The sequence below is a fragment of the Levilactobacillus hammesii DSM 16381 genome (assembly GCF_001434395.1).
Classification (GTDB): Bacteria; Bacillota; Bacilli; order Lactobacillales; family Lactobacillaceae; genus Levilactobacillus; species Levilactobacillus hammesii.
Genome location: NZ_AZFS01000046.1, coordinates 260,886 through 315,424 on the forward strand (window position 1 = coordinate 260,886; position 54,539 = coordinate 315,424).

Here is a 54,539-nt window from a genome sequence, read left to right on the forward strand (position 1 = left end):
TTGGGTCATGCCCGCGTTGCTTTGCCAGGTGGTTGTGCCATTGGCACGCGTCCAATCGACCTGCATTTAAAGGGCTTAGAGGCCTTAGGGGCCCGGATTGAACAGCATGATGGCTTTATCGAAGCCTTTGCCGATCAATTAAAGGGAACCCACATTTACTTAGATTTTCCTAGTGTTGGTGCGACCCAAAATATCATGATGGCGGCTTGCTTGGCGCAAGGGACCACTGTGATTGATAATGTTGCCCGTGAACCAGAAATCGTGGACTTAGCTAACGTCTTGAACAAGATGGGGGCTCATGTTCGTGGTGCGGGGACGGAAACATTGCGGATCGACGGTGTTGAGAAGATGCACGGGACTGAACATAACGTGGTTCAGGACCGGATTGAAGCGGGGACCTTCATGGTTGCTGCGGCATTAACGCAAGGCAACGTGCTGATCAAGGATGGGATCGTTGAACATAACAAGCCTTTGATTTCGAAGTTGCAGGAAATGGGCGTTCAGGTTACCGAAGAAGCAGCAGGTATCCGGGTCATTGGCCCGGACAAGCTGTTGCCAACTGATGTTAAGACGCTGCCATATCCTGGTTTCCCAACGGACATGCAACCACAAATGACCATTTTACAATTGGCCGCTGAAGGAACGAGCACGATGACAGAGACGGTCTTTGAGAACCGCTTCATGCATCTGGAGGAGTTACGCCGGATGAACGCGCAGTTCCAGATTAACGGCCGGACTGTGGTTATGCACGGCCCAACTGATTTCAACGGTGCTGAAGTGGCTGCAACCGACTTACGAGCCGCTGCGGCACTGGTACTGGCTGGCTTGGTGGCAGATGGCTATACGCAAGTCACCAACTTGAAGTACCTTGACCGGGGATACTACGACTTCCACAAGAAGTTAACGGCCTTGGGTGCAGAAGTTAAGCGGGTTGACTTCCCCGAAGATGACACCGTTGTCTTGAAGAACGCCCACGTTAAAAATTAAACTGGTTTAAGGCGGCACTCGTGGCCGCCTTTTTATTAGCAATTAAAGGTTGTAAGGCTCAAATTACCTCTAACAACAACGCCTTACCGGTCGGTAGATATGATCTGGAACGGGGCGAACACAGCTTGGAGCCTCGAAGAAATTGAGTCTACAAGCGTGGTTTTCTACTAAGCCAGTCAGAAAGTTACTTACTGACTAAGCAGAACGACGCGTCTGAGCCCATATTTGCCGACTTTTCGGCTTACGTAGTATCCTTAGGCGACTGGGTTAATGACGGATATAGTCGTTATTCGTTGGACCAAAAACACCAAGCCGCCACTTTTCCAACTGTTGGCGTGGTAAAACACCATCAGAGCCGGAGGAGGCCAGGGATGGAACCGGCCGTGAAAGTGGTGTTAACTGGCGTTTTTTCAGCCAGTTTACAGGACGGGCGCCTTTGAAGACACGTGTTCTTCGTGGCTTCAAAGCGAGCGAGAAGACCGGTGTCTTTCCGGCCTGAAGCGTCCCCACAGCAGGTGGAATCCCTGGCAGCCGGAGTGCGGCAAGTTTTAAGGGCGCGAATGCTCGAAGTCAAACGTTAACAATTTGTTTAGTTCCGCAATAGCCGCGAGAAACCGTTTAGAGTTGGGTTAGATTATGGTATAATGAAATGTTGAAAATTGGCATTAAAAATCAGGAGGACGCATAAGTATGGCGAAAGACATTGGAATTGATTTGGGGACTGCGAACGTTTTAATCTACGTGGTCGGCAAGGGTATCGTATTAAATGAACCGTCAGTTGTCGCAATCGATACGAAGACTGATAAGGTATTAGCGGTGGGCTCCGAAGCTTACCGGATGGTTGGCCGGACCCCCGGCAACATCCGTGCAATTCGTCCCTTGAAGGATGGGGTCATTTCTGATTTCGATATCACTGAAGCCATGCTCTCCTATTTCATTAATAAATTAAGCGTTAAGGGTTTCCTTTCGAAGCCCAACATCATGATCTGTGCACCTACTAACATCACCGAGATCGAACGGAAGGCCATCATTCAGGCTGCCGAAAAATCCGGTGGGGCCAAGGTCTACCTGGAATACGAACCAAAGGTGGCCGCTTTAGGTGCCGGTATGGATATCTTCAAGCCTAGCGGTAACATGGTTATCGACATGGGTGGTGGGACCAGTGACATTGCCATCTTGTCCTTAGGGGATATTGTGGCTAGTCGGTCTATTCGTGTCGCTGGTGACCGAATGAACACCGAAATTGTGAACTACTTGAAGCATCACCACAACCTGATTATCGGGGAACGTACGGCTGAAACCATCAAGATCAAGATTGGGACCGCCTATGCAGAACCTGGTAATGAAGACAAGACCATGGACGTTCGTGGCCGGGACTCCGTCAGTGGGATGCCAACTGAAACGACGATTACGGCGGCTGAAGTTGAACTGGCAATCCATGACTCCGTTGAACAGATTGTGTCCGCAGCTATGGCGGTCTTGGAAACGACGCCACCCGAATTGGCAGCTGACATCATTGACCGCGGCATTATGCTGACCGGTGGTGGTGCGCTGTTAGACGGTATCGACAAGCTCTTCTCAGAACGATTGACGGTTCCCGTCATCATTTCAGAAGATCCACTGGATAACGTTGCTAAGGGTGCCGGTGTCCTGTTGGAACACATGGATACCAAGACAGCTCAGGAAAATAACTAAAGCGTCATTAAAGGGGGCTTAGCGATGAAGTGGTTACTGACAAAATTGGTACGGGGTTATCAGCGCTTCATTTCACCGCTATTTCCGCCGACTTGTCGGTACTATCCGACCTGTTCGAACTACATGTTACAAGCACTGGCGAAACACGGTGCAATTAAGGGTGGCCTAATGGGAATGGCGCGTATTTTGCGCTGTCATCCTTTCGTCCGCGGTGGTGTCGATCCCGTACCGGACCACTTCACACTACGACGCAATTTCGCGGCTGAACAGGCCTACCGCAAGGAAATGGGTCTTGATAAAAATTCCCCCACTAAATAAAGGAGAGTTGTCATGAGTAAACGAGAAAAATCTGTACAAGTGACGGTCGATGAACAAAAATTACCGGATGGCACGACCATGTCCATCTTAAAGATTGGGCAAGATACCATCGGCACGGTGAAACCAAACGAAGATCGGTTCGAAGCACAATTGAACGATGGTGATGTTTACCGGGTCAAGACGGTTGACGAGGGTGTCGAACTGCTCTTGCGGGATTACCACCTTCATCGCGGATAATAAATTTTAGTAAAATTGGCCGCAGTGAATCGTTAAAGTTCACTGCGGCCTTTATACTTAAGACAAATCTTAGTTTGAATTAAGGAGCAATCATTGTGGCAAAGAATGCGACAGAACAACGGACCGATGCCGATTCCCGGATTGATTGGGGAATTATCTTCTGTGTCCTGATGCTAGCCCTGATCGGTTTGGCATCTATCTACGTCGCCGCAACCCATGATAGTAGCGCCACGAGTATCACGTCCGCCGTGGTCTCGCAGTTAGCTTGGTATGTCATTGGGTCCGTAGCGATTATCATTATCATGCAGTTTGATTCCGAGCAATTGTGGAAGGTCGCACCGTTACTTTATGGGCTAGGGATTTTCCTGCTGGCCGCGGTGCTCATCTTCTATAGTCGGGCTTACTATGTGAATACAGGGGCGCGGAGTTGGTTTGCCATCGGCTCACTAACCTTCCAACCATCTGAAGTCATGAAGCCCGCCTTTATCTTGATGCTGGCGCGGGTCGTCACCGAGCACAACAATATGAATCCGATGCATACCATGCGGACGGACTGGGTGTTGATTGGCAAGTTGATTCTGTGGACTTTGCCAGTCGCCGTATTACTGAAGTTACAAAATGACTTTGGGACCATGCTGGTGTTCTTCGCCATCGTTGGTGGGGTGCTGTTGGTTTCTGGGATTACCTGGAAGATCATTGCCCCCGCGTTTGCGATCGTTGGTGGGGTCGGTGGGACCGCGTTAGCGCTGGTCACGACCGATGCCGGGCGAAAAATCTTGGAGAAGATTGGGTTTCAAGCCTACCAGTTCTCCCGGGTCGACACCTGGTTGCATCCCTCTCAGGATACGTCCAACAATGGGTATCAGCTGTGGCAGAGTATGAAGGCGATTGGTTCCGGGGGCATCTTCGGGACGGGCTTCAACGTGTCACACGTCTACGTTCCCGTGCGAGAATCCGATATGATTTTCTCCGTCATTGGTGAAAACTTTGGGTTCATCGGCGGTTGTGTTTTGATCTTCCTGTACTTCCTGTTAATTTACCAAATGATTCGGGTAACGTTCGACACCAAGAACGTCTTCTACGCGTACATCTCGACGGGGGTCATCATGATGATTCTCTTCCACGTGTTCGAAAACGTTGGGATGAGTATTGGGCTGTTACCATTGACCGGTATTCCATTGCCGTTTGTTAGTCAAGGTGGGTCAGCCCTAATCGGAAACTTGATTGGGATTGGTTTAATTATGTCAATGCGGTATCATTATAAGAGTTACATGTTTAGTCGTAACGACGTTTTTAAATAAAAAGGAGATTATCTAATATGGCTGAAATGGTAAAGTATTTTTGGACTAAAGCAGTAGATGACGGTACGCGTATCGGTTTGACGACTGAAGGCCAAGACGAATTAGGGACGATCAAGTTCGCTAAATTACCTGCAGTTGGTGACACGGTTAAGAAGGGTGATAACCTGTTAAGCGTTGAAGCCGACAAAGCTGTTTCCGATATTCCAAGTCCCGTTTCTGGGAAGGTGACCGCGGTTAATCCAGCATTAGCCGACGATTACGCCGCCTTAAATGGCAGCGACACCGATGCCGCTTGGTTCGTCGATGTCCAAGAAGCTTAATCTTATGTAAATGACCGGTGTGTGCCTCCGCTTGGGGGTCGCACCGGTTTTTGTATCTCGGCGAGCTGGAAGGGGAGGCACCAGCGGCTAACGCTGAAACCGGTTTCTTAGTGCTTTACTGGCGAGTCGGGTATAATGGAGGTAGTAATTGGAGAATGGAGTGAGTCACATGGAAGAGAAAAATGTGTTTCACATCAACGGCTACTTGGGTTTGTTGATTGTTTTGGCGTTATTCATTGGTGGCGGCTGGATGATTTTTGAAGGCATTATGGTGCCCTTAGCTATTATTATCATTGTGCTGGCCGGCTTGGCCGCCAGCAGTTTGACGATTATCAGTCCCAATCAATCAAAGGTTTTGACTTTCTTTGGCCGGTATATCGGGACGATCCGCGAGGCGGGACTTTACTTAACGGTGCCCCTCACGAATAAGTCGACGGTGTCCTTGCGGGTGCGCAACTTCAACAGTGCCATTCTGAAGGTTAACGATCTTCAGGGGAACCCCGTCGAGATCGCGGCCGTGATTGTTTTCAAGGTGGTAGACACCAGTAAGGCCCTGTTCTCGGTCGAAGACTACGAGCAATTCGTGGAAATCCAGAGTGAATCTGCCATTCGGCACGTGGCTTCGGAATACGCCTACGATAACTTTGGCGATGGTGAAGCCTTGACGTTGCGTAGTAACCCCACGGAAGTGTCCAATCACTTAACGGAGGAACTACAGGAGCGGCTGAACGTGGCCGGGGTTAAGATCATTGAAACGCGTTTGACGCATCTGGCTTATGCCACGGAAATTGCTTCAGCAATGTTGCAACGGCAACAGTCACAGGCCATCTTGTCCGCACGAAAGATTATTGTGGAAGGGGCCGTTTCAATCACGGAAGGCGCCATTACGCGGCTTGCCAATGAGACGGATCTAGAACTCAGCGATAACCAAAAATTACAGCTGATTAATAACATGATGGTTTCAATTATCAATGAGCGGGGCTCCCAACCGGTGATTAATACGGGGAAGGTAGACGCTTAGCCTGAAGCTTGTGGGTAAGTAAGTGACCAAGAATGATGTGTGGCGTGCCTTTAAATTGGGGCACGTCACTTGGCAAATAGAGAAAATTACTGGAGGACAACGGTATGGATGAACAGATAGGGGCGTTGCAACAGCAGCTTGCGGCCTTAAATACGGAATTAAAGGAGGGGGCTGTCTTTCAGTCCCTGGGGCCACGGCTGGGACAACTGATGGACGGTATCCATCGGCGGCGACGCACGCCTGTCACGTTACCGGATGATCAAGACGGCATTATCCCGTTGTTAACGCGCTTGCGCGGGGAACTAGACCGCAATCAGCCACTTGAGCTCCCACTGCGCGACCTGGACTTGTTAGTCCACCATCTGGCCTCACCGGACCCACAGATCCGCTACAATGGCGTGAATTTTACCATTTACGACGCCTTGCAGCAGAGTGCGCTGGGGGTCAATGACCTGGTCACGTTGGTAAACTTCCTCAGTCGTGATGAAAGCCTATTTAGTCACATTCTGGAGCCCACCAATGCCGCCGTCTTCGGTCGCGCCAGCTCGGCCTCGATGCTCGCGGTAGCCCTACACTTTGTTGCGGAGAATGAGGCCCAGGGGATGCTGGATTATCAACACCTCGTCAATCAGGTGGCAACCTATATTTGCCTGGAGACGGATACGCGGGGGTTCGTCAATCAGCAGGGATGGGCGCACGCCTACGCGGCGATTATTGACCTGCTGACGGTGTTGTCGGAGACGGATAGCCTGCCACGGGCCGATAAGCTCTTCTTGCTGCTGACGTTGGTGGAACGCCTCAAACGGCTGACGACGCCACTCATCTATGGCGAAAATGACCGGATGGCGACCTACTTTGTGGCGTTGACCAATCGACACGCCCTGTATGAAACGGCGCTGCTGAATGCGCTCAAACAGTGGCGGCAAGCGGTCGCACGACGGCGGCGACCGGATAACCTGGCGGGCTGGAATCAGTTCTTCAATCGTAAGCGTTTAGCGGATGCTTTGCGTTTGCGGAAGGATGCCAGTCCCCAGATCAAAAAATATTTGAACTCAACTATCGATTTTTTAGGCTAAAAAGATATTCAATTTTTTAGAGAAATGGTATACTGTAGGCTAACCGAAATTTATACGATAGGATGAGTGACAAAATGGATACAAAAGCAAAATTACACGTAGGTCTATTATTCGGTGGTAATTCTTCGGAACATGATGTTTCTAAGCGTTCAGCCCACAACATTTACGACGCCATGGACAAGTCACGTTACGACGTTAGTTTATTCTTATTGACTCGTGATGGCTTCGTTCTGAGTGATGCCGCTTCTCGGCGCGTGTTCGACGGCGAAGACGAGGCAGCAGTGGCTGCTGAAGAACAAGCCCAAGTAGACGCTACCAACCCATTGGCACCCATTTGGAATTTATCTCAAGCAAAGGATATTGATGTTTTCTTCCCAATTATTCATGGTAACTTGGGTGAAGACGGTACGATCCAAGGCCTTTTCCGTTTACTGAAAAAGCCTTTCGTGGGGAGTGGCGTCTTGGCATCAGCGACGGCCTTTGATAAGGATATGACGAAGCAGGTCCTGACGACCCACGGTATTCGTAACACGAAGTACGTGGTCATCACACCGGATAACCGCGACGAGTACGATTACGCGACGGTTCAGGAAAAGCTGGGGACCAACGTCTTCATCAAGCCTGCTAACCAAGGTTCTTCAGTCGGCATTCACAAAGCTGGTAACGCACAAGAGTTTAACGAGGGTATCACGGACGCCTTCCGTTATGACTTCAAGGTACTGGTTGAGGAAACGATTGCGGGTCCAGAGGAAGTCGAAATTTCCATTTTGGGTAACGAACATCCCCAAGCTTCTAAACTGGGGGCAATTCGGGTTCCAGAATCCGATGTTTTCTACGACTACAACAACAAATTTGTTGACGCGAGTGGTGTGACGTTCGAAGTGCCAGTTGAATTACCGGCTGAGCTGACGACTGAAATCACGACGATGGGTCTGCGGACGTACGCGGCACTTGGCCTGAAGGGTATGGCTCGAATCGACTACTTGGTTTCACAAGATGGTGTGCCATACGTTGGTGAAGTGAACACCTTGCCAGGATTCACGAATATCAGTTTGTACCCACAGCTGTGGCAAGCTTCTGGTATCAGCTATGAAGACCTGATCGACCGGTTGATTGCGTTAGCCCTTGATGAATTCAAATATCAAGACGAATTGGCTTACGATTTCATTCCATTAGATGACAACTCGGCGGCATCAACTTACAAGCCGAAGAAGTAAGTTTTAACCTAGGCCGGTATGGAGCGGAAACGTTGCGTGCCGGTTTTTTTGTTGGCTGTTTTTGAAGCGTGAGGTTCGGGAGGTGCAGAAATTGCGAGAATTTGGACAGCGGCTAGTTGGCAGTTGGCGACAGGGCCTCGGTGCACCAGGAATGCTTCTCGGTTGGGAAATACTAACCGTGATGTTTGCCAGTGTGCGGTGGCTCAGTCAACGGCCTGGCTGGTCGGTAGCCCTGGTGGTGGGAATCGTGGGGTTGCTGATCATGGCGGCCGGTCAACTTATGCAGGTGGCCCGATTGTATGGCGGCCAAACGGACTATCCAGACTGGCCCACCAGTTGGCGATTGGTCTGGCAGCATCTGGGATTATGGTTGGCCGTTGAGGTAATCGTGATCATCCTAGCGCTGCCATTAGGTCTATGGGGACTGAGTAGCCGGCTACTGGTGCGGTTGCCCATGGCCGCCAACTGGGTCAACTTTGTGTCGCTTCATCGGCGGCCAGTCGTGGTGTTAGCGGGAGTCATTTACGTCCTGCTAGCGGCATTTCTGCTGCTGTGGGGACCGCGTCACTTTCGGCGATTAACGCCCCAGCTGAAGCAACCGGGAAGTGTTCGCCAGATGCTGGGGGGCCTGGCAATCTGCGCTCTCTTAACCACGTGTTGGTGGGGCATTAGCGAGGGCCTCGTGTGGGTGAATGTCCAGTACGATCGGCAGGGGAGCCGGATGGGCATTCAGTGGCTGCTAACGGCCTCACTAACGCTGGTGCTGGTGTTATTCGCCGTCGTTAGCGTCTTGGGGGCGCTCACACTGGTGTGGAGTTGGTGTGGCCAACCGTCCGTCATGGGAGTGGCTCACCACCAAGGCCATTGGTCCGTGGTGGGGGGCGTACTCTGTTTGCTTCTGGTAGGCGGGATTGTGCAGCAAACGCAGACCCAACAACCGCAATTTGCCAAGACAGTACTGATCAGTCACCGTGGCGTGGATCACGCCCGGGGGGTGCAGAATACCATTGCCGCGCTGAGACAGGTCAATCGGGAACAGCCAGATTATGTGGAGATGGATCTTCATGAGACGAAGGACCACCAGTGGGTTGTGCTTCATGATGAAAATTTGCGGGTTCTCGCAGGGCGGAACGTCACGCCCCATAACTTGACACTGGCACAGTTAGAACGGCTGGTAGTGCATGAGAATGGCCAATCCACGCATCTTGCCGGGTGGTCCGCGTATTTGCGGACGGCAGAGCGTCTCAAGCAGCCGTTAATGGTTGAACTTAAGACGACGCCTCAGGATTCGGCTGGGATGGCACGGCGATTTGCGCGACAGTACGGTCAGCGATTGGTACGCGATCACGATGTCGTTCATTCTCTAGATTACCGGGTGGTCTCCCAACTTCGCCAGTCGGTACCTCGGCTAAAGACGGGATACATTCTCCCCTTTAATTGGGTCGCACCGCAGTCCGTTCCCGCCGATTTCTACTCCTTTCAGCAGATCTCGGCGAGTCAGCAATTTATTTTAGCCGCTCACCAGATGGGGGGGCGTGCTTATATTTGGACCCCGGATGCCCGTGATAAAATGACTCGAATGTGGGCGTTGGGCGCCGATGGGCAAATTACCAACGAGTTACGTCGATTGCGGTCGGTCACCCAACAAGATCGTCACCGTGGTGCGTGGGCGGTTCTACAGAATTTTATTTATAGCTATTAATCGATTGTTGGTAGAGTAGATAAATCATTAATATACGGATATTCGGAACCATTTAAGGATTAATATGCGGTCATTATTTGGCCAATTATTAATCCTTTTATATCTAAATGATAAAATGGTATAGACAGATTAAAGTTCCTTAATAAAAATGGCATAATGCTTGTAATTCCCGGTGAATCACTTATCATGGTAGATAAGATAAACAGGCCGGAGTATGGCCAGTCATTACCAGGGGATGAATATTAACGCCTAAGATCATGTCCGGTCGGGGACCAGGTGTTGATGACGTTTTGAGTAATGTTCGGTTTTATCAAGTTGACTGTTACCTAACGTTACGAATCGTAGGGAGAGATAAGATGCGTTTATTAGGGAATAAGGTTAAACAATACCGGAAACAGAAGAATTTATCACAGCAAGAATTGGCCGAAGGCATCTGCACGCAGGCAACGGTCAGCTTAATGGAAAAGAAGAATAAAGTACCCAGCATCAAGATTATTTTGCAGATTTGCCGACGCTTGAACATTTCGTTGAATGACGTGCTGTCTGGCTTAGGTAGTGGGCTGGATGAACAGTTTAAAAGTATTTCCGCGGCAGTTCGCCGGGAGGATTACTCGTTAGCCGCTGAGCTGCTGGCTAAGATGAATATGACCAACGTTCAAAATGGATTCGATCGTGAACGTTATCATTATTATCGCGGCTTTATCGAATTGGGTGCACGACAACGACCAGACGAAGCTATTTTTCATTTTAATTTATTATTACATCGGTCGTATCGGATGCCTTGGGATCTATACGCGATTGTCGGCAATGTCGGCATGGCCACCGCCTACTTATCTCGTCAAGAACTAGATAAGACGCGGTACTACTTGAATGCTGCCAGCAACTACCTCGATGATTTCGAGTGGCATGATGAAGAGAACTTTCAACGCATGATTTGGGCGCGCTACCGGATTGCGAAGCTTTACCTGGAGCTTGATCAACCACAATTAGTGATTGAAAACGTCGAGGCGGCCTTACGTGCAGTCAAGTATCAAGCATCCCTCTACTTAATTGATGTCTTGTACGAGGTGAAAGGGCAGGCGGAACAGGCCTTATTGGCGACCGCGGCGGCTAAGCGGAGTCTGGTCATTGCCAGAACTTTAGCCCTGGTGACGCACAACGTGGCGTTACAAGAACGCTTGATTCCACAGATTGGCCCGATGTTAACTGAATAATTAGAAGCCGACAGGTGAGGTGCCTGCCGGTTTTTTCGACCAAAAAAGTACCGCCACCGATTATCGGTAGCGGTACTTGGTTTCAAAACGTTAAAAGTTATCTTTCAGGATGTGTGTTCTTCGCAGGCTGGTTGTTCTGGTCGGTCCGAACCACAATAACGTCGCAGACAGCGGTCCGAGTCACATATTCGGTGACGGAACCAATCAGCAACCGTTCAACCGCATTTAACCCGGTGGCCCCGATCATGATTAAATCAGTATCATTATCCCGGGGAACGTCGCGAGCAATGATGGTCTTAGGGGCACCGTACTCGATAGCGTAGTCGATCTTCTGTAACCCATCAGCTTTAGCATCGGCCACGTACTTGTCCAGTGTCTTCTTCGCCGTTTCCGTGACTTGTTCAACCATGCTGGTATCGAAGCTGGAAATATTTTGGAAAGCCCGCGTATCAACAACGTGAACGAGATGTAAATCAGCATCGTTACGCTTAGCAACAGCGACCGCTTTCTTAAAGGCTAATTCGGCCTCGTATGAACCGTCAACTGGAACTAAAATGTGCTTATATTGTTGTAACATATTGTTCACCTCTCATTACTTTATACTCTTATCATACGTTATTTAACGCCAAATAAAAAGCAATATGGTGAAAAAAGGTGGAAAACTTGGAAACGGTTACCCCTTTGGAAACCAATGCAAAAGCATCAGTTGGAACGCCATGATAGCGACCACACCAGCCAGCAAAATGACCGAAATGAAGATGGTGTTGTTCATGATGGTGGCAATCGCTGCCAGAATACCAATGAGCATGAGAATAACCCCGAAGATGATGAGCACATGGCTCAGAACGCTGGATTCTTCCGGATGGAAGACCAAGAAGGGACGTTGGCGGTGGCTAAAAGCAAACCAGCCAATGCCGAATGAGAGTAGGGTGTAGCAGATCATAAGAATCGTGATGACCATGAGGGGCCTCCTTAAGTATTTAAAAATGGTTTATCTGATAGGGCCTGACCATCCCCCGAGAATGGGGTGGTGGTCAGTGCACGGTGGTTCAGCTGAATGGCTCAGGCGCCAATCTATTCAGAATAGCACACTGACGCCAAAAGAAAAGGGCCATTCAATGGAATGGCCCTCAAAGCATAAATGCTTTTGATGATCTAAGTGGTGCCGTTAATTGTCTAGTCATGTTGACCCGCGATGACAAATGCAGGGGGGAGAGCGTGGCAGAGTGTCTGACTTCCAAGTGAAAAGGCATGTCATCTTCTCTGCCCTTAGGCAATCCCGTTTAAAAATTACTTGTTCGGCAACTTGTAGTGAGACAACGCGTACACCTTAGAACCAATTGTATAGTAGCATATTTTTTATAAAAATTCAATTCGTTACTTCCGACTGGCCTGTCGCAGTCGCGCGTACTGTTCGGCCAGTTGACTTTCGAAACGGCCATTGGTTTTAGGATGGTAGTACTGGGCATCGCGCAAAGTATCCGGTAAATACTCTTGCTTGACCCAATCGTTGGGAAAGTTGTGGGGGTACTGATAGTCGTTACCGTGGCCCAGCTTTTTAGCCCCAGCATAGTGTGCATCCTTTAAGTGGTCGGGAACGGCCCCGTTGTGCCCATTCAGGACATCCGCTAGGGCGGCATCGACTGCCGTAATTCCGGAGTCTGATTTAGGCGACAGACACAGTTCAATGACCGCATCCGCCAGCGGAATCCGCCCCTCGGGTAGGCCCAATTGCTGAGCGGCCGTGACGGCTTGAACCGTACGGGCCGCCGCTGGCAGGTTGGCCATGCCAATATCTTCATAGGCGATCACCATGAGGCGCCGGCAGATGGACGGCAGATCACCGGCCGCCACCAATTGCGCCAAGTAGTGAAGTGCCGCATCGGTGTCGCTGCCGCGGATGGATTTTTGAAAGGCCGAGATCACGTCATAGTGGGCGTCACCGTTCTTATCCCCCACCAGGGCCCGGCGTTGGAAACAGGCCTCCGCGACCTCCAGGGTGATGTGAATCCGACCATCTTCGGCGGGTGGTGTTGATTGGGCGGCCAGTTCCAGGCCGTTGAGGGCACTACGGAGATCACCGTTGGTAGCGCCGGCCATGAAGTGAAAGGCATCCTCATCGACCTCCAGGGGAAGCTTACCCAGACCCCGCTCTTCGTCGGCCAGTGCGCGCCGTAGCGCCGTTTCAATGTCAGCCAGACTAAGGGGATGGACCTCAAAGATCTGAGTCCGACTCCGAATGGCGGGGTTGATGTTGATGTAAGGATTCTCGGTCGTGGCACCAATCAGGATGATTCGACCGCTCTCCAAATGGGGTAGCAGAAAGTCCTGCTTGGTTTTGTCCAGGCGGTGGATTTCATCGAGCAGAAGGATGACGGTACCACTCATCTTGGCCTCGGCCGCGACGACTTGGAGATCCTTTTTGGAATCGGTGGCCGCGTTGAGCTTGCGAAAGGCATATTTGGTAGACCCGGCGATTGCGCTGGCAATGCTGGTCTTCCCCGTTCCCGGCGGTCCGTAGAGAATCATGGATGAGAGTAATTTTGCGGCCACCATGCGGGCAATGATCTTGCCCGGACCGACCAAATCTTGTTGGCCGACCACGTCTTCTAGGCGTTGTGGTCGCATGCGATAAGCGAGTGGTTGTGCCAAAAATAAAGCTCCTTTCGTTATTTACCCAGGAGCTTGTCCAGTAAAGACTTCTTGTTGTCTGGCGTGGCCGTCTTGGCCGATTGCTTCGGGTATTTCTTGGTTAAATCAACGGGGTTTAAGTTGATTGCGTGGTCGCTAGCGACAATTAAGCCGTAGTCATCTTCAGCCATGCCGTAGAAAATATCATTGCGGATGGTAAATTTAAGGTTGTGTTGACTGGCTAATTTCAGGTAAGGCGCCAGATCCGCCTGATCAATGTGACCATTCAGGATAACCTGAAGGTCGGGGTGCGCCGTGATTTCAGTAATGAAAGCGTCCACGTTGTTGCGGTCCTTGACCTCAGCGATGGTCATGGCTAGCGATACCCGTTCCCGGAATGTCCCCAGGTAGCGGCGTTGCTCATCCGGATTAACCTTGGGGACACCAAAGGTAGAATTTTGTAAATGTTTGTCCATTTGACTCTTTTCAGCCATGTCGAATCCCTCTTTTCAATGTGGTGCTGTTAGTATAACATGGAATGGAAGCAACTTTCAGGAGGGGGGATTCACGATGTATCAGGATCAGGACTTTCATGTTTTTGACGATCAGACCTTGCCCGGTCGGCTGGGAAAGATCCAGCAGTATATCGACCCGAAATTCACGGCAACGGTGACGGATTTGGCCCCAGTCTTTGCCAAGCTGAGCATGCCCATCTACGCGCATATTTCCCAACACAGGCGGCGCACAAAGAATCCGCCGACCGACACTTGGGTGGCCTTCAGCACGTCCAAACGGGGCTACAAAATGCTGCCCCACATTGAGATTGGATTTTGGGACGACCGCTTCTTCATCTGGCTAGCCGTATTGCAGGAGGCCAAGGAGCGGCAGATGTTGCTGAGTCAGTTGAAAGAAGATTTAGTGTTGCAGCTGCCAGCTGGTTTTGAATGCGGTGGGGATCACACGGATAAGAATTGTGGGGTGCCGTTGACCCGGGAAAACTACCAAGCCTTGATGGCGACGCAAACGCAGCGTCATGCGGAGTGGCAGGTTGGCCGTAACTTCTTGCGGGGAGATGAATTCTTTACCCTCACGGCCGCGGAACAGACGCAGGTGATTCGTGATGTTGTGATGGCATTGCTACCGGTGTACGATCAATTGATTCGTCTGTAGGAAGTTAGTTGTCAGGGACCACAGAGACGCGTAAGCTAAAACCAGGTTTAGTAGAGGGGGAGTTTTGTTGATAGAAATACTCAAACGGTGGTGGCAAAATCCGCTAACCACCTATTACATAGCACTGGTGTTGCTGATTATCATTGTGTGGCAGGCCCATGCCTTCCTGTCGTTGGCGTTGTTCACCATCATTTTCATTTATCTGGGAAATGCAGCTATCATGGGAATCGAGCACCGGTTACATCTGCACCATCTCTGGGCCACCTTGTTGGTCTATCTGCTGTTTCTAGGCATTTTGGTGGCGGCGTTTGGTCAGATTATTCCACCGCTCGTCTCGGAAGCGTCTAACTTACCGCATACACTGGATACGTTGGTGCAGACCTATCCCCAGCTAGAGACGTCGTTGACCAAGCTGGTGAAGAATCTGACGCAAAATGCCACGGTGATCAGTAATGGTAAGGCCATGCTATCGAGTGGTATGGTGAAGCTTTCTCGATTCAGTTCCGGCGTTGAAACGATTCTGCTGGCGTTCTTCTTTAGCTTTATTTTCAACCTGACCAAGCATCAGTTGCAGCGGTTTGTTCACGCCTTTACCAAGAGTCGGTTCGCGGGATTGTTTGTACCGATGGGGCAGCTGATTCTGAAATTTGTCCATATTTTTGGGACGGTGATCGAAACGCAACTGGTGATCTGCACGATCAACACGATTCTTATGGTGTTGGGATTGTGGATTCTGAAGATGCCGAGCTTACTCATCTTGGGGATCATGGTCTTCTTCCTGGGGTTGATTCCAGTGGCCGGTGTCCTGATCTCGATGATTCCGTTGATCATCATTGCCTTTGTCACGGGTGGGGTGATCCGCGTGATCGAGATTATCGTGCTGGTGGTCTTGATTCACATGTTCGAGTCCTATTTCCTACATCCCCGGTTGATGGCCAATGCGACCAACTTGCCGATCTTCGTGACCTTTATTACGTTGATTGTGAGTGAGCGGTTGTTTGGCGCTTGGGGCTTGATTGTGGGTGTGCCGCTGGTCGCCTTCTTCTTGGACGTGTTCGATGTGCAGTTAAAAAACAAACCGGCTGTGGTAAAAGAAAAGCCGGCGTCTAAATAGAAAAAACAACGTCTCCCAGAATAGTGGGGGACGTTGTTTTGCGTCACAATCGATTAGTGCATAATCAGTTTGGCCACGATGAAGATAACCAGGAGGCCAACGTAATAAATGACGGTTTTGGTGGTCACTTGAGGGGTCTTGCTGTGGCGGTCACGTAACCATAGGACGAAGACCACCAGTAGGGCGATGACGGCTAAGCCGAGCAGAATATTCAAGACTAATGACAGGCTCATGACGAGGTTCAGAATGGGCATCGGAAAAACCTCCAGTATGTATTTTCTGCAGCTTTTGAGGCCATCAGCAGAATTGGGCACATGTGGATGATATGAAAAAAGCCTCGCCAACCGGCAAGACTTCTTTCAAAACCACTTAAGACGTTAATCTTAACGGTTGTAGTATTCATTCTCGGTGGAGAATGCGTCTTAATGCCTTGGTATCAAGGGATTCCATATTCGTATTTTTAAAATCTCCCACAGAATCTCCCACAGCTAACTAAAGGTTAGCAATTTTGGCAAAGATTTCAGCGTTCTTTTGGTCGTTGCCTTTAATGGCGTGGGCGTAGATTCTCAGGGTAATGGCGTGGTCAGAATGACCGAGTCGGTTGGCAACATCAACTGGACTGACACCGGCGCCCATCAGAATTGTGGCATGAGTGTGCCGCAGACTGTGGATAACGTAGCGCCCCGGTTCAATACCAGCTGCTTCAATTATACGCTGAAAATAGTAATGTGCCGAAACATGTTTGAAACTAAATAAGAACTTTTCCTTGGTAAACTTATCGCCTGTTTGGAGACTGTCAGCCTTAGCCTGGATCATGAACTTATGAAGTTGCCCCAACATGCCTTCATCAATTGAAATGGTGCGCACGCTGGAAGGTGTCTTGGTTGGCCCGACTCCCTTTGGGGTACGAGCGCGCTGGACAGAAAGCGTCTTGTCGGCAAAGTTGATGTCACGCCACTCCAATCCCAGTCCTTCACTTAAACGGAGACCAGTTGACTCCAGTAATTGGAAGAAGAGACGATGAGGGGTAGGCTCTTTACGAAGCTGCGCGTTGAATCGCGCCAGATCATCTTCGCTGAATGGTTTGCGGCGCTCAGACTTTTTGAAGCGAACACCTTTGAGCTTGTTTCGCGTGATAACCTCGTTTTCTTCCGCTGCATTCATGATGACCATGAAATACCGATGGTTGGCCTGAACCGAGGATGGTTTGAGATGCTCCAACTGTGGTTGAATAAACAGGTAGTTGTATTCCATCTTCGTGAGTTTACCAAGTTTGCGGTCACCTAGAAGGGGCAAAATATACTTGTTAATCGCCGTCTCCATATTGTGTCGGTAATTAGGGCGCCACTCAGCAGTTCGCATGGTGAGAAAATGTTTCGTCCACTGACGGACCGTTGTGTTAGAATCTAGCAGCTGATTGGCTTCGTCGTTGGCAACCATTACCTCAGCTTCCAACTCTGCTTTATGGGCAGCAGTTGGCGTAGTGAAGCCGCGCTCCTGTTTCTCATGGCGCTTACCAAAGGAGTCATGGAAGGGGTAGCGAAACATCCAGCGGGTACCTTTCTTGGTTTCATAAGAAAAAACGTTGTTATAATCTGTTTTTGTTGGTTTCATTGTTATTCTCCTTAAATGCGTGGACAGCGCCGTTTAGGAGAGGTTGTGGCATCGCCTCCTTTCATTCAAAATTGTGCATGAGTTATCCCTTGAATTTTATGTGTTGAGCGCATTCCATTATCTTGGCGGGTAGGGGGATGCGCTTTTTGTTTTGTTAAATAGTTCAGGTGTTCTGTTTGAAAATAAACCTATTGAATGGTCCAAAGCTAACCATGTTGAGAGGAATATCGGAGCGGGATGGGGTGAAGCCACTAGGTTCTGTCGCTGAAGAATTGCAAGCTAATAAAATTTCATTATCAAAAATAGTACCATTAAAAGTGGCATATTCTAATAGCTATGACCAACAAAATCAACCTCAGTTGAGGCATCTTGATATCCCCAAGCACTGGAAACAACGTATAGGGTACTATCAGTATTGTAGTAACCGATACTTGTAAGCAGCGGAAGTTTGTAATTTCCCTTTATGTCTGCTCGGACGTACTTTATTTCTGGCTGTTCAGGTGTGCTAACATTGGCGTTAGGAACAGTATTTCCGATCAGAAAGGTACTATTAGCGTTCAGAGATGCCGTAAGATGATTGGTCACACGAGCTAAGGTAAAACTTCTTTTGCTAACCCATCCCGTTTTATTATATTCAGTTTTAACGCGATACCATTCACGGCCGTTATTGGTTGTACCATATGACAGTAAGTTAAGTTTAGTGTTGGGCTTTACAGCTTGTTTTTTCTTAGAGTAGGGACTCCCAAAATAAAGAATTCCCTTCCTCGTACTGGTAACATACATATTCTCGTAGCCGTTTTTTGATTGTTTTTTCAGTTTGTGAGGATCAAGTGTTTTTTTACCGAAAACAAACCATTTATGGCCAGAATTGTTGATAATATAACTATACTTTGGGGTGGGAGTATAACGTCCGGAATTTAGACCCCACGCGTAATCACTACCAAAATGATCTATTTTGTAATGTGCGCCACGTTTAAGTGTAAATGAATCGACTGCGTAGCTTTTGTATGAAGGATGAGTGATTTTTATTTTTGAAACATGAACATTCTTTGTGAATGTTACCCATCTGCTCTTTCGCCAAAAACTATTATTAGATGAATAAATACTTGAAGCGCTGGCGATTGATGGCGCGGACAGTCCACCTATAACTATTAAAATAGTGATGCTCTTTTTTACAAGCGTTGTTTTCATTCTTATTTCTCCCCGGAATATGTACAGCTTTTAATGACATCCGTTCTGGTCAATTCCCTCCACTGGAGTCGAACCAATACTAGCTACCGAGGAGGGGGCGCATCTTACTTTTTTGGCGGGAGGGGATGCGATTTTCTATTTGGTTTATTTAAGCTTTATACCATTTAAAATCATTGTCATTGGATAGCATAGTTGATCTCCCTATCTTCTTTGAACCATAGTATACGTTGGTGTTGGGAAGGGATTCTGCATCCACATCTTTGCCAAGGATGGCTACTTGAGCATTGGCAATGCCTTGAGCGTGCTTGGCAACGATATTTTTATTGTCCTTACTTAGAGACGGAAACTCATCTGAAACATATAAGAGCAGGCCACGGTTGCTATCATACTTCATATTATCAATGTAGAGAGATGCGTTGTACTTTGTTTTGCCGTCAGAAGCCCACTGTTGTTCTTCACTCAGGCTATCAATTAAACCAGAATTATATTCTTTTAGTTCTTTAGTAGATAGGTCTTTAAGAACATCGGTCTCCGTTGAAGATTGGGAAGACGATTTGCTGGAACTGGAAGAAACTGAGGAAGATGTAGCTTCCTTTGAAGTGTTGCTTGCGCTTGGAGCGTAAACAGCACTTGAGATGAATAGTAAAACAGCTAGCACTCCGAAAGAGTAGAGCACGTGTCTACCGGTGATTCGAGAAGATTTTTGATGACGGCGGCTTGAGTACCACAGAAATAGCAGAACCAAAGACACCATGAAAGACAGGCCTATTAGTGTATTGAGCATTGATGAGACCTCCGAATATGTATTTGCAGCTTTTAGAGCCATCAGCATTGTTGGGCCTAATTTATGGTTTTGATGGGGTTATAAGATCATTAACACGGGCCAGACGTTTAATGAAGTCCCTGCGTGCAACTCCAGGATTGTTCTTATTTCGCTCAATACCAATTTTAAGTATGTTGGCTTCCTCTTTGAGGCGATGCTGCTTTCTGTAAAGCATAGCAAGAATTCGAAAGAGGGCAGGGTATCTATTTCCTTCCTCCACAGCCTGAAGGCCCAGAGATTCCACTCGCTCTAAATTTTTGCTCTTCCAAAAAGCTGATATAATTTGGACCTGGTGATAAAAATGGTCGTCTTGAGACACGGCTGGTTTGCCTCCTATCCGATTCGGGTAATGTTAACACATCTATTTAGATCAAAAATATATTCATGGTATTGAAATACTAGGCCATACTTGCTCCGATAGTTTTCAATAGCCTTCATGAGAAATTCGGTAGTGATATCGAAGTAGTCCGCGATTTCAGGTGCTGACCAAATACCTTGAAAAAAGCAGTTAACGAGCCCGGTTAAGGGTACTGCCTCGGTGAAAGCAATAGAGCGGGCGAGATTTTCTTGCTTTCGTTTTTCAATTGAATCCTGGTCGATTATTTCTCCTGACCCAGTATCGTAATGAGCAAGTTCTTCAAGAAGAGTAGTGTATTGAACGCTTCTATCATTTTTGCTATTGATAAAAATTTCTTGATTATCTTCGTATACCAATCCCGATAGATGATTGGGAAGGTCAGTAGTGAATGTGTAATTAATATTGTCTCGTTCTGCCATTAGTGATTCGATTCTGTCCATAAGCTAACCCTCAGTCTTGACCGCCACGGGCCTTTTTTAGGTTTTCAATGAAATTAATGATCTGTTGTTGTTCTTCAGCAGGGGTGTCATCATCAATATGAGCGGCGATAACACCGGTTGCAGAATTGTCGTCAGTTTTTTTAATTGATTGTTCTTCTTCATTACCTGTTAAAAGAAAATCAACGGAAACGTTGAGAACATCGGCAACCTTTTGCAAGCTTTTAGAAGTTGGAGCTTGGGTCTTCCAACGGTAGATGCTATTAATTCCAATACCAGCGTTTTGCGCTGTGGTTTTGAGATTCCAACCGTATTTATTTTTTGCAGTACTTTTTATTCGTTCGACTAACGTTGTCATAATAGGATTCCTCACAGTCATGACAAATAAATAATACCGTTTTCGATACTTTGGGGTTTACAAAAGTACTGAATTCAGTTATTATAAGTTCATCAAGTAATTAAGCAATAAGAAACCAGCACTATCAGCGAGGTACTTTGGCGAGTAACGCTAATGGTAAGGCTTATTTGCTCATATATTTATGGCTTAATTGTACTGAATTCGATACTAAAAGTCAACAACTTGATAAAGAAATTACTGAAAAGGAGGCTTGGATAATGACTGAGCAAAATTTAGTTGAGGGCGCAAAAGCCATCACTAACCGAATTAAAATGCGTCTGCTTGAAAAGGACATGACGCAAGTTGAGCTGGCTAGCTTAATCAACGAAAAACCGGTGCAACTCAATCGTGCAATTCATGCAGACATGTCACCAAAATCGGTTAAAATTCGGCAGAAGGTCTATCGGGTTTTAGATATTAACAACTAGGAGGCAGATTAATGATTGTAGCAAAACTACTAATGTTCCTATATGTCGGCTGGTTAGCTGGTCACTACGGAATCGACAACATGTTTGATTAGAGGTGAGTTTCATGGAACTAGAAGCGGTTGTTGAAAAAGCGGTCGCTAGTGAGGTTGAGAAATACCTGGGGCCGCGGTTACAAGCAATTGTTCGTGAGTACATCATGTTAGATCGCGATACGGCATTTAAAGAACTATGTGTCTCACGGGCGTTCTTTGACAAAAATATCAAGAACAAGCCACAGGTGAAATTGGTAGAACGCCGCTACAAAGAATCTAACAAGGTGTTCTATGAGCCAAGCGAGCTGAAACGAGCAATCCTATCCATCACAGAATTTTAAAAATCGTGGACAGCGCCTAACGATGGGTAGAACAACTGGAGGTAACACAATGAAAATGAACAGTGACATCGAAAAGATGTTGAAAAATGTAGTCAAGCGAGTAACTGATTCACGGCCACCGTTACAGTGCGTTCACTTTGAAAATGGAAATGCGGTTGTAACGGACAGCCATCGATTGATTAAGGTCAAAGGGGTGGCGCCAAAAGACTTGAAGCTTGATTTAAACCTGGCAGATTTTAGTTTTCCAGACATCAATTATCCTGATACAGATCGTCTGATGCCTAAAGAATTCGCAACGAAGCTTACGTTAACCAAAGACAATGTAGTAGCAATGCTTCCGTCACTGAAAGCAATGGCGACAGAATACTTTGGTAAACAGCGAGTGGTGAAACTAGGAATCTCTGAGGAGTGCTTCAAAGTATCACGGACGAGTTTAGGTGCCCAAAGTGTACAAACGGTGGATTTCAAGCCCACTGATTTCTCTGGCGAGCCAATTGAATTAAGCTGTGACGCTCGGTATTTAGCTGATGCGTTTGAAGACTTGACGAAAATTAAAGATACTCGTAATCGGACGCTTGAACTGAAAATTAATACTGACCTTGCACCGTTCTTAATCAGTACTGGCAATATTGATTACCTACTAACACCGGTCAGAGTATTTTAAGGGGATGACGCAGTGACAGCAGTTTTAATTTTTATCGGTGTATTCGGGCTTGGAGGCCTGATTAGAATCATTTACGAGTGGTGGTGGAAGCAATCATCAAAGTAGTGTTCGGGGATGGCAAGAAAGAAGAGGTCCCCAGTGATAGTGCTTTAGAAGAAGCTGTTATTAGGCGTAAAAGTTACGTACGAGCCTTTCATTTTAAGCAGCCAGAAGTGATTCGCGCAGATACAGGAACTACACGTGATCACGTCAATACGGAAACTTGGAACGTTAAGTGGTTTAGGTCTGGGATTGTTGTTTATCCCCGGCCCAACAAACGTAAATTGCCAGGGGTACTGATTTATTGGAATCAGATTGCCTGGGCAGAAGCTGAGAATGATCCCGCAGCGGATGATGAGAGCTATAGGTGGTGGTGACGATCAAAGGATTTAGTCAGGAAACAACCAACAATTTGTGGAAGACAAGTCTTCGCTCAGTTAATCCACAGACAAAGAAAAAGCCCGTTAGCGTTGCACCGCTAGCGAGCCTGAGAAAACCATTTATCTACGGTAAGAATACCGGAAAGCGAGGCATTTTTCAATGAAGAAGAGCGAATACTGGCACCAGAAATTTTTACGAACACCGGTAGGGTACGAGAATCTGGCTTACTACCGGTTCCAGCAGTATGAAAAATATTTGAAGGAGGAACACCTATGGCAAACGAATTAATGATTATCGAACCGGCTGTGGATGTTCATCCATCGCCAATCACTATCAAGAACCTGGACCAGGTTCAGCAGGCCGTTTCAGCGATTGTCGCCAAGTATGGCCAAGACTTCATTGTGACCGCCGACAATATCAAAGATACGAAAGCCATGCGAGCCAGCCTAAATAAGGTTTCTAAAGCAGTCGATGAAAAGCGACTTGCCGTCAAGCGGCAGTACGCGGAACCGGTCAAAATCTTCGACAAGCAAATGGGGGCCTTCAAAGACCAAATTGACGGGGTTATCTCTCCGTTAGACGTGAAGATTAAAGAAGTCATCGCCCAGGAACGTGCCGCCAAGCAAGAACGAGTTGAAGGCCTGATTGCTGAGATGGCGCCCAACTATGGTGTATCGGCAGACGCGATTGAGATCGAACCATCCTGGTTGAATAAGTCGGCCACCAAAAAGCAAATTGTCGATGGTATTGCTGGTGCCATGACAGTTACCAAGAAGGCCGCCGACCAGTTAGCTGCTGATACCGAAGCGATTACCAAGTATGCCGAGGTTCAAGGTGTGGATGCCGCCGGCTGGGTAGATCAGGTTAAGCAAGGCCAAGACGTTGATTACCTGATGAAAGCCATTGATAACCAGGTTGAACGTCAAGCCGAGAAGCAACGCAAACTGGAAGCCAAGGCTGCTGAGGAGCGCACACACCAGCAGACCAAAGGTAACACGGTAGTTGATACCAATACCGGTGAAGTAGTCTCACGGACTGTGGTATTAAAGATTATGGCAACTCGCTCACAGATGATTCTCCTGAAGAATTTTATGGATGCCAACAGTATTAAGTACGAGCGGGAGAAAAAATATGAAAATTCAACACGCAACTGACATTAAGCGGGGCCAAGACTTTTCAATGCTGATTTACGCTCAACCCGGTGTGGGAAAAACTTCCACACTACGTTATCTCCCTGGTCGAACTCTGGTCATTGATGTGGATCGAACGACTAACGTTTTAGCCGGTGTCCCTAGCATTGACGTGGTCAAGCTAGATACGAAGCACCCGCTAGAAGGGGCCCGCGCCTTGCTGAGTGAGATTCATAAGACTCAACTTGGAAACTATGACAATATTGCGTTCGACAATATCAGTGAGTTTGAACAAGCCTGGCTAGGCGAGAAAGCTAACGAAGCTAAAACCAAGTCCGGTGCTGACATGGGCATCCCCCAGATGAACGACTACAACCAATTTGGGTTCTACCTACCAGATATGATCCGTTTCATCAACTCATGGCCGGGGGTCAATAAGGTTTATACAGCGTGGGAAACCACCCGACAGATTGAGACGCCTAGCGGGCAGACCTACAACCAGTTCGTGCCGCAAATGCGAGAGAAGCTAGTAACGAACGTAATGGGATTGATGAACGTTGTTGGTCGAATGGTGATTTCGGATAAGACCGGTGCCCGGGGGTTCATTCTCAGACCGTCTAACGCTGCATTCGCCAAGAATCAACTGGATAATCGTAAATTTGCGATACCAGAAACCCTGTTTACAGAGATTGGTGGTGATGTGGATGTACCAGCTTCATCCGTACCAAACAAAGCTAGTCAATCAGGCAAGACAGGCACTAGCCAAGGGAAATAAAGCAGTGCTGCTACAATCTCCGGCCGGTTCCGGTAAGTCAGTGATCATTGCCGAAATAGCTCGGTTAACGGTAAACAAGGGCGGCTCAGTGATGTTCATGGTCCACCGTAAGGAATTGGTGGAGCAGATAACGAACTCATTCCGAGAGAATGCGGTTGATCTGTCTCACTGCACGATTCAAACAGTTGGAAAGATTGCTAATCGGTTGAGAATTCTACCGCGACCAGCTCTCATCATCACGGATGAGTCACATCATTCGTTGGCGAAGACTTACCGTAAGATTTATGACTACTACGCCGGGGTGCCACGGCTGGGCTTTACTGCCACGCCTTGGCGTCTAAATGGCAAAGGTCTGCATGATGTCTACGACGATATGGTTTTGGGTCCGTCGATTGATTGGCTGATTGAGAACCACTACTTGGCACCGTACAAATATTTTTCAGTAAAGTTGGTCAATGACGAGAAACTGAAGAAATCGAGTACCGGTGACTACACTAACAAGTCGATTGATGACGCGGTAGGCCGGACTATCTTCGGGGATGTGGTTAAGACCTACCAGGAGAAGACGGCGGGCCAGCAGGCAATTGTTTACGCTCACTCTGTGGAATTCTCTAAGGAAGTTGCGGAAGCCTTTAGACGGGCTGGTATCAACGCTGAACACGCCGACGCTAAGACGCCCGCTGCTAAACGTAATCAGATTATGGCTGACTTTAAGTCTGGTGAACTCAAGGTTCTTTGCAACGTGGACTTGATCAGTGAGGGGTTCAATGTTCCTGACTGTAGCGTGGTCATCATGCTTCGGCCAACTGAATCGCTGGTGCTCTTTATTCAGCAATCCATGCGGTCAATGCGCTACCGGCCGAACAAGACGGCAACCATCATTGATCACGTTGCCAATTACTCGCGATTCGGACTACCCGATGATGAGCATACTTGGACACTAGATGACCGCAAAAAACGTAAGAAGAAGGCTAGTGATGCCGTTCCAATCAGAACCTGTGAGTTCTGTTTCGCGGTGATTCCAGCTTCGGCCACAGTCTGTCCAGTGTGCGGTAGGGCCATCCAGCGGACGGAAACAGAGATGGAGGTTGACCATGAGGTAGAGCTAGAACAGATCCATGGTCGATTAGACATGAAATCTGAGTATAACTCGGTTCGCTATGGTCGGATGAAGCCCAGCGAGGCCCAGAACATGGAGGACTTATATGGGATTGCGAAAGCCCGTGGTTATAAGCCAGGATGGGCGTGGTTCCAGGGCAAGCAGCTTGGATTAGTTAAAAATTAGGAGGAATAAATAATGGCAGATTTTATGAACACAGACTATTCAAATAACACGGGTGGCAATTACGATGCAGTGCCCGCCGGCAACTACGAAATGATTATCAACAACGCGTCAGAGAGTGCAACGAAGAACGGCGCAGAAACCTTGCAGATTGATTTGCTGGTGCGGAATGACTTGGACAAGGTTACTGACTTGGTGGAAACCAACGGCAAGTTCCATAATCGCCACATCTTCGTGGATAACTGGAAGCGCAAGGCTACTAACCAGTATGACTTAGACGGGTTCCAGTACATCTTACAGGCGGCTGGAGTGCCAGAAAATACCCCGCTACACACTGTGGATGACTTTATCAAGTTGATCGTTGGAGCGCCGGTTCGGGTGTTTGTTAAGCAGGAAGAGAACACCTATAACGGGGCTACTAGTACCGTCAACCGGGTGGCGCCTTGGAACTTTGAGGTTACACAGTTTCCTCAGGTACAGCACACATTCAAGGATAAGAAGAATGCGCCAACACCAGCGGTAGCCCAACCAGCACCGGCAGCGAATACTAGCGATCCATTTGCTAATACCGGCGATTCAATTGATATCAGTGCCGACGACTTGCCATTCTAGGAGGGAGTGCCAATATGTATGAACGAATTCCCGAAGAACTCAAGTCCCTAAAGCAATGGGGGCTCTATAAACTCAAGTGGCAGCCAGAAAAAGACAAATATGCCAAGTACCCGGTTAACCCTTATAACGGTGGGGATGGGAAGTCCAATGACCCGTCTACCTGGTCCGACTTTGAGACGGCCCTGCAAGCTAAGGATGACTATGGCATGGATGGCCTCGGATTCTATTTTCGGCCACCGTATGTGGGAATAGATGTGGATCACTTAGACCAAGACTTAGAACGCTGGCAGAGTGGGGATGTGGATGATAACGAGGTGCAACACTTCCTCACAATCACCAAGTCTTATGCTGAAACCAGCGTGTCGGGGACTGGCATCCACATTATTGTGAAGGGAAAGATTCCGGGTGATCGGCGGCGCAAGGGCAATGTGGAAATGTACACGTCAGGTCGATTCTTCGCGATGACGGGGAACCAGCTGGGCCAGTATGGTGAAATCAGTGAGCCAGAACCCAAACTGATGAAGCTGTTATACGACCGGTACTTGAAGCCTACTAATGTGGTGGCGATGCCCGGCAATCAGCTTCCACAGTTGAACGATTTGTCGGAAACGGAGGTTATTTCCCGGGCTGAGTCTTCACGAACAGGCCAACGCTTCAAGCTCTTAATGGAGGGTGGCTGGGAGCAGTTCTATACCTCCCAATCAGAGGCTGACCTAGCATTTGCTAATGACCTGGCCTTCTGGACGGGTCGAGATTTCACGAAGATGGACTCCATCTTTCGGCAGTCGAGCTTGATGCGCCCTAAGTGGGACGAGAAACACGGGAAAACCACCTATGGGGTAGCGACGCTTAACAAAGCGATTAACGAGACGCGAGACGTGTTCAATCGTGGGAAGGCCCCGCTTAAATACAATTTTGAGTTTGCTAATCAAGCAGAAAAGAAGAAAGATACACCGCCCCGCAGCTGGGATGATACCGGAAACGCTGATCGCTTCATGGACCGCTATGGTGAACTGGTGAAGTACTCCTTCACCGATAAAACATGGATCGTCTACAACGGGAGCTACTGGTCGGTTGACGATACCGGGCAGGTTCACAGTCTGGTGGATGGGGTTGTCGATGATATGAAGAATGAAAAGCTGGTAGTTCCACCTAACAGCAACCTTTCCGTGGATGATGCTGAAGAAAAGTTTCAGAAACACATCAAAAAGGCCCGTTCCAACGCGGGCAAGAAAGCGATGATTGATGAACTGAAACACCGAATTCCGGTACTTCATGGAGAGTTCGATAGTGACAAGACGCTGCTGAATGTGGCTAACGGGTATGTGGATCTTTCAAGTGGGATTTTGAAAGAACACGACATCAAGAAACTATTCTCGCGGCAGGCGGCGGTTGAGTACACCGATACTATTGATGCGCCGGAGTGGACGCAGTTCTTGAATCAGATTTTCAACAATGATTCGGAGCTGATTGATTATGTGCAGAAAGCTGTGGGGTACTCGTTGACCGGATCCACTAAGGAGCAAGTGATGTTCATTCTCTATGGGAATGGGCGAAACGGTAAGTCGATCTTTATTGATACGATTGCTGACACCTTGGGTAACTACGCCCGGTCAATGCAGGCTGATTCAATTATGGTGAAAAATAATAGTTCCGCTGCTAACTCAGATATTGCCCGGCTTGAAGGGGCCCGACTGGTTACTTCCAGCGAACCTAATGATGGCTTGCGACTAGACGAAGGTCTGGTTAAGCAGCTGACTGGTGGTGATACTGTGACTGCCCGGTACCTGTACGGGAAGGAGTTTGAGTTCAAGCCAGAGTTTAAACTATGGCTGGCAACCAATCACAAGCCGATTATTCGGGGTACCGACGATGGTATCTGGCGGCGACTAATGTTGATCCCTTTTGCGGTGAAGATTCCGGACAACCGGGTGGATAAGGACCTGAAGTATAAGTTGCAGCGTGAAGAAGTTGGGATTCTCAACTGGGCTGTGGAAGGTGCCTTGAAGTGGCAGCGAGAGGGATTGAAACCGCCAGAGAGTGTGGTTCAGGCTAGTCAGAGTTACAGAAACGAGATGGACGTGACCGCAGAATTTATGGAGGAGTGTTGCACGGTTGCAAAACATGAGATGGCCCGGGCTGGGCAACTATATCAGCGTTACAGGCAGTGGGCAATTGATAACTCCCAGTATCAAATGAATTCAACTAAGTTTGGTAAGGAAATGGCTGGCAAGTTTACCAAAAAGCGAGATTCACAGGGTGTTTACTATGTTGGACTCAGTTTAAAAACGTATGTTAAGCCATTTGAGATGGTCACCAACCATCCTAAGAAATAATGAATGTAGAGTGTGTAGGGAGATGTAAGCAGGTGTATGGAACCCAATCCCTTGGCCCCCTTGGGATGTGTATGTTTATGTATACTTTCTTTCATATATCATAAATGAATAATAAATAAACGTATATAAAGAAAAGGATAGAAGTGAGTGCATTGCATGCATTACCTACACAACTCGCGTGTGGCAAGGGATAGAGGCAATGTAGCCATTGTTTTATCAATGCATTCACCTGCACAAAAAGGAGGTAATCCTATCGAAAGTGAGCACAAAATTCAATCCGACATCATGCTGGAACTGTCGAAGAACGGTTTCACCGTCTTTCGAAGTAACGCTGGCAGGGTTCGGACGGAGTCAGGAGCGATGATCATGCTATTCCCTAGAGGTTTTCCCGACCTCTGCGGTTTCCGGCATTCAGATGGGCGGTTCTTCTGCCTAGAGATTAAAAATGCTAAGGGGCGGTTGCGAGATGACCAGAAGCTATTCGCACAATTCATTAAACCTTTTCCAGTTCTGTACGGGGTAGCTAGAAGTGTGGATGACGCACTGGCAATCGTTGGGGGTGAGTGATTTGTCATTAAACAAACTTCTGCATGAGAAGTTGACGGCGATAGAAAATCAATACGGCTATCAACCGGACAATTGGCCGGAACAGGAGTTAGTTGAGGTACAGGCTTTGGCTGACCGGTTCAGTGAATCAAGGGTCTATACGAACGCTTGGAATAAACAGTATTTGAAATCACTAATGGAACGTGGATTCTTTATATCCACGATTGCACACAAAATGAAGCGGAGTCGGACGTGGGTCACAATGCGTGCCATAGACGAAGTGGAGTGGACGATGACGACAGCTGACCGGGACGAGTTAAAGCAGTATTTAAATGATGGCTGGTCTGTTAATAAAATTAGTCGGAAAATGCAGCGAGACGTGCTGTGGGTTCGTGAAATGAAGGAGAGAGTTTAGTTATGAAAATTGTAGATGAACGGTACGGCCGTAAGGAAATGACGAGTTATGAAGTGGGACAGGTTATTTGCACGTACGATAATTTCTACTTGATAGTTAGAGAAATGAATACAGCTGAATATGCAATGATCAATTTAAGTGACAACGCCATTGCTGCTAAGGGCGACTCATTGGAAAAATTGTTCAAGAAAAATCACGATGAAGCGGACTTTCCAGTGAATGCAACTATTACGATTACGGGGGCTGAACATGAAAATTAGTGAGCTTAAAGAGCGATTGAAAAAGTACGGATTTACCGTAGCTCGTGATTCGGATAGCTGGTTGATTAGCTCTCCAAACAGATGGGGAGTTGCCCACGTTAATATTGATGGCAGCGGATATGAAATTTCGTCTCTACCCATTAAAGCAGCCAGTGTTGTTCTCAAATTTATTGCTACTCCAATCGAAGAACGTAGAGATGAAAAACGGTGGAATATTGTCGTTGGACAAGACGTTGATAAGGCAGGTGAGCTTAGTATTTGGCGAAAACCAGCATATGGGACGGCCGAAAATGGTTTTATTGACGCCCAAGCAAAGCTAAAGAATTTAAAAGCTCCAACCACTATTTTCACCGATTCAGAATTTAATCAGCTAATCGAACACCTCAAGGCGTTACCACATGGCGGTATCTACGCCAAGATTGCTGAATTGGGTAAGCGGGAGGTACTACAGAATGATTAAGACCTATCGCAAGACGGCGACCATCACCGCCGAGCAGTTCGATGGCAGTGATGAGATGGCTGATAAATATGAATTAATAGACATTGGAACAATGATTGAAGCTCATCATAGTCCTGAGCTATATCTAATGGGAGCCACAAAAAAAGTAGTGGTTGGTGATTGGATCATTACCAATAAATTCAATTCTCACGCATTACTTACTAACGAAGAGTTCAGACAGATGTATGCCGAGTTGCCGGTGATCCCGAAGGCTGTTGCTGATTGGATTGAGAAGTGTAAGCAAAACGATCAGGCTATTGCGTCTGCATTGGATCAAACAGCCATGTCTTCCGGAATTTGGGATTATTTCAGAAAATATAGAACCCGTACCCAGTGGATCAGCATGCAAAATACTTTCGCCCGCGCGTGGCTAGACGGGTACCAGATTGAAGACTAATTAGGAATCATATTTTAGATAGAATGGAGAATCGCAATGAATCAAAATGACACACTTACTAAGATGCACTATCAAGAATTTGGAAAGAAAAAAATTGAAATCACGCTTGATAAAAATGGTATTCATTTTGACGGCCCAAAGGACATCACAGTTGGATATATGATTAGTAGCTATCTAATTGATTATTTCTCTAAGGATTTAACTGATCTTGAAAAGATGGCTATGGTTGGCGGAATTAACATCGTAATGAGTGGTTTTAAGTAGAAAATATAAAACTTGGAGGTACTCACTGATGATAGTTTACAACCGGCTCTACGCTAGTTCGGGGCGTCAGGTAAGGTCACTAGAAGAGCTACAACCCTTTGTCGTTGGCTTGTGTGCCAGAATTGGTGATCCTATTCGAGATATCCACAGAGTTACTCATGGCGTGAGTCATCGTGGTTCGAAGACTTATCCCACGTATGAATTTGAACTGATTCATGAGAAGAAGCTTATTGATGGTAGGCTTTTTCGAGAGAAGGTAATTTTTGAGGTGGTTAGCGATGCGTAAAAATTCTAGTAAACCAAAGTGGCTTGAAGTTGAGGGTGTAGGGGGTGAAAAAATTTTAGTGCGACTTAGTCAAGTTAACTTTATCCGTGATAATGGGGATAATACAACGCGATTTTATTCTAACGATGTTCACTTAGATGCTAAAACTGCGTTCAAGGACATCGAAAAGGTACTGTCCAATGGTGGGGAGGAAGAAAAGTGAATGATCTAATCAAAGATATCGAAGACTGGTCAGTGGCTCGTAACTTAAACACCCAGGACGCTGGCAAGCAACTTCTAAAATTAGTCGAGGAGGTCGGTGAACTATCGGCTGCTTACAATAAGCGGCAGTTAAACAAAGAGGTAGACAGCGTAGGAGACATTATGGTAGTGCTGACTATCTTCTGCCAGCAACGCGGGCTATCTATCCAAGACTGCCTAGAATACGCCTACAGACAGATTAGTGGTCGTAAGGGTAAGTTAATTGATGGGGTGTTTGTGAAGGAGGAAGATCTGAATGAAAGCACTGAAAATAATTAGTGATGTTATTGAGTTAGTAGCAGCGGTAATTTTTGTTGTCATAGCTGTGTATGCCTTCTGTGTTGGAAACTATTTGCAGAGCTTAACTGCTTTGGGATTTGTCGCATATTTGCGGTGGTTAAGCGCGGACTGGGGGTATGGGTATGACAACTGACCAAAAGACTTTCCGCCGCTACCTAATCACCGTTTTCGAAGACCAGTGTAGCGATATCATTCGAACCATGATGTGGATGAGCAATCACTTCCAGCGGTGGCCGCATACAGTGCGGGTGGCGTATCATCGGCTGTCGATTGCTGAACGTAACGCTGTGGTCCGGGAGGTGCTTGTGAATGGCGATTGATTTATCAGAGGAAACTATTCATAAGATTGTTGATGGGCTGATCACCCGTAGCAAAAGCTTTTCTAAGTCGGAATCTGAGAAAGAACTGCGCAACACCAAAGAACTTCTGAAAAACTATCGGTTTTTGGAAAATCATTTGGATGTTGCACTACCTAAGATTGATGATGACACGCCGTTATCACAATATGAACTGTCTCTGATTTCATTGTTGGGGTATCGTGCGCGCTCTAAAGAAATGTTGGTGTTCGTTAATCAGATTCTGGATCGGTACAAGGATCTTTGCTTAAAGGGGACACCGGAGCAACGTCGCCGCTACCTGATTATTCGTGAATTGTATATTGAGGGCCCTGGTATCACCCGAACTAGATTGGCTGAAAGGTTTAGTTGTGACGAGAAGACTATTCGCCGAGACGAACGCAGGGCCATTGATGAACTATCAGTTATGATTTTTGGAGTTGATGGTTTGAACGATATGTCCAAATAGCGCCGAATATCTGTCCCCAAAGTCCCGAACTAAAGAGTTACTATGATATTGTGAAATAAATCAGATTTGCTTAACGTATTGCGGTGGCGGAATAGGTAGACGCAACTGAATATAGGGATAAGAGGCCTTGATGGTTCCTGTATTTGGTCTGCAGACTGTGAGGTGCAAATCCTCGCCCGCAATGTTACGTAGTTGATAAGTGTCAACTTTATTCGTTGTCATGAAAGCATTTCTTTAACTAATCCTCGCTTATTCGTAGAAAATTTTGTATAGTTTTAAATATACGAATTTAGAGAGGGAAGATTTAATTGTTTGATTGGATTACATGGCCGAAAATTGGAACAACAGTCATTGCAACTATTTTAGTTTCATATATTCCAAGTGTGAAGAAAGCTATTCTTTGGTTTTTGAAAAAAATGTGGAATGTTTTTAGTCGTATTTGGAAAAACGATATTGTCCGTAAATGGAAAATTAATAGGAGAATAAATAAAAACAAAATGACGGTTGGAGATGCGATGTATGTTCTGAAACATGAGGATTCTTTTTCAAAAGACCAGGTAGACAAGGTAGTTAAGATTCAAAAAAATGCTATGAAGTTGGCTACGATTCCTAATATGGCAGTGACGCCAGCATCGGAAGTGCTAGAAAAAGTACTAACCAAGCTTAAGAACGAAAATGACTCATAACGAGACTATAATTTTTAAAGAACATTCCTTCAGACTGACCCTAGCAGTAATGCTGGGGTTTTGTTATGCTTATACTTAGTATAAATATGTAAGGGGGATAACGCGTAGTGTCTTGGCAAACCTTTGTTCAACCGGCGGTCGTTTCGATCATTGTTTCTGCAATTACAACTTGTCTTGTTGCTCCATGGGCAGCTTCAAAGTTTAGTAGGAAAAATACTAAGGATCTTGAGAAGAAAAAAGCACTTATTGATACAATTGGCCAATTGATTGGCATAATGGAAAAGATTAATGCTTATCTATTTAGATTCGAAGGATATGCTATGAGTACGATTCGTGTGAAAGGTTACCGTGAACCAATGATAGACGCCGAATTTGTGGAGCGATTTGGGGAATCGGTATCAGAACTAACCATTCTAGTTTCCAATGCTTCTCTCTTTTGGAGAGAGCATGAGGATTATTTTGAAAACATTGGCGACAAAAAAATTATTAAAGAAGTTGACAGATACTTAAAGCTTGTGACAGAGATAAGGAGAGACGTCCATACCGGGGTTGACGATGTTGCTGGGAAAAAGAAAGAAAAAGTTCTTTACCCGGAGATTCCGCCCGATATTTTCTTGTTTGAACCATCTGTATTATTGGGTAAACTCAGATGGAGACTGATTGATAAATATTAAAAAGGAGGTCTGCAAAATGCAGAAACTGACCGTAAAACAGCAGAAGTTTGCTGACGAATATATTATTAGCGGTAATGCAACGCAGGCCGCCTTGAATGCTGGTTACTCAAAGAAAACCTCGTATTCTATTGGTAATGAGAACCTGAAGAAACCTGAAATAATTTTATATATAGAACGTCGAACTAAAGAGATTTCGGAGTCTAAGATTGCTGACCAGCAAGAAATCCTGGAATATCTGACTGCTACCATGCGTGGCGAGGAGACCGAGTCAGTGGCTACAGCTAAGGGAATCTACACCGATGTTGAGGTTGGCGCTAAGGATCGGGTCAAGGCGGCTGAGCTTCTTGGGAAGCGTTTAGCCATGTGGACGGAAAAACGAGACGTAACTGCCACTATCGGTCCCGTGCAGATCACCGACGACATCCCCGCTGGGAGTGATGAAGATGGCTAAGGTCAGTCTTGCTCACTCAATGGCACCAAGTTTTTACCAGCTTCACCAAGACATCAAGTACCATCAACATTCAAATTACTGGCTTTCAGGAGGACGAGGTTCAACTAAGTCCTCTTTTATTTCGCTCGAAATTGTCTTAGGTATCATGAAAGATACGGATGCTAACGCGGTAGTCATGCGGCGGTATGCTTCTAACCTACGTGAATCAGTCTATGACCAATACCTATGGGCGATTGACACTCTGGACGTCTCTCATCTGTGGGCAGACTCCGTGAGCCCTATGCAGCTAACATACATCCCCACCGGGCAGCAGATTCGCTTCAAGGGTGCTGATAAGCCAGAGAAGATTAAGTCACAGAAGTTTCGCCACGGCTACACAAAGTACAAACACTTTGAAGAAGTTGCCGACTTCAAGGGCTGGAAGGAAATTCGGAACATCAATCAATCACTCAACCGTGGTGGATCGAACATCGTTACCTTCTACTCCTACAATCCGCCAGCTTCCGTCAATTCATGGGTTAATCAGGCTAGAGAAGAAGAGGGACGCCGTGAAGATACTTTGGTACACGAAAGTGATTACTTGTCAGTACCAAGAAGCTGGCTTGGCAAGGAATTCCTAGCAGATGCTGAACAGCTCAAAAAGGACAATCCGAAGGCCTATGCTCATGAATATCTGGGTGAGGTTACTGGGACGGGTGCCGAGGTATTCAATAACTTAACTATTCGAGAGATTACAGACGAAGAGATTAGTCGCTTCGATAAAATCTATCATGGCATGGACTTCGGTTTTGCCCATGATCCATTATCCTATGGTGATGCATACTGGGACGCGGCAAGACGCCGGGTCTTTTTGTTTAACGAAATTTATCAAGTTGGTATGACTAACCGAGAGGCTGTGAAAGCTATCAAGAAGCTTAATCCGATGAATGAAATCATCACCGCTGACTCTGCTGAGCCACGGACTATTGCTGAGTTCCGGGATTATGGATTGAACGTTGTTGGTGCTCGCAAGGGACCTGGTAGCCGTGAACATGGCTTCAAATGGCTGCAAGACTTACGTGAGATTGTGATTGACCCGGTGCGGTGTCCGAACACAGCCCGTGAGTTCACCAGCTACGAGTTAGCTCGGGATCCTAATGGCAACTTTAAAGCTGGCTATCCTGATGGTAACGACCACAGCATTGATAAAACCAGATATGAACTTGAATCACTCATGAAGAAGGGAGGTTTCAGGCCATGGAAATAAAGACAATGAAGCAGCTACTTAAGAACACTGACGGCCGGCGAGTCAAGTTCGCTAATCAGTTCGACAAATCGCTTCACTACTATTTCAACAAGAACGACATCACCAATCGTAACAACGGCGAATCTAAGCTGAATGAAGATGGCAAAGACGAGCCGTTACGACGGGCTGACAATCGGGTCAGCAGCAACTTCCACCAACTTTTAGTGGACCAGGAAGCTGGCTATGTGGCGACGGTGCCTCCGACCGTTGACGTAGAAGATGAAAAGCTCAACGATGAGATTAAGGACGTGCTGGGAGACAACTTCAACCTTCGACTCAACCAGATGGTAGTGGATGCTTCCAACGCTGGTGTTGCCTGGCTTCACTATTGGATTGATGAAAGTGGGCAGTTCCGATATGGTATTGTGCCGCCTGATCAAGTAGTGCCAATCTATTCTAGCGATTTAGACCGTAAGTTACTGGCCCTGAGACGCAGTTACAAGCAGCTTGACTCCGAGACTGGTAAGTACTTTAAGGTTCATGAGTATTGGACTGACAAGGACGTGACCGTGTTTAAGTCCGAAGCCAATGACTACAGTGACCTGTCTCTGTATAATGACCGCTTCACTCTCTATGATGTGACGAGTGGGGATGAGACGGGGGCTGGTGCAGTACTGAACCACAGTATGGGGCGAATCCCATTCATTGCTTTCCCTAAGAATAAGTATCAGCGACCAGAACTGCTGAAATACAAAGGCCTGATTGACGTTTACGACAACGTGTACAACGGATTCGTTAACGACGTTGATGATATTCAGCAGGTTATCCTGGTTCTTACTAACTATGGTGGCGAGTCACTCTCTGAGTTTATGAAAGCCCTGAAGGAAGACCATGCCATCAAGATGGATAGCGTTGGCCCTGGTGATAAGTCAGGCGTTGACAAGCTGACCATTGATATTCCTGTGGAAGCCCGTAATGCGCTGCTGGAAGTCACCAAGTCAGACCTATTTGTTGAAGCTCAAGGGATTAACCCCGTGGACTTCAAAGAAATTGGCAACGCGTCTGGGACGGCTATCAGAGCGCTGTACGGCCACTTGGAACTGAAGGCGTCTATCACTGAATCTTACTTCCGAGACGCTCTCACAGAGCTTATTCGGGCTATTCTGACGTGGCTTAAAGTGCCTGATGCCGATGGCTGCAAGATTAACCAGACTTGGACACGAACGGCTATCCAGAATGACTTGGAGCAGGCACAGATTGTGGCACAGCTTGCCCAATACACTAGCGATGAAGCCATTGCGAAGGCAAACCCGATTGTGGATGATCCACAGCAGGAACTTCAAGACCGGCAAGACGATATTGTTAAGCATGATGGCTACGATAATCCTGACGCTCTCGATGATGTAGGCGGTGAGGACGATGACGAAGCTTAGTTATTGGGAACGTCGACATCTTCAAACTAAGGCCAGGGAGATTAAGTCTACTGAAGCCTACGAAAAGGCACTGCAACCAGAACTTAACGGTTTGTACCGTGAGTTACATGCTGAGATGGAAAAGTGGTACACCAGATATGCCAATACCGAGGGTATCGACAAGGATGAAGCCAAGAAAACCATGACTGGTATCAACACCAAGCACTGGCAGCTCACTCTCAAGCAATTTGAAGAGCGTGCCAAGTCTGGTGGGTACCAAGACCAGTTAGACGCCGAGTATTTCCGCAGTCGGGTGGCTCGTCTACAGGACTTGGAACAACAGTTACGGCAGTTAACGCAGTCGTTTGCCAATCATCGTACCGAGGTTATGCGTGATGCATTAGCTGATCAGTATGATGACACCTACATGCGGACTACCTACAACATTCAAGCTCAGAAGGGTTCCTTTACCGCGAATTTCGCTCATTTTAACGAAGCACAACTATTGATAGCTGCTTCCCAACCATGGGGGAAAGATGGTAAGGACTTCTCTAAGCGAATCTGGAAGAACTACCAACAAGAGCTTCCAAGCTACTTGATGGACACGGTGCTTCGTGGCACGGTGCTTGGCTGGAGCCCACAGAAGGTCACTCAGATGTTCTATGCTCGTTTTCAAGACGTTAAGCGAAATGATATTCATCGACTGGTCGTTTCTGAGATGGGACACGTTGCTGAAGAAGCATCTTTTCAAAGCTACGAAGAGAACGAGATTGAGCAGTATGAGTACATGGCGACCCTCGAAAGCCATACCTGTGATATTTGCGGGCACTTAGACGGTCAGATATTCAGAACAGATAAACGAATTGTGGGTATTAACTATCCGTTGATTCATGCTCGTTGTCGGTGTACGACAGCTCCCTACATCAAAGACTTACCTGATCTTACTGAACGTTGGTCGCGGGACCCTGAGACTGACAAGGGCAAGATGATCAAGGATGTTAAGTTCAACGAGTGGAAGCAGATGATAAACCAAGAACGAATTGGACGTAGCCTTCCCAGTCATGCGAACAGAGCTGCACAGAATAGTAAGGGATATCTATGGAACGAACCTAATGCTGAGCAGTATAATAAACATGTAAGCGGAACTCCGGAGTTCATTAACTATGAAAAAGGACGTGGGACCCCGGTTAGTCAGTTAATACTGTCTATTGATGAGGCCGCCGAAGTTATTAATGTGTTTGGGCGTCAACATGAAGATGACGATGCAAATAAAATACTTTTTACAAGTGAGGATTATATTGGGCTGTGGGCGGATATTAATGGCGACCTCTATCCCACTAAAAAGGGACGCATTTCTTATCGTAAAAGACGAGGAGCACATATTACACCTATGAAGCCAGATTACCTCAAATAAAAAGGAGAGACTTTGTATGAACCCTAAAAAAATGAAGTTGCCTGAGATTATTGCGGCATTTCGGGCAAGACAAGTTCAGTTCAAATTAAAGGATGGAAGTATCAAGACTATCTTTGTAGAAGAAATTGAGAATGAGTTGGACGATCAACCTGAGCTTATCTTTATGGCTGACGTTCCTGAAAAAGACATTAAAATTTCAGATGTAGTCAGTGCTACAGCCGTCTAGTTGGGAGGTGCAGTTATGGCTAAGGATGATTACTTTGTTATTATGTATCTGTTTTTGAAACGACTTTATGCTTTGCTGAAGAGTGGCAAAACCATTACTAATGACGAAATTGATGAATTTGGTCAGTCTTATAATCAAGACTACTGGGAGTATATTCTCATCAATTTAGCGAAGGAAGGCTATATTGAAGGTGCAGTTGAAGCTAAGACTCTTGGAGGCGGGAGCGTTGCTTACAAAGATGTGAAGATTACGCCTTCCGGTATTGAGTATTTGTTCAGTAACTCTATGATGGAACGAGTTAAGAATACACTAAAAGATATTAAGGGGATTGTCCCCGGATTCTAGCACCCGGCGAACACGTTGAGTGCTATTTTTATACTCTGATTGTCCCCAGCATGACGTAAAACTGCTTTTTGTTTTGCCTCAATTCGTGGTCGCTCCACGTAAATCTAGCGAGAGAGGATGTTTGAAATGAAACGAGAATTTTTAAAAGGTTTGGAATTGTCAGAAGAACAGATCAACGCAATCATGGCCGAGCATGGCAAGGATGTGGAGACTTCAAAGTCGCAGCTTACTGAGTTGCAGACAGAGAACGAGAGTCTCCACACTCAGATTGCTGATCGTGATAAGGACATCAAGGCACTTAAGAAGGACGCTGGCGATAACGAGGGCCTTTCCAAGCAGTTGACTGACCTTCAGGACAAATACAAGACTGACACGGAAAACTTGACCAATCAACTGAGTCAAACCAAGTTGAACGGTGCGCTGACTACGGCACTGACGGGTGCCAAGGTTCGTAACCCTAAGGCTGTGGAAGGCCTACTGGATATGGATAAGGTCAAGCTTACTGATGAAGGCAAGCTGGAAGGCTTAGATGACCAGCTTAGTGCGCTCCGAAAGTCAGATGGGTATTTGTTTGACGAAGGCTCCAAGGGTGGCTATGAGCCCGCTGGTGGCAATGGTTCCGACGATAACAACCAAGTTCAAGCTTTAGTCGATGCATTTAAATAATAGGAAGAAGGAATAATTTATGGCAACAGTTAATTACGCTGAAGCTTATCAACAAGCTATTCAGCAAGCATTTTATGATGGACACTTATTCTCAGTAGACTTATGGAACTCTCCGTCTAACAGCGTCATCAAGTTCGATGGTGCCAAGCATATCAAGGTCCCACGTCTGACAATTGATGAGGGTCGACGAGACCGTGCACGGCGTACAATTACGCAACCAAATGCAAACTACTCTAACGATTGGGATCCATATGAATTGAAGAACGAACGGTACTGGAGCACGCTGGTTGACCCATCCGATGTGGATGAATCCAACATGGTCATCTCCATCGCTAACATCACCAAGCAATTCAACCTTGACGAAAAGATGCCAGAAATGGACCGTCAAATGTTTAGTAAATTGTATCAAGAAAAGGCGGCAGCAGCTGATGGTGGGCTTCATACTGACACTCTGGATGAGAAGAATATCCTGACTGCCTTTGATGAAATGATGGTTAACTTCGATGAAGCACGGATTCCGCAACAGAACCGAGTACTGTATCTGACGCCTAAGAACAACGCTATCCTGAAGCGTGCTGAAGCTATGAACCGGGAACTGAACCTGAAGGATCCTAACAACGTTCAACGGACGGTCTACAGTCTTGATGACGTGACGATTGTGGTTGTGCCATCTGACTTAATGCAAACGGCTTTCGACTTTACTGTAGGTTCTAAGGCTGTGGATGAAGCTAAGCAAATCGAAATGTTCTTAATCTACAATGGTGTTCAGATTGCGCCACAGAAGTACAGCTTCGTTGGCTTCGATGCACCTAGTGCTGCCAACTCTGGCAACTACCTGTACTACGAACAATCCTACGATGATGTTCTGTTACTGAAAACGAAGACAAAGGGTATCGAATTTGTGACTTCCGATAAGGCTGCGTCCCCAAAAGCGTAGCCCCCGACAAGCCAACTAGTGCCAGTACGGTAGCGGATATCACTGCCTGGCTAGATGCCAATGAAATCGGTCATGACGGGGTAACCTTGAAGGCTGACTTGTTAGCGTTGGTACCGGCTGACTAAAAGGGGGGATCTACATGGATAAGCATCCACGGAGAGACGAGTTGCTGAAGCAATTGAGGCTGTTGAATCCTGATGATGGGAGCAATCCTAGCTATCAGGTCATGTTGGAGTGTGCTTTGGATAAAGTGGTGCAGGACGTGGCTAACTACACTCATTTGGCCATTTTGGAGCTACCTGAGGAGCTTGACACAGTTCTGGTGAGCTTGTGCCAACAGTTTCTAGCTACTCGTCAACTGCTCACTCCAGTAGCCGACCGAGATGGAGACGTTAAGACACTCAGTGAGGGTGACACGTCTGTAACCTTTAAGTCGATTGGTGAGGTGTACGCAGAGTTGCAGTCGGTGAACTCACTGACTGATAACTACACCGCTCAGCTGAACTCATTTCGGGTGGTGAAACGATGAAAGCATCATTTAAGCAAATGGGTAATCAACTTACTAAGCTGTGGTTTGACCGGGTGACCATCACCGGCGTTAAAACGGTCAAGGACGGTGCCTTTACCGACACCGTTCCAGTTGTGATTGTCGAAAACGAACCCGCTAAAGTGATTATGAAAGGTCAAAAAGCTAGTAAGCAGACGTTTTTCGGGACTGACGCTTACGATGCCAAATTACTCATCCGCAATGGCATTAAAATCCCTGCTGGTGCCGAAGTAGACGTGACAGATGTAAATGGTCAGGTCACTCATTACAAGCGTGCCAGCAAAGGATATGCCGGGTATGTGAGCCACCAAGAAGTAGCGATGGTTCGTGATGAGAAAGCTACTGAGGAGGTGGAGTAGATGGCTGCTTATGAAATTGACGATGAGGAATTTCAAGCCTGGGCCAAACGTGTGGACGAAAAGATTGCTACCGATGCAGTGAAGCTTGGTATTGAGCGTTCTGCCCGACGAATTAAAGCTCAATCTATGAGAGAGGTTAAGGCTCGGACCATAGTAGACACTGGGCACCTCCGGCGAACTTGGCACGTTTCTGGGCCATTTATTGGTGGTACCGTAATTTCATTGGAGTTATACAACAACACTGAGTATGCCCCATTTGTCGAAAATGGACATCGTACCCGAGGAGGCAGTGGATGGGTTGAAGGTAGATTTATGCTGAGAGACACTATTGAGGTGCTTGAGGCCCAGCTACCAAGTTTGATTTCACCGTCACTCCGAACGACTTTGAAGGGACTGTTAGATTAAGTGAATATTGTTGATCGTATTGGGCAACTCCTAGCAATTATAGCGCCGGGGCTGCCTGTTTATCGTGAGAACCAGAAAGGCGGTTTTAAGGAACCGTCTTTTTATGTGCCGGCGATTGGGAGTCGGGGTCAACCAGAACTATTCGGCCGACAGAAACGAACTCATGGGTATCAGGTGGTCTACTTTCCAGACCCGAAGAAACCGAATGCGGATATGGAAGTGATGGAACAGTTGCTGCTGGACCAATTCCTGACTCTTCCAGGGTTCGCCCACATTCGCGATCGTAACTTTGGCCGGATAGATGGGACTCTGACACTTGATTTTAATATCGTGCTCTGGGTCCAACCTGTGGATGACGCAGTGAAACTCAAGAACATGGAATATCATGGGGTGATTGCAAATGGGAGTAAGTAAATTTAATAAGTCTGCCTTGGCTTCTAGTAAGGGATTCACGCCGATTGAGCGGGATATCCTTACTATCAAGCTTGCAGATAACAAAAAGTATTCTATCACTGAGGCTAAGAAAATTATCAAGCAAACTAAAGGGGGTATTTAACTATGGCAGGTGGAACATGGACTACGCAAAACAAACGGCGCCCAGGGGCCTACATCAATACGAAAGGTGTTGCTCAGGCTAAGCCAGATACAACTCTGGGGCGTACGCTCTTTATTAACTCTGAAACGCTGAACTGGGGCGCTAATGGCGTCACTGAATTAGATGCAGGAACTGACTTTAAGGCGGTCTTAGGAACTAGCTTAGATAAGTTGGTGGCGTTAAAGGAAACGATGAAGGGGGCACTTACGGTGCTCTTTTTAAATACCAACGATGGTGAAAAAGCGAAGGTCACAGATGCGATGCTGCCTTGGGACTTCACAGCCAAGTATGCTGGGACTAAGGGGAATGACCTGACTATTTCTATTGAGAAGGACCCAGCGGATGAAACACTTGTTACAATCAATACCCTATTTGGTACCGAAGTTGTTAACCAGCAATCACTTCGAACTACTAACGCGAGTGGCCTGGAATCCAACACCTATGTGGATGTGGTGTTCACAGGCGACACCGTGTCCGGTGAAGATGGTGCTGGCAAGTCTAAACTCGAAGCTTTGTCAGCTTCCACAACTTACCCTCTATCTGGTGGGACGACCAAGCCAACCGATGTGACAGACGTTTTGAATGACGTTATGGGCACTGAGAACTATAACGTCGTGACTACCGCCGGTTTTGCTGTGGATAACGATATTCACGCACTGGTGACGGCTGCTACCAAACGTCTTCGCGAAGATGAAGGTTACAAGATTCGGGAAGTTGTACCAGGGCAAGAAGGTGGCACTAAGTACGACTACGAAGGTGTGTCGGTGGTAAACAACGGTGTTGAACTTACCGACGGCACTATCCTGACCACTACCCAAGCAGCAGGTTGGTTTGCTGGTGCTTCTTCAGCAGCTGATGAGACTACATCGTTGACCTACACAACCTACCCGGATGCTGTGGCGGCCTCTCCTAAGCGGACTAATGAGCAGACCATTAACATCCTGAATGCGGGTCAAATTGTCTTTACGACTCGTCGTGATGGGACTGTGGTAGTTGAACAGGACATCAACTCATTGTTGACGGTCACTGACGACAAGCCAGCTAGTTTCCAAAAGAATCGGACGATGCGGACTCTGGACACTATCGCTTTAAATACTACTGAAGCCTTTGAATCTAACTTTATTGGTAAGGTAAGCAATGACTCAACCGGCCGTAGCTTGTTTAAGGCAGATCGGGCAACCTATTTGCAAGGGTTAGCGAATAGTCGAGCAATTGATGGCTTTGATCCTGCTGATATTATGGTCGATCCAGGAAATGACAAGGATTCCGTTCTGGTGACTCTTGCGATTACGCCAGTTGATTCAATGGAAAAGCTCTACATGACTGTCACTGTAGGTTAAGAAAGGGGAGATACTAGATGGACGAAACAACGTCAACGATTGGTCAGTTTTTAAATGGCCGGGACACTATTAGCACGAAAGACGCCAAAATTTTTATTAAGATGAACGGCAAGGTTTGGCCAATGATTGAATGTGACAAGTTCTCAGCCAAACTAGAAAAGAACAAGGAAGATGTTCAAACCCTAGGCTCTCGCTGGAAACATAAGAAGGTCACCTCAGTCGAAGGAACAGGAACTTTGGGTGGCTACGTTATCAGCTCTAATTGGTTGAAGTACGCTTTGCCATATATTCAAGGTGGGAAAGACTTGTACTTTGAGGCCGTCATGAAGATTGAAGATCCAACGTCTCAGGCTGGCTCACAAACGGTTCAGTTGGGGAGCGTTAACCTCGATGACATTCCAATCGCGGACTTTGAAGCTGACGATGGTGTTATGGAGTTTGAATCGGACTTTACTTTTGAAGAGATTCAATTATTAGAAGCATTCACTGGTTTTGAAGAATAAACAATAAGGAGGCCATAACTATGGCAGAGCAAGTATCAATCAAGGATTTCTTACGTAAACGACAGATGGCGGAAAAGGAAGTTAAATTTAAGGGGTTCTCCGTCCCCTTTGTGATTCGAGAAATTTCAAACGGGGAGAATGAAAAGTTACAGAAGTCCGCGACTAAGACAACTAAGAATCGTGCCGGACAAGTTATGCAAAACCTGGATCAGGATAAGTACGCGAAGGACTTGCTGCTCACTTCGGTTGTTCAGCCTGACCTGAACACGCAAGAACTTCAAGAATTTTATGGTACCTTGGCAGACCCTTATGGAACCTTGAAAAAGATGTTATCTATTGGCGAGTTCACTGCCTTGGTCCAGGAGGTTAATAAGCTTTCTGGTGTGGAAGAAGCATTGGACGATAAGGTTGAAGATGCAAAAAAATAATCAAGTCCGGTAAAGGCAACGACCTATGGTATTACCATTATGCAATGTTTGAGTTCGGTTGGCTTCCAGAGCAATGGGCTAATCTAAATATTGATGAAAAGGCGTTGGTTATTGCTGGAATTGACAACCGTATTGCGGCTGAGGATAAACAACAAAAGGAAATGGAACGTAAGGCCAGGTCAAAGTGATCTGGCCTATTTTGATAGAAAGGAGGGGAAATAAGTGGCAGGAACGATTAGTGCAACTATTAAGATTAATGATGCCTTTAGCGGTGCCCTAAATAAGTTGAAGTCTGGTTTGGGTAGTAGCGCAAACGCTATGAACAAACTTAAGAGTAACGCCTCTGCTTCAGGCAGTGGTGGTGGGATGTTCAAGCAGTTTCTTGGTGCTAATGTTATTGGTGCTGGGGTTACGAAAGCGATAGGGGCTATTGGTAACGGTGTTCGGAGTATGTATGGCGAGTTAGACGAGTCTAGTCGAGCTTGGCAGACCTTTAACGGTAATATGAAAATGATTGGCCAGGAACCAAAGCAGATTGCCTCTACACGTGGCGATTTGCAGAAGTTCGCGCAGCAGACCATCTACTCAGCGTCTGATATGGCTTCAACATATAGCCAATTAGCTGCTGTTGGTACTAAGAACACAAAATCACTGGTTAAGGGGTTTGGTGGCTTAGCTGCGGCTTCATCTGATCCACAACAAGCGATGAAGACATTAAGTCAACAGGCTACTCAAGCTGCTGCTAAGCCCAAAATTCAATGGCAAGATTTTAAGCTGATGATGGAACAAACTCCTGCTGGTATGGCCGCTGTGGCCCAAACCATGCATCGAAGTACTGGTCAGCTGGTCAAAGATGTTCAAGACGGCAAAGTTAAGACGGATGACTTTTTCGCAGCTATTGCTCAGACTGGTACCAACGAGAACTTTAGCAAGATGGCCACACAGTACAAAACAGTTGGTCAAGCAATGGATGGGCTTCGTGAAACCGCGGCTAATAAACTTCAACCAGCATTTGATAAGATCGGCAAGGTCGGTATTAACGCCATTAGTTCATTTACTGACAGGATAGGTGATATGAACTTTGACGGTTTGGCAGATGGTATTCTCGGTCTAGGTTCGAAGATTATGGCGGGGTTACAACCCTTAAAAGAAGTTGCTCCATATATTCTTGGTGTGGTTGGTGCCTTTGCAGGATTATCAGCGATTTCTGGAATTCTTACAGGAGTTACTGGAGCATTTACTAGTATAGGGTCTGCCGCAATGGGGTTTGTGACGAAACTCATAGCTATTCCAGCACAAATTATCAGTATATTTAGCTCAATTGGAAGTGCGTTTGCTTTTCTTGCTACTCCTATTGGGTTGGTATTAGTAGCAATCACTGTAGCAATAGTGGCTGCTGTCTATGCTTGGAAAACAAATTTTGCTGGGGTTAGAGACTTTTTGAGTAGCGTTTTTAGCAATTTAGGAAGTATTTTTGGTCCGCTGGTCAGTGCATTTGATGAGTTGAAGTCAGCATTGGCCCCTGTTGCCAGTGTACTGCTTCCGATGTTAGGACAGGCGTTGGGGATGATTGGCGTCGGCGTCATTGTAAGCATTGCAGTGGCATTTGCCGCCTTTGCTGATGCTTTAAGAATTGTTGTTAGCGTGGGTGCCGCAGTCGTTCATGCTGTTATGGCAATTGTCCAAGGGATGCAAGCACTTCATCAGGCAATGACTGGGGACTTTAGTGGTGCAGCCAGTTCTTTATCTAAGGCTAAGGATAGTATTAGTGGAATCGGTGATGCTTTAAGTCACATTGGTGACAAATCAGCGACTGGTCAAGTCCTGTCTTCTTTGGATCAACTTGGTTCAAAGGCAAGTACGACAAAGAGTCAACTGAGCAATATTCAGGTTAAACCAAAACTGGACACATCTAACGTTTTCTCACAGATGGACCAGATGACCGCCAACAAAACAGCTAAGGTTAATGTTAAACCTGAGATTCAGGCAGGTGCCAATCCTTTTCAAACGATTCAGGCTCAGGCAGATTCTCATCCGGTTAAAACCAAAGCTCAAGTTGATACGTCAGAGGTCGGTAATCCGCTCAAGCAATTGCAGAGTCAGGCCTCATCGAATCCAATTAAAGCCAAAGTTCAAACTGATACTTCGTCCACAGCGGATCCACTCCAACAGATTAAGTCTAAAGCCGCTGCAACCACGATTAAGCCTAAGGTGGAGACGCCAAAGGTTCCAACGCCGACAATGCCAAAAGGGCAGACGTTGCATGTAAAGGTTGCAACACCAAAGATTCCCACACCAACGCGACCTTCTTCAATGCCAACTCTGCATGTAAAAGTAGCAACGCCTAAGATTCCAACGCCAACTAAACCAACAATTCCGACTATTGCAGCGCCACATGTTATGCGACCTTCAATGGCTGGTGTGGTTTCGGCTGTTGGGTCGGGAATGCGTGCTGCCGCAGCTGCGGCGCGTCAAGGCGGTGCTGGAATTTCTGCTGCTGTCCGAAGTTCTATTGCTCAGGCAGTGGGTGCTGCACGGGCAGGGGCTGGAGCCATGCGTTCGGCTGGTGCCATGATCGGTGCAGGGCTGGCTGGTGGTATGCGGTCCCAAGTTGGCGCCGTGGCCGCTGCTGCTAATGCATTAGTTGCTCAAGCTAATCGAGCCGCTCGTGCCGCTGCTAAGATTCACTCGCCTTCTCGTGTTTTTGCTGAAATTGGCGATTATATGGGTCAAGGTATGGCAGTTGGGATGAATGGAACTAGCGCACTAGTTGCTGGTGCTGGAGCCAGCATGGCTCACTCTGCTGTGGGTGGTGCTCGAGGGGCTACTATGCCGGGAGTAAACCCTAATGCATCTACACCGGGGCATTCGCCATTTGCCCGAAGTGTGGTACCAGGGTCGAGTATGACAAACGCAACTACGAATACCACTAGTCAGCAAACTAGTGGTAATACGATTACGTTTGCACCGGGAGCTATTCAGATTCAAAGCACCGGTAACGCTGACTATGATGGTGAACGGATTGCGGCTGCGTTGGAGTCACATTTAATTAACTTAAAGGAACGGAGGGGCTAAAATGGCTGGAATGCAATTCAACTTAACTGACAGCAAGAATAAAACGTTCGTGCTGCCAGTCAATCCGAAAGAAGTTTCAATTGATTCTGCCACTGCGGACTCTACTGTTTCTGTAGTTAAGCTGGGCCAGATCAACCTTGTTGGTGATGAGAAGATCCGTTCTATCGAGGTCAGCAGTACACTGCCGGTCAAGACCGCGGATGTGCACTATCTCAGTGTTTCCAAGCCATATAAGAATGGTCAGACCTATGTGGACAAGTTGACTAAGATTTACAAGTCCAAGAAGCAAGTTCGATTGGTTGTGACCAAGACGAAGATTAGCTTCAAGGGAATCATGTCGGAGTTCAAGTATGGCATGGAAGACGGCAATGCCGATGAGTTTACCTTCACTTTCAAACTGACTGAGTACAAGCCTCATAAGGCGAAGAAAATCAAAACGTCTAAGAAGAAAAAGAAGAAGGTGGCTAAGAAGGGGAAGTCCCGGTCGAAGCCGCCTAAGAAGATTGGACGTGGCTCTAAGGTGATTGTGAATGGACGGCTGCACGCTAATTCTGTTGGCTCTGGCCCTGGGGCCACCGAGCGGAATGCTACTCGCAAGATTTCACTGATTGCCAAGGGTGCCAAGTACCCGTACCACGTCACGACACTTAGTGGTGGGGCCCGGGGCTGGGTGTCCAAGTCAGCAGTAAAGGCGGTGTGATATGACAGTTACTTTCTTTCAGTCGCAGACGCCTGGTAGTAAGACTAAGTGGGACCTGCGGGAAATCTTGAAGACTGATATTAAGTGGACGACCGATATTGACTTTTCAGCCGGTCAGTTGACGTTTGGATTGGTTGAAGTGGATGAAGGCTACACGCCTAAAAACGGTGATAATATTTGGTTCAACTGGAACCATGATCACGTCTTCAAAGGAAAAATTTTTAAGGTTGATTATGATGAGTCAGAGACCTTTACCGTTACGGCCTATGACAGTCTGCGATACTTCAAGAATCAGGACTCACTTATCTGGCCGGTGTCTACCATCTCACAACGCTTCACTAAGGTAGCCAAATTGGCCGGAGTGAAGCACAAGGTTGTCGACAAGTCGACTCACAAGTTAGTGGCGGAGGTTGCCGACAGTAAGAGCTACTTTGACATGCTCAAGGATTCCTTCAAATCTACACGGTTAGCAACGGGGCACCGTTACTTCCTGCATGATAACTATGGTGTAATCGAATTACGACGTTCCCCATACAAGAAGCTGAAATATTTCATTGGTGACCAGTCGTTGATGACTGGTTTTTCTTTTACTAAATCCATTGATGAGGCTGCTAACGTGGTCCGGGTCGTTCGGACGGATAAAAAGAAGAAGCAGAAGACTTCCTCCACAGCTAAGGCCAAGAAACAGACTGCGGCTCAGAAGAAAGCTGCTGACGTGGCCAACACTAAGTTGAAGACAGTTACCGCTTCTGGTGGATCTGTTGAGCGTTGGGGAAAGCTTCAGATTGTCGAGAAGGCCAAGGATAAGGCTAACGCCGCTCAGATGAAAAAGAAGGCTGCTGACATTCTGAAGTCTAAGAATAAGCAGACCTACACTTTGAAACTGACAACGTTGGCCACGCTCTCTATGGTTCCCGGCAATCAAGCGATGGTTAAGGTGAAGAGCTTGAAGGATATCGGTTTAGGTAGTAAGTACCTGCTGATTACCAAGGCTACTCATACCTTTGGCCGTACCAGCCATACAGCTGATTTAGAAATGAAGGTGCGTATTTAATGGCAGGAGAAACCATGCTGAGTTGGTGGGCCAATCGTGGTGGCCACGATAGTGAGTATTCGGATATCGTGTTTGGCACGGTGGTTACTGAAGACCCGCTGACCATTCAGATATCCAACCAGATGATGCTTACCGAAGCGTTTCTTAATTTGAGTGAGTCTGTCACTGATCACAAGGTAAAAATGAAAATTGACGGCAAAGAAACCACGGTCACTGTCTTGGGCGCCTTGAAAAAAGGCGACGGGGTCACGATGATTCGCCAGGATGGTGGCCAGCAATTTTATGTACTAGAGAAGACGGGAGGTGACGAAGATGAATGATGAACTAGAAGAAGTCGAGACCGAAGATGTGGTTGATGAGGTTGAAGACGAGGTTGAGGAAGAGACGTTACCGAGCCTCACCTATCTGGTCCGCAATGGTCGAATCGTTTCAACTGTGGACGGACAGGCCGCTATGGTTCAAGCGGTCGACAAGATTCTGAAAACAGAACGGTTCGTATTCCCCATCTACGATGACCAGTACGGTAACGACCTGGGCGAATTAATCGGCAAGGACTTTGATTATGCCGAGGTCGAGGTGGAACGAATGCTTACCGAAGCGCTGGAAGCTGATGACCGGGTTACGGATGTAACGGTCGATGAGATTGAACAGATTAATTCCACTACACTGAAGGCTAACGGCTCCTGTGAAACCATCTTCGGCACTATCCCGATTGAAAGCGAGGTGACATTGAATGAATCCTGAAACATTGGCGGCGGAGCTGGAGTCTCATGACTTCGATTACTTTATGGATACCATGTTAGATGACGTTAGCGATGACGTGGATAAGCGGCAAGGGTCAATTATCTATGACGCGCTGGGCCCCGCTGCTACTCAGCTGGCTGAAGAGTCATTACAAATGGCGGAAGTTATTCGGGCAGCTTACACGAAGACGGCACCCGGCGAGTTCTTAGACTACCGAGCCCCAGAACGTGGGACGGTTCGTCAAGCGGCTACCACAGCACAGGTTCTAGCTAAGTTCCTAGATAGCAATGGTGTACCAATCAGTAATGTAGAGCCAGGTGATCAATTCGCAAGTGTGGGTGAGGAGCCAATCTTTTACCACGTCACTAAGGTCAATGACGATTTAACTGGTGAGTTGGCTGCTGACGAGTCCGGTACGGTAGCTAACGGTTACCTAGGTCAGATTCTCCCGGTGACGCCGAACGATTCGTTGAGTTGGGCGGAGATCACTGCTGTGACGGTGCCCGCTAAGGATAGCGAGACCAATGACCACTTGCGGGAACGGCTACTATCACCGGACGCCTATAACGCTTATGGTGGGAACGTGTCAGATTACTTGGACATGTTGTCTAAGATTACCGATGTTGGTGCTGGTCAGGTTTACCCAACGTGGGAAGGCGGAGGCACCGTTAAGTTAGTGATTGTAAATAACGAGCTGCGAGCTGCCAGTGATTCGCTGATTAAGCAAGTTAAGCAGACCATCGACCCGGCCAATTTCGAGGGACAAGGTTACGGTCTAGCTCCCATCGGTCATGCGGTCACTGTGGTGGCGCCTAGCGAGGTTAAGGTGGAAATTGAGTCAACGGTCACAACTGATTCACAAGCTTCCGTGTCGAGTGTGGAGACCCAGATTAAGGCCGGTATCGAGTCTTACTTTGCCAAGCGACGGGAAGCTTGGGACGATGTGGATAAGGTGACTGGCCGGGGCTATTCGCTGACGGTGTACCGCTCACAAATTCTGTCAGAGATTATGCGGGTTGAGGGCGTGATTAACGCCACTTTGCCGGTTTTGAACGGGACTGAGAGTGATGTGGTGATGACCTTCAATGATGAAACTTCTGAGCTACCAGTGGTTGGTGAGGTGGTGCTCAATGGTTAAGCTGAAAGAGTATCTGCCAGACTACTACGATGGCGTTCGTGAGATGCAGCGCTTGATGGAGGTCGAACAGAAGCAGGCCGATGGTTTCGATGATATGGCTACCCGAATTCTGATGAATCAGTTCGTTTCTACGGCTGATAGCGATGGCCTGAGTATCTTCGAGAACCAGCTAGGCTTGCCAACCGATTTGAATCAATCGTTGGAATCACGCCGTTACGATATCATGGTGCGCCTACTACCACCGCGACCAATCACTATTTGGTATTTTCGAGAGTTACTAGCATCGATGGATATTCCGGCTACGGTTGATCAAGACGCTATTCGAAACCATGTGACTACGATGAGTGAAGCTGACGACATTACACCGGAACAGATTAAGCGGCTTCGCTATTTGTTGAATGTGATGTTACCGGCCGATCAAACGTATCAAATCCAGACACAAGCCAACGTGATGACCACACAGAGTATCTTTATGGGTGGAAGCACGCAGACCTATACGAAAGCTACCATCATGCCGAAGACGTTGCGAACCGCAGTAGTACGGCAACCGCAATACTTTGGTGGAATTAAGTCACAGATTTATGTACGAACAACAATTAAGGGAGGGGATGAGAATCAATGAGTAAGTATGATGCTTCAGAGTTAACCAACGAAGGGCTGCGGCTATCTAGCTTGGCAGCTAATGGGAAGACCAGCTTCACGATTACCCGAGTCGCTTCCACAGCGGATGATCTGTCTGGGGTGGATGTGACGGAACTAACGGCACTGCCAAATGAAGTTCAGACAGGGGCCATCAACGACCGATTGAATTCACCAGACGGCAACGGCGCCATTGTGGGGACCGATATTACTTTTGAAAACTCTGGACTTACCGAGAGTTATTCGATTGGTGCGGTTGGTTTATATGCAACTGAGACTGGTGAGGGCAAATCAGAAGTGCTTTATGCAGTGGTTAAAGCTATCAAACCTGAGTTTATTCCAGACTTCGCTGACAAAGTTCTCATGCAGTTTGGCATGATCGTCTATGTAATTGTTGGTAAAACCGAGAATGTCGCGGTAACGATTAACCCAGCCGGAATGGCAACTAAGGAGTATGTAGACAAAGCAATCGAGGACCACAAGGTGATTCTTCCAAGTACATTGATGTATTCGAATGAGGATGCAAATATTTCTGCACGATGGAAGTTTGAACAAACTCCAACGGACGTAAATGGAAATCAATATGCTACTAAGAATGAGGTTGAAAAAGGGTACGTTAAAGACAATGGTGATGGTTCTGCTAGTCTTAACGGAGATAATATTGTTCTTGCTGATGACACTAAAGTGATTCATCGTAGTCCAGATACTGGATTAGTAACGGAGAAAGTTGATTTTATTAATGCCACAGTGAATGGAGGTAAATCAGTCGCTACCAGCGACGATTTAAAAAGTGTTGAGTCAAAGGCTTGGCATAAACTAGTATTTGATGAAAGCTGCAATTTAAATGGTGCGCTAGTTAGTTCATATATCGTGTATCAAATTCATGATGACGAGAAGTATATTTCCTTTTTCTATTTAGGAATAGGACAGTCTCAAAACCAGCCATTTGATACGGGTACGCCAATTTTGGATCTTTCTTCAGTTGTTAAAGAGATATCAAAAATTGATTTTAGGACAGGTTATGGCGATATTGGTAATAACCAATCAAATGGAATCGAGTTTAAAATTGAGGGGGCAAAAGTCTTAACTTATTCAACCACAGGAAAGTTATATATTGCACCCGATCATGTAGTTAACTTGTTCCCATTGAATAATACTGAAAGACGAATTTATTATACTGAATTAATTTAAGGAGGAATAAAAATGCCGACTTACTACGTTAAACCAGATTCAAAGAATGAGTTCCCAGACAAGAGTGTATCACCTGTGTTGGAACAGTCCGATGGCTTAAGGGCAGTAAATGTGACCCTTACTTCAGTGCAGTATTTCACTCGTTATTGGTGGATGTACCGACTGATGGATAACGGCCGAGTTGAAGCTCCTGGTAATCTGCCAAGTCTGGATATTGATTATCTGACGGGTTTGATCGATAAGCAGTCTGAGACAATTGAAAATCTGAAAGATATCGCTGCTCAACTAGGTGGAGCACAAGCAACTGCAGCTGTTGATTTAGATAGCGTCAAGACGGCCGCAAGTGAACTTGGCGGACAGTTTGCAGAGTTTATGGTGGCTAATGCTACCAACAAAGAATAGGAGGAAGCAATCATGAATTACACACTAATCAAGATGTTCTACAGTTGGGGGAAGCTTACACCGACAATTAGCTGGTACCGGGAGAATGATTTTATTGACGATAAGCAATATGAAACTATTACAGGAACGCCATATCAAGCACCGACTACTGACGAGGCAGGGAAGTAGAGGTGCTTTTAATATGGATAGAAAACTGTACGATCATTACAAGAAGAATCAATTCTGGTTCTGGTCCGCCGTCGAGACTTATGCGATTGCGATTGTTTTCATCATTCAAGTTAACTTCTTCGATTTAGAACCCCCAGCGCACACTATGCTGGGCTTTTTAGATGATCCGGTATCAATCTTCCTGATTGCAGTCATTGGGACGTTTGCAATGGTCTACTCAATCTGGGACTTTCATTGGTTCTACGCACGGCCCATTATGATTGGCTGTCTAGTCTTTGTGTGGATGAGCTTCTTTCTGGGATTCCTAATTCACGATATGGAAATGGGGGCCCTGATTAGCCCAGGAGCCGTTTTGACTGGT

At 46.9% G+C, this 54,539-nt stretch carries 74 protein-coding genes (2 of these 74 cut by a window edge); 63 read left to right on the forward strand and 11 right to left on the reverse strand.

What is annotated here, in order from left to right:
* From murA to FD28_RS05205, 11 genes are all read left to right on the forward strand, one after another.
* A protein-coding gene (gene murA / locus FD28_RS05155; protein WP_057733268.1) for a UDP-N-acetylglucosamine 1-carboxyvinyltransferase crosses the window boundary here: on the forward strand, positions 1–987 show its 3' portion. Its footprint begins 321 nt before the window's first position; only the last 987 of its 1,308 coding nucleotides appear in the window; the start codon falls outside the window, past its left edge; the stop codon is at positions 985–987.
* Positions 988–1,677: 690 nt separating this feature from the next.
* The gene (gene mreB / locus FD28_RS05160; protein WP_057733269.1) at positions 1,678–2,682 is read left to right on the forward strand and encodes a rod shape-determining protein; all 1,005 of its coding nucleotides are present in this window, start codon (positions 1,678–1,680) and stop codon (positions 2,680–2,682) included.
* Positions 2,683–2,706: 24 nt separating this feature from the next.
* Positions 2,707–3,000, forward strand: coding sequence for a membrane protein insertion efficiency factor YidD (gene yidD, locus FD28_RS05165; RefSeq protein WP_057733270.1), 294 nt, complete (start codon positions 2,707–2,709; stop codon positions 2,998–3,000).
* A gap of 12 nt (positions 3,001–3,012) precedes the next feature.
* Entirely contained in the window at positions 3,013–3,237 is a 225-nt protein-coding gene (locus tag FD28_RS05170; RefSeq protein WP_057733271.1) for a DUF2969 domain-containing protein, read from the forward strand.
* A gap of 95 nt (positions 3,238–3,332) precedes the next feature.
* On the forward strand, positions 3,333–4,538 hold the full coding sequence (locus FD28_RS05175) for an FtsW/RodA/SpoVE family cell cycle protein (protein ID WP_057733272.1): 1,206 nt from the start codon (positions 3,333–3,335) through the stop codon (positions 4,536–4,538).
* Positions 4,539–4,555: 17 nt separating this feature from the next.
* The gene (locus FD28_RS05180) at positions 4,556–4,858 is read left to right on the forward strand and encodes a glycine cleavage system H family protein (protein ID WP_083478121.1); all 303 of its coding nucleotides are present in this window, start codon (positions 4,556–4,558) and stop codon (positions 4,856–4,858) included.
* A gap of 169 nt (positions 4,859–5,027) precedes the next feature.
* Entirely contained in the window at positions 5,028–5,879 is an 852-nt protein-coding gene (locus FD28_RS05185; RefSeq protein ID WP_057733273.1) for an SPFH domain-containing protein, read from the forward strand.
* A gap of 104 nt (positions 5,880–5,983) precedes the next feature.
* Entirely contained in the window at positions 5,984–6,955 is a 972-nt protein-coding gene (locus FD28_RS05190) for a DUF2785 domain-containing protein (RefSeq protein WP_057733274.1), read from the forward strand.
* A gap of 74 nt (positions 6,956–7,029) precedes the next feature.
* Positions 7,030–8,172: a D-alanine--D-alanine ligase family protein gene (locus FD28_RS05195; protein WP_057733275.1), complete on the forward strand. Its 1,143-nt coding sequence runs from the start codon at positions 7,030–7,032 to the stop codon at positions 8,170–8,172.
* Positions 8,173–8,263: 91 nt separating this feature from the next.
* Complete coding sequence (locus FD28_RS05200) at positions 8,264–9,874, forward strand: glycerophosphodiester phosphodiesterase (RefSeq protein WP_057733277.1); 1,611 nt, start codon at positions 8,264–8,266, stop codon at positions 9,872–9,874.
* Positions 9,875–10,230: 356 nt separating this feature from the next.
* On the forward strand, positions 10,231–11,088 hold the full coding sequence (locus tag FD28_RS05205) for a helix-turn-helix transcriptional regulator (RefSeq protein WP_057733280.1): 858 nt from the start codon (positions 10,231–10,233) through the stop codon (positions 11,086–11,088).
* A 97-nt stretch (positions 11,089–11,185) separates the two neighbouring features.
* Here FD28_RS05205 and FD28_RS05210 read toward each other — a convergent pair whose 3' ends face one another.
* The 4 genes from FD28_RS05210 to FD28_RS05225 form a co-directional block, all read right to left on the reverse strand.
* On the reverse strand, positions 11,186–11,665 hold the full coding sequence (locus FD28_RS05210) for a universal stress protein (RefSeq protein ID WP_057733281.1): 480 nt from the start codon (positions 11,663–11,665) through the stop codon (positions 11,186–11,188).
* A gap of 96 nt (positions 11,666–11,761) precedes the next feature.
* A complete protein-coding gene (locus tag FD28_RS05215; RefSeq protein WP_057733283.1) occupies positions 11,762–12,049 on the reverse strand; it encodes a hypothetical protein in 288 nt (95 codons plus the stop codon).
* Between the two features lie 416 nt (positions 12,050–12,465).
* Positions 12,466–13,740 (reverse strand): replication-associated recombination protein A, encoded by a 1,275-nt coding sequence (locus tag FD28_RS05220; RefSeq protein ID WP_057733284.1) that lies wholly within the window; start codon positions 13,738–13,740, stop codon positions 12,466–12,468.
* 17 nt (positions 13,741–13,757) lie between these two features.
* Positions 13,758–14,213 (reverse strand): YueI family protein, encoded by a 456-nt coding sequence (locus FD28_RS05225; RefSeq protein WP_057733286.1) that lies wholly within the window; start codon positions 14,211–14,213, stop codon positions 13,758–13,760.
* 76 nt (positions 14,214–14,289) lie between these two features.
* Here FD28_RS05225 and FD28_RS05230 point away from each other — a divergent pair, with 76 nt between their 5' ends.
* Positions 14,290–14,889 carry a DUF1054 family protein gene (locus FD28_RS05230; protein ID WP_057733288.1) on the forward strand — a complete coding sequence of 200 codons (600 nt, stop codon included), beginning with the start codon at positions 14,290–14,292 and terminating at the stop codon, positions 14,887–14,889.
* Between the two features lie 67 nt (positions 14,890–14,956).
* Positions 14,957–16,003, forward strand: a complete 1,047-nt coding sequence (locus tag FD28_RS05235) for an AI-2E family transporter (protein WP_057733290.1) — start codon at positions 14,957–14,959, stop codon at positions 16,001–16,003.
* A 53-nt stretch (positions 16,004–16,056) separates the two neighbouring features.
* Here FD28_RS05235 and FD28_RS05240 read toward each other — a convergent pair whose 3' ends face one another.
* From FD28_RS05240 to FD28_RS05270, 7 genes are all read right to left on the reverse strand, one after another.
* Positions 16,057–16,257: a hypothetical protein gene (locus FD28_RS05240; protein ID WP_057733292.1), complete on the reverse strand. Its 201-nt coding sequence runs from the start codon at positions 16,255–16,257 to the stop codon at positions 16,057–16,059.
* 238 nt (positions 16,258–16,495) lie between these two features.
* A complete protein-coding gene (locus FD28_RS05245) occupies positions 16,496–17,617 on the reverse strand; it encodes a tyrosine-type recombinase/integrase (RefSeq protein WP_057733294.1) in 1,122 nt (373 codons plus the stop codon).
* A 327-nt stretch (positions 17,618–17,944) separates the two neighbouring features.
* A complete protein-coding gene (locus FD28_RS05250) occupies positions 17,945–18,808 on the reverse strand; it encodes a hypothetical protein (protein ID WP_057733296.1) in 864 nt (287 codons plus the stop codon).
* Between the two features lie 148 nt (positions 18,809–18,956).
* Entirely contained in the window at positions 18,957–19,592 is a 636-nt protein-coding gene (locus FD28_RS05255) for a hypothetical protein (RefSeq protein WP_057733298.1), read from the reverse strand.
* A gap of 61 nt (positions 19,593–19,653) precedes the next feature.
* Entirely contained in the window at positions 19,654–19,950 is a 297-nt protein-coding gene (locus tag FD28_RS05260; RefSeq protein WP_057733300.1) for a hypothetical protein, read from the reverse strand.
* 14 nt (positions 19,951–19,964) lie between these two features.
* Complete coding sequence (locus FD28_RS05265) at positions 19,965–20,408, reverse strand: ImmA/IrrE family metallo-endopeptidase (protein WP_157059841.1); 444 nt, start codon at positions 20,406–20,408, stop codon at positions 19,965–19,967.
* Positions 20,409–20,439: 31 nt separating this feature from the next.
* Positions 20,440–20,784: a helix-turn-helix domain-containing protein gene (locus FD28_RS05270; RefSeq protein ID WP_057733303.1), complete on the reverse strand. Its 345-nt coding sequence runs from the start codon at positions 20,782–20,784 to the stop codon at positions 20,440–20,442.
* Between the two features lie 257 nt (positions 20,785–21,041).
* On the opposite strand from FD28_RS05270, the gene FD28_RS05275 reads away from it, so the two are divergent.
* The 50 genes from FD28_RS05275 to FD28_RS05505 form a co-directional block, all read left to right on the forward strand.
* Positions 21,042–21,251, forward strand: a complete 210-nt coding sequence (locus FD28_RS05275) for a hypothetical protein (RefSeq protein WP_057733305.1) — start codon at positions 21,042–21,044, stop codon at positions 21,249–21,251.
* Positions 21,252–21,354: 103 nt separating this feature from the next.
* Positions 21,355–21,624 carry a hypothetical protein gene (locus FD28_RS05280; RefSeq protein WP_057733307.1) on the forward strand — a complete coding sequence of 90 codons (270 nt, stop codon included), beginning with the start codon at positions 21,355–21,357 and terminating at the stop codon, positions 21,622–21,624.
* Positions 21,625–21,673: 49 nt separating this feature from the next.
* Positions 21,674–22,288, forward strand: a complete 615-nt coding sequence (locus tag FD28_RS05285) for a hypothetical protein (RefSeq protein WP_057733309.1) — start codon at positions 21,674–21,676, stop codon at positions 22,286–22,288.
* Positions 22,289–22,371: 83 nt separating this feature from the next.
* Positions 22,372–22,704, forward strand: a complete 333-nt coding sequence (locus FD28_RS05290; RefSeq protein ID WP_157059842.1) for a hypothetical protein — start codon at positions 22,372–22,374, stop codon at positions 22,702–22,704.
* A 163-nt stretch (positions 22,705–22,867) separates the two neighbouring features.
* Positions 22,868–22,996, forward strand: coding sequence for a hypothetical protein (locus FD28_RS13515; RefSeq protein ID WP_268888932.1), 129 nt, complete (start codon positions 22,868–22,870; stop codon positions 22,994–22,996).
* Complete coding sequence (locus tag FD28_RS05295; protein ID WP_057733313.1) at positions 22,981–23,862, forward strand: DUF1351 domain-containing protein; 882 nt, start codon at positions 22,981–22,983, stop codon at positions 23,860–23,862. Before FD28_RS13515 ends, FD28_RS05295 begins: the two co-directional genes overlap by 16 nt.
* Positions 23,840–24,613 (forward strand): AAA family ATPase, encoded by a 774-nt coding sequence (locus tag FD28_RS05300; RefSeq protein ID WP_057733315.1) that lies wholly within the window; start codon positions 23,840–23,842, stop codon positions 24,611–24,613. Before FD28_RS05295 ends, FD28_RS05300 begins: the two co-directional genes overlap by 23 nt.
* Entirely contained in the window at positions 24,543–25,898 is a 1,356-nt protein-coding gene (locus FD28_RS05305; RefSeq protein WP_057733317.1) for a DEAD/DEAH box helicase, read from the forward strand. The genes FD28_RS05300 and FD28_RS05305 overlap by 71 nt, the downstream gene beginning before the upstream one ends.
* A 12-nt stretch (positions 25,899–25,910) precedes the next feature.
* Complete coding sequence (locus FD28_RS05310; protein WP_057733319.1) at positions 25,911–26,507, forward strand: DUF669 domain-containing protein; 597 nt, start codon at positions 25,911–25,913, stop codon at positions 26,505–26,507.
* Between the two features lie 14 nt (positions 26,508–26,521).
* Positions 26,522–28,843 carry a phage/plasmid primase, P4 family gene (locus FD28_RS05315; protein ID WP_057733321.1) on the forward strand — a complete coding sequence of 774 codons (2,322 nt, stop codon included), beginning with the start codon at positions 26,522–26,524 and terminating at the stop codon, positions 28,841–28,843.
* 366 nt (positions 28,844–29,209) lie between these two features.
* Positions 29,210–29,410, forward strand: a complete 201-nt coding sequence (locus FD28_RS13560) for a VRR-NUC domain-containing protein (RefSeq protein ID WP_338034528.1) — start codon at positions 29,210–29,212, stop codon at positions 29,408–29,410.
* 1 nt (position 29,411) lies between these two features.
* Positions 29,412–29,804, forward strand: coding sequence for a hypothetical protein (locus tag FD28_RS05325; RefSeq protein WP_057733323.1), 393 nt, complete (start codon positions 29,412–29,414; stop codon positions 29,802–29,804).
* Between the two features lie 2 nt (positions 29,805–29,806).
* Complete coding sequence (locus FD28_RS05330) at positions 29,807–30,064, forward strand: hypothetical protein (protein WP_057733325.1); 258 nt, start codon at positions 29,807–29,809, stop codon at positions 30,062–30,064.
* Complete coding sequence (locus FD28_RS05335; protein ID WP_057733327.1) at positions 30,054–30,524, forward strand: hypothetical protein; 471 nt, start codon at positions 30,054–30,056, stop codon at positions 30,522–30,524. Before FD28_RS05330 ends, FD28_RS05335 begins: the two co-directional genes overlap by 11 nt.
* On the forward strand, positions 30,517–30,960 hold the full coding sequence (locus FD28_RS05340; protein WP_057733330.1) for a DUF1642 domain-containing protein: 444 nt from the start codon (positions 30,517–30,519) through the stop codon (positions 30,958–30,960). Before FD28_RS05335 ends, FD28_RS05340 begins: the two co-directional genes overlap by 8 nt.
* A gap of 36 nt (positions 30,961–30,996) precedes the next feature.
* Positions 30,997–31,224 (forward strand): hypothetical protein, encoded by a 228-nt coding sequence (locus FD28_RS05345; protein ID WP_057733332.1) that lies wholly within the window; start codon positions 30,997–30,999, stop codon positions 31,222–31,224.
* 278 nt (positions 31,225–31,502) lie between these two features.
* A complete protein-coding gene (locus FD28_RS05355) occupies positions 31,503–31,712 on the forward strand; it encodes a hypothetical protein (RefSeq protein WP_057733336.1) in 210 nt (69 codons plus the stop codon).
* Entirely contained in the window at positions 31,709–32,029 is a 321-nt protein-coding gene (locus tag FD28_RS05360) for a MazG-like family protein (protein WP_057733338.1), read from the forward strand. Before FD28_RS05355 ends, FD28_RS05360 begins: the two co-directional genes overlap by 4 nt.
* Positions 32,007–32,183, forward strand: coding sequence for a hypothetical protein (locus FD28_RS13210; RefSeq protein WP_157059843.1), 177 nt, complete (start codon positions 32,007–32,009; stop codon positions 32,181–32,183). Before FD28_RS05360 ends, FD28_RS13210 begins: the two co-directional genes overlap by 23 nt.
* A complete protein-coding gene (locus tag FD28_RS05365; RefSeq protein WP_057733339.1) occupies positions 32,173–32,370 on the forward strand; it encodes a hypothetical protein in 198 nt (65 codons plus the stop codon). The genes FD28_RS13210 and FD28_RS05365 overlap by 11 nt, the downstream gene beginning before the upstream one ends.
* A complete protein-coding gene (locus tag FD28_RS05370; RefSeq protein WP_057733341.1) occupies positions 32,360–32,854 on the forward strand; it encodes a hypothetical protein in 495 nt (164 codons plus the stop codon). The genes FD28_RS05365 and FD28_RS05370 overlap by 11 nt, the downstream gene beginning before the upstream one ends.
* Positions 32,855–33,162: 308 nt before the next feature.
* Entirely contained in the window at positions 33,163–33,540 is a 378-nt protein-coding gene (locus FD28_RS05375) for a hypothetical protein (RefSeq protein WP_057733343.1), read from the forward strand.
* 107 nt (positions 33,541–33,647) lie between these two features.
* The gene (locus FD28_RS05380) at positions 33,648–34,214 is read left to right on the forward strand and encodes a hypothetical protein (protein ID WP_057733345.1); all 567 of its coding nucleotides are present in this window, start codon (positions 33,648–33,650) and stop codon (positions 34,212–34,214) included.
* A gap of 16 nt (positions 34,215–34,230) precedes the next feature.
* Positions 34,231–34,665, forward strand: coding sequence for a terminase small subunit (locus FD28_RS05385; RefSeq protein ID WP_057733347.1), 435 nt, complete (start codon positions 34,231–34,233; stop codon positions 34,663–34,665).
* Positions 34,658–35,911 carry a PBSX family phage terminase large subunit gene (locus tag FD28_RS05390; RefSeq protein ID WP_157059844.1) on the forward strand — a complete coding sequence of 418 codons (1,254 nt, stop codon included), beginning with the start codon at positions 34,658–34,660 and terminating at the stop codon, positions 35,909–35,911. Before FD28_RS05385 ends, FD28_RS05390 begins: the two co-directional genes overlap by 8 nt.
* A complete protein-coding gene (locus FD28_RS05395) occupies positions 35,902–37,323 on the forward strand; it encodes a phage portal protein (RefSeq protein ID WP_057733351.1) in 1,422 nt (473 codons plus the stop codon). The genes FD28_RS05390 and FD28_RS05395 overlap by 10 nt, the downstream gene beginning before the upstream one ends.
* On the forward strand, positions 37,310–38,716 hold the full coding sequence (locus tag FD28_RS05400) for a minor capsid protein (RefSeq protein WP_057733353.1): 1,407 nt from the start codon (positions 37,310–37,312) through the stop codon (positions 38,714–38,716). The genes FD28_RS05395 and FD28_RS05400 overlap by 14 nt, the downstream gene beginning before the upstream one ends.
* A gap of 16 nt (positions 38,717–38,732) precedes the next feature.
* Complete coding sequence (locus FD28_RS05405) at positions 38,733–38,942, forward strand: hypothetical protein (protein ID WP_057733357.1); 210 nt, start codon at positions 38,733–38,735, stop codon at positions 38,940–38,942.
* Between the two features lie 15 nt (positions 38,943–38,957).
* Positions 38,958–39,287 carry a YjcQ family protein gene (locus FD28_RS05410; protein WP_057733359.1) on the forward strand — a complete coding sequence of 110 codons (330 nt, stop codon included), beginning with the start codon at positions 38,958–38,960 and terminating at the stop codon, positions 39,285–39,287.
* 126 nt (positions 39,288–39,413) lie between these two features.
* Positions 39,414–39,953, forward strand: coding sequence for a phage scaffolding protein (locus tag FD28_RS05415; RefSeq protein ID WP_057733361.1), 540 nt, complete (start codon positions 39,414–39,416; stop codon positions 39,951–39,953).
* A 19-nt stretch (positions 39,954–39,972) separates the two neighbouring features.
* Positions 39,973–40,890: a hypothetical protein gene (locus FD28_RS05420; RefSeq protein ID WP_057733363.1), complete on the forward strand. Its 918-nt coding sequence runs from the start codon at positions 39,973–39,975 to the stop codon at positions 40,888–40,890.
* A 139-nt stretch (positions 40,891–41,029) separates the two neighbouring features.
* Positions 41,030–41,419: a head-tail connector protein gene (locus FD28_RS05425; protein ID WP_057733365.1), complete on the forward strand. Its 390-nt coding sequence runs from the start codon at positions 41,030–41,032 to the stop codon at positions 41,417–41,419.
* The gene (locus tag FD28_RS05430) at positions 41,416–41,796 is read left to right on the forward strand and encodes a hypothetical protein (protein ID WP_057733367.1); all 381 of its coding nucleotides are present in this window, start codon (positions 41,416–41,418) and stop codon (positions 41,794–41,796) included. Before FD28_RS05425 ends, FD28_RS05430 begins: the two co-directional genes overlap by 4 nt.
* Complete coding sequence (locus FD28_RS05435; protein WP_057733369.1) at positions 41,797–42,201, forward strand: HK97 gp10 family phage protein; 405 nt, start codon at positions 41,797–41,799, stop codon at positions 42,199–42,201.
* Entirely contained in the window at positions 42,202–42,615 is a 414-nt protein-coding gene (locus FD28_RS05440; protein WP_057733370.1) for a phage tail terminator family protein, read from the forward strand.
* Positions 42,602–42,757, forward strand: coding sequence for a hypothetical protein (locus tag FD28_RS13215; protein WP_157059845.1), 156 nt, complete (start codon positions 42,602–42,604; stop codon positions 42,755–42,757). The genes FD28_RS05440 and FD28_RS13215 overlap by 14 nt, the downstream gene beginning before the upstream one ends.
* Before the next feature lie 2 nt (positions 42,758–42,759).
* Entirely contained in the window at positions 42,760–44,136 is a 1,377-nt protein-coding gene (locus FD28_RS05445) for a phage tail sheath family protein (RefSeq protein ID WP_057733373.1), read from the forward strand.
* Positions 44,137–44,153: 17 nt separating this feature from the next.
* Positions 44,154–44,639 (forward strand): phage tail tube protein, encoded by a 486-nt coding sequence (locus FD28_RS05450; RefSeq protein WP_057733375.1) that lies wholly within the window; start codon positions 44,154–44,156, stop codon positions 44,637–44,639.
* A 20-nt stretch (positions 44,640–44,659) separates the two neighbouring features.
* Positions 44,660–45,067 (forward strand): phage tail assembly chaperone, encoded by a 408-nt coding sequence (locus tag FD28_RS05455; protein ID WP_057733377.1) that lies wholly within the window; start codon positions 44,660–44,662, stop codon positions 45,065–45,067.
* Positions 45,068–45,289: 222 nt separating this feature from the next.
* Complete coding sequence (locus FD28_RS13370) at positions 45,290–48,142, forward strand: tape measure protein (RefSeq protein ID WP_057733379.1); 2,853 nt, start codon at positions 45,290–45,292, stop codon at positions 48,140–48,142.
* A gap of 1 nt (position 48,143) precedes the next feature.
* A complete protein-coding gene (locus FD28_RS05465) occupies positions 48,144–48,842 on the forward strand; it encodes a hypothetical protein (protein WP_057733381.1) in 699 nt (232 codons plus the stop codon).
* A gap of 1 nt (position 48,843) precedes the next feature.
* On the forward strand, positions 48,844–49,896 hold the full coding sequence (locus FD28_RS05470) for an XkdQ/YqbQ family protein (RefSeq protein WP_057733383.1): 1,053 nt from the start codon (positions 48,844–48,846) through the stop codon (positions 49,894–49,896).
* A complete protein-coding gene (locus FD28_RS05475) occupies positions 49,896–50,216 on the forward strand; it encodes a DUF2577 domain-containing protein (protein ID WP_057733385.1) in 321 nt (106 codons plus the stop codon). Before FD28_RS05470 ends, FD28_RS05475 begins: the two co-directional genes overlap by 1 nt.
* On the forward strand, positions 50,200–50,640 hold the full coding sequence (locus FD28_RS05480) for a DUF2634 domain-containing protein (RefSeq protein ID WP_235806851.1): 441 nt from the start codon (positions 50,200–50,202) through the stop codon (positions 50,638–50,640). The genes FD28_RS05475 and FD28_RS05480 overlap by 17 nt, the downstream gene beginning before the upstream one ends.
* Positions 50,630–51,778 carry a baseplate J/gp47 family protein gene (locus FD28_RS05485; protein WP_057733388.1) on the forward strand — a complete coding sequence of 383 codons (1,149 nt, stop codon included), beginning with the start codon at positions 50,630–50,632 and terminating at the stop codon, positions 51,776–51,778. The genes FD28_RS05480 and FD28_RS05485 overlap by 11 nt, the downstream gene beginning before the upstream one ends.
* Positions 51,771–52,400: a putative phage tail protein gene (locus FD28_RS05490; protein ID WP_057733390.1), complete on the forward strand. Its 630-nt coding sequence runs from the start codon at positions 51,771–51,773 to the stop codon at positions 52,398–52,400. Before FD28_RS05485 ends, FD28_RS05490 begins: the two co-directional genes overlap by 8 nt.
* Positions 52,397–53,608 (forward strand): phage tail protein, encoded by a 1,212-nt coding sequence (locus tag FD28_RS05495; RefSeq protein ID WP_057733393.1) that lies wholly within the window; start codon positions 52,397–52,399, stop codon positions 53,606–53,608. Before FD28_RS05490 ends, FD28_RS05495 begins: the two co-directional genes overlap by 4 nt.
* Before the next feature lie 12 nt (positions 53,609–53,620).
* Positions 53,621–54,010 (forward strand): hypothetical protein, encoded by a 390-nt coding sequence (locus FD28_RS05500; protein ID WP_057733395.1) that lies wholly within the window; start codon positions 53,621–53,623, stop codon positions 54,008–54,010.
* A gap of 12 nt (positions 54,011–54,022) precedes the next feature.
* Positions 54,023–54,178, forward strand: a complete 156-nt coding sequence (locus tag FD28_RS13230; RefSeq protein WP_157059846.1) for a hypothetical protein — start codon at positions 54,023–54,025, stop codon at positions 54,176–54,178.
* A gap of 13 nt (positions 54,179–54,191) precedes the next feature.
* Positions 54,192–54,539, forward strand: partial view of a hypothetical protein gene (locus tag FD28_RS05505; RefSeq protein ID WP_057733397.1) — the 5' portion only. Its footprint extends 48 nt past the window's final position; only the first 348 of its 396 coding nucleotides appear in the window; it begins with the start codon at positions 54,192–54,194; its stop codon lies beyond the right edge, outside the window.

Coding starts and splice junctions, on each gene's coding strand:
- mreB (WP_057733269.1), top strand. CDS start 1,678: ATGGCGAAAGACATTGGAATTGATTTGGGGACTGCGAACGTTTTAATC.
- yidD (WP_057733270.1), top strand. CDS start 2,707: ATGAAGTGGTTACTGACAAAATTGGTACGGGGTTATCAGCGCTTCATT.
- FD28_RS05170 (WP_057733271.1), top strand. CDS start 3,013: ATGAGTAAACGAGAAAAATCTGTACAAGTGACGGTCGATGAACAAAAA.
- FD28_RS05180 (WP_083478121.1), top strand. CDS start 4,556: ATGGCTGAAATGGTAAAGTATTTTTGGACTAAAGCAGTAGATGACGGT.
- FD28_RS05185 (WP_057733273.1), top strand. CDS start 5,028: ATGGAAGAGAAAAATGTGTTTCACATCAACGGCTACTTGGGTTTGTTG.
- FD28_RS05190 (WP_057733274.1), top strand. CDS start 5,984: ATGGATGAACAGATAGGGGCGTTGCAACAGCAGCTTGCGGCCTTAAAT.
- FD28_RS05195 (WP_057733275.1), top strand. CDS start 7,030: ATGGATACAAAAGCAAAATTACACGTAGGTCTATTATTCGGTGGTAAT.
- FD28_RS05205 (WP_057733280.1), top strand. CDS start 10,231: ATGCGTTTATTAGGGAATAAGGTTAAACAATACCGGAAACAGAAGAAT.
- FD28_RS05210 (WP_057733281.1), bottom strand. CDS start 11,665: ATGTTACAACAATATAAGCACATTTTAGTTCCAGTTGACGGTTCATAC.
- FD28_RS05215 (WP_057733283.1), bottom strand. CDS start 12,049: ATGGTCATCACGATTCTTATGATCTGCTACACCCTACTCTCATTCGGC.
- FD28_RS05225 (WP_057733286.1), bottom strand. CDS start 14,213: ATGGCTGAAAAGAGTCAAATGGACAAACATTTACAAAATTCTACCTTT.
- FD28_RS05230 (WP_057733288.1), top strand. CDS start 14,290: ATGTATCAGGATCAGGACTTTCATGTTTTTGACGATCAGACCTTGCCC.
- FD28_RS05240 (WP_057733292.1), bottom strand. CDS start 16,257: ATGCCCATTCTGAACCTCGTCATGAGCCTGTCATTAGTCTTGAATATT.
- FD28_RS05245 (WP_057733294.1), bottom strand. CDS start 17,617: ATGAAACCAACAAAAACAGATTATAACAACGTTTTTTCTTATGAAACC.
- FD28_RS05250 (WP_057733296.1), bottom strand. CDS start 18,808: ATGAAAACAACGCTTGTAAAAAAGAGCATCACTATTTTAATAGTTATA.
- FD28_RS05255 (WP_057733298.1), bottom strand. CDS start 19,592: ATGCTCAATACACTAATAGGCCTGTCTTTCATGGTGTCTTTGGTTCTG.
- FD28_RS05265 (WP_157059841.1), bottom strand. CDS start 20,408: ATGGCAGAACGAGACAATATTAATTACACATTCACTACTGACCTTCCC.
- FD28_RS05270 (WP_057733303.1), bottom strand. CDS start 20,784: ATGACAACGTTAGTCGAACGAATAAAAAGTACTGCAAAAAATAAATAC.
- FD28_RS05275 (WP_057733305.1), top strand. CDS start 21,042: ATGACTGAGCAAAATTTAGTTGAGGGCGCAAAAGCCATCACTAACCGA.
- FD28_RS05280 (WP_057733307.1), top strand. CDS start 21,355: ATGGAACTAGAAGCGGTTGTTGAAAAAGCGGTCGCTAGTGAGGTTGAG.
- FD28_RS05285 (WP_057733309.1), top strand. CDS start 21,674: ATGAAAATGAACAGTGACATCGAAAAGATGTTGAAAAATGTAGTCAAG.
- FD28_RS13515 (WP_268888932.1), top strand. CDS start 22,868: ATGAAGAAGAGCGAATACTGGCACCAGAAATTTTTACGAACACCGGTA.
- FD28_RS05295 (WP_057733313.1), top strand. CDS start 22,981: ATGGCAAACGAATTAATGATTATCGAACCGGCTGTGGATGTTCATCCA.
- FD28_RS05300 (WP_057733315.1), top strand. CDS start 23,840: ATGAAAATTCAACACGCAACTGACATTAAGCGGGGCCAAGACTTTTCA.
- FD28_RS05305 (WP_057733317.1), top strand. CDS start 24,543: ATGTACCAGCTTCATCCGTACCAAACAAAGCTAGTCAATCAGGCAAGA.
- FD28_RS05310 (WP_057733319.1), top strand. CDS start 25,911: ATGGCAGATTTTATGAACACAGACTATTCAAATAACACGGGTGGCAAT.
- FD28_RS05315 (WP_057733321.1), top strand. CDS start 26,522: ATGTATGAACGAATTCCCGAAGAACTCAAGTCCCTAAAGCAATGGGGG.
- FD28_RS13560 (WP_338034528.1), top strand. CDS start 29,210: ATGCTATTCCCTAGAGGTTTTCCCGACCTCTGCGGTTTCCGGCATTCA.
- FD28_RS05330 (WP_057733325.1), top strand. CDS start 29,807: ATGAAAATTGTAGATGAACGGTACGGCCGTAAGGAAATGACGAGTTAT.
- FD28_RS05335 (WP_057733327.1), top strand. CDS start 30,054: ATGAAAATTAGTGAGCTTAAAGAGCGATTGAAAAAGTACGGATTTACC.
- FD28_RS05340 (WP_057733330.1), top strand. CDS start 30,517: ATGATTAAGACCTATCGCAAGACGGCGACCATCACCGCCGAGCAGTTC.
- FD28_RS05345 (WP_057733332.1), top strand. CDS start 30,997: ATGAATCAAAATGACACACTTACTAAGATGCACTATCAAGAATTTGGA.
- FD28_RS05355 (WP_057733336.1), top strand. CDS start 31,503: ATGCGTAAAAATTCTAGTAAACCAAAGTGGCTTGAAGTTGAGGGTGTA.
- FD28_RS13210 (WP_157059843.1), top strand. CDS start 32,007: ATGAAAGCACTGAAAATAATTAGTGATGTTATTGAGTTAGTAGCAGCG.
- FD28_RS05365 (WP_057733339.1), top strand. CDS start 32,173: ATGACAACTGACCAAAAGACTTTCCGCCGCTACCTAATCACCGTTTTC.
- FD28_RS05370 (WP_057733341.1), top strand. CDS start 32,360: ATGGCGATTGATTTATCAGAGGAAACTATTCATAAGATTGTTGATGGG.
- FD28_RS05385 (WP_057733347.1), top strand. CDS start 34,231: ATGCAGAAACTGACCGTAAAACAGCAGAAGTTTGCTGACGAATATATT.
- FD28_RS05390 (WP_157059844.1), top strand. CDS start 34,658: ATGGCTAAGGTCAGTCTTGCTCACTCAATGGCACCAAGTTTTTACCAG.
- FD28_RS05395 (WP_057733351.1), top strand. CDS start 35,902: ATGGAAATAAAGACAATGAAGCAGCTACTTAAGAACACTGACGGCCGG.
- FD28_RS05400 (WP_057733353.1), top strand. CDS start 37,310: ATGACGAAGCTTAGTTATTGGGAACGTCGACATCTTCAAACTAAGGCC.
- FD28_RS05405 (WP_057733357.1), top strand. CDS start 38,733: ATGAACCCTAAAAAAATGAAGTTGCCTGAGATTATTGCGGCATTTCGG.
- FD28_RS05410 (WP_057733359.1), top strand. CDS start 38,958: ATGGCTAAGGATGATTACTTTGTTATTATGTATCTGTTTTTGAAACGA.
- FD28_RS05415 (WP_057733361.1), top strand. CDS start 39,414: ATGAAACGAGAATTTTTAAAAGGTTTGGAATTGTCAGAAGAACAGATC.
- FD28_RS05420 (WP_057733363.1), top strand. CDS start 39,973: ATGGCAACAGTTAATTACGCTGAAGCTTATCAACAAGCTATTCAGCAA.
- FD28_RS05425 (WP_057733365.1), top strand. CDS start 41,030: ATGGATAAGCATCCACGGAGAGACGAGTTGCTGAAGCAATTGAGGCTG.
- FD28_RS05430 (WP_057733367.1), top strand. CDS start 41,416: ATGAAAGCATCATTTAAGCAAATGGGTAATCAACTTACTAAGCTGTGG.
- FD28_RS05435 (WP_057733369.1), top strand. CDS start 41,797: ATGGCTGCTTATGAAATTGACGATGAGGAATTTCAAGCCTGGGCCAAA.
- FD28_RS13215 (WP_157059845.1), top strand. CDS start 42,602: ATGGGAGTAAGTAAATTTAATAAGTCTGCCTTGGCTTCTAGTAAGGGA.
- FD28_RS05445 (WP_057733373.1), top strand. CDS start 42,760: ATGGCAGGTGGAACATGGACTACGCAAAACAAACGGCGCCCAGGGGCC.
- FD28_RS05450 (WP_057733375.1), top strand. CDS start 44,154: ATGGACGAAACAACGTCAACGATTGGTCAGTTTTTAAATGGCCGGGAC.
- FD28_RS05455 (WP_057733377.1), top strand. CDS start 44,660: ATGGCAGAGCAAGTATCAATCAAGGATTTCTTACGTAAACGACAGATG.
- FD28_RS05465 (WP_057733381.1), top strand. CDS start 48,144: ATGGCTGGAATGCAATTCAACTTAACTGACAGCAAGAATAAAACGTTC.
- FD28_RS05470 (WP_057733383.1), top strand. CDS start 48,844: ATGACAGTTACTTTCTTTCAGTCGCAGACGCCTGGTAGTAAGACTAAG.
- FD28_RS05475 (WP_057733385.1), top strand. CDS start 49,896: ATGGCAGGAGAAACCATGCTGAGTTGGTGGGCCAATCGTGGTGGCCAC.
- FD28_RS05485 (WP_057733388.1), top strand. CDS start 50,630: ATGAATCCTGAAACATTGGCGGCGGAGCTGGAGTCTCATGACTTCGAT.
- FD28_RS05490 (WP_057733390.1), top strand. CDS start 51,771: ATGGTTAAGCTGAAAGAGTATCTGCCAGACTACTACGATGGCGTTCGT.
- FD28_RS05495 (WP_057733393.1), top strand. CDS start 52,397: ATGAGTAAGTATGATGCTTCAGAGTTAACCAACGAAGGGCTGCGGCTA.
- FD28_RS05500 (WP_057733395.1), top strand. CDS start 53,621: ATGCCGACTTACTACGTTAAACCAGATTCAAAGAATGAGTTCCCAGAC.
- FD28_RS13230 (WP_157059846.1), top strand. CDS start 54,023: ATGAATTACACACTAATCAAGATGTTCTACAGTTGGGGGAAGCTTACA.